Here is a 57671-nt window from a genome sequence, read left to right on the forward strand (position 1 = left end):
CCACCACGGTAAGCACCACAACACTTACGTTGTTAAGCTGAACGGTCTGATCCCAGGTACTGAGTTTGAAGGTAAAACTCTGGAAGAGATCATCAAGACTTCAACTGGCGGTGTATTCAACAACGCAGCGCAAATCTGGAACCACACGTTCTACTGGCACTGTCTGTCTCCAAATGGCGGCGGCGAACCAACTGGCGCAGTAGCGGATGCAATCAACGCAGCATTCGGTTCTTTCGAAGAGTTCAAAGCTAAATTCACTGATTCAGCAATCAACAACTTCGGTTCATCTTGGACTTGGCTTGTGAAGAAAGCAGATGGCTCTTTGGCTATCACGAACACTTCTAACGCAGCGACGCCTCTGACTGAAGAAGGCGTAACACCACTGCTGACTGTTGACCTGTGGGAACACGCGTACTACATCGATTACCGTAACGTACGTCCAGATTACATGAACGGTTTCTGGGCTCTGGTTAACTGGGAATTCGTTGCAGCGAACCTAGCTAAATAATCCTGTATAGGATAAAAAGCAATTGAGACTAAGCCTGCATTTTTGCAGGCTTTTTTGTCCTTTCAATGTATCGCACTGCTTGACCGGCGTTTGAGCTTGTAACCAATGTCTGAGATGGCAGTAACACGCTCGCCTTTTATCGCATGAATCAGCTTTTCAGCAGCTTTCAATCCCATCCGCTCGTAGTCAATCTCTGCGCAAGTTAGGCTTGGATAGGCATATTCAGCCATCGAGGAACCTTCAAGGCAAACAATAGCGATATCTGTCGGCACTTTCAGCACGCGTCGATGGCATTCAAATAGAGCCCCAATTGCGATCTCTTCATGAGTACACACCAACGCATCTAACGAAGCGTCTCGAAGCAACAACTTCGCAAGCCCTTCTGCACCTAATTGTGATGATGGTGCCTCATGAGTAGTCAGAAAATGATCGGGCGTCAGGTAATGCTCAATCATCGCACTCTGCCAACCATGTAATTTACGTTGCAGCGTCGCGTGATTACCACGAGCACCGATAAAACCAACATTTTTACATCCTTGATCGAGCAGGTGACGCGTAGCTTCTTTCGCGACATCGAAATGATCCACTCCAATATTCAGATACCTCGCATCTTTGTTCAACTCTGCGAACTCCAATACAGGCATATTGGCAGTAGACAATAACTGATGTGTACGATCGCTATGTTCTCGGCCAAATAGAACGACCCCGGCCGGACGGCTTTCGAGAAAAGTAGAGAGTAGGTTTTCTTCTTGTTCAGAAGAATAGTCACTGTACCCCAAAATTAACTGATAGCCCGCTTTGTTCAGCGTCTGCTGAAAACTGGGTAAAAATAGCGCACAGGATTTATCCAATAGAGACGGTAAAATTAGTGCAATAGAGTAACTTTGTGCGGAGGCTAAAGCACCAGCGGCTTTATTGGGAATATAACCAAGATCCTCAATTACTTTTTGAATTTTGTCTCTTAACTTGTCTGAAACCAGTTCTGGTGTACGAAGAGCCCGTGACACAGTCATAGTGCCAACACCAGCTTGTTTGGCCACATCCGTCAGTGTTACTTGCCCAGTACTTCGTCTTTTACGAGGTTCGCTCATTGTCTCTTTATCATTCTTTTTTGTTTGCTACGACATCTTATCACAGCGATTTAGCAGACTTTATTTTAGCGTATCAGATGTTGATCAAGGCCATTACAAATCGCATTGGTACATCAATTTGATAGCGCTATCACAAATTATGGTAGCGCTATCTGATAGCGCTACCATTTGTGACCAACTCCTATTTTTTTTGACAATTTGATCGATAAAGTAACAGCCATATAACCATCACTAAGTGAATAATTTCATGCTAAATGAACTGATTACTGCCGACGTAATACGATTACATCGTGACGCAGAGGATTGGAAAGATGCCATCCAAAAATCCTGCCAAGCACTCATAGAGAATGGTGCAATTAACACCAGTTATGTAGATGCGATTTATCATTCCCATGAAAACCTTGGCCCCTATTACGTTGTCGGCCCAGGTATAGCGATGCCTCACGCTAGACCAGAGGACGGTGTAAATCGTCTCGCTTTGGGCGTGACTATCATACAGAACGGGGTCAACTTCGACTCAGAGGGAAATGACCCCGTAAAACTTTTGGTCACTCTTGCCGCAACAGATAGCAATAGCCATGTCCAAGCCATTGCTCAGCTGGCGGAGCTCTTTATGAACGACGAAGATGTACAGCGCCTCTGCAACGCACAAACAATAGATGATGTCCTCGATATCATTGGGCATTACTAAATACACCTCCTGCACCCTCTACGAAAAACAAAAGGTATAAATGATGAAAATTATGGTTGTCTGCGGTCATGGTCTCGGAACGAGTCTGATGATGGAAATGAGCATCAAGAACATTATCAATGATCTTGGTATCCAAGCTGAAGTGGATCATATCGATCTTGGCTCAGCAAAAGGCGTTGAGTGTAATATTTTTGTTGCAACCAATGATATTGCAGAACAATTGCGAGCGCTCGCAGTCACTCCGACTATCGTGGCGTTAGACAATATGATCGACAAAATTGCCATGAAAGAACGTTTGTCCGCGGCGTTACAAACGCTAAACGCGCTCTAAGGTGGCAACATGGAATTTTTCAGTTTTCTAATGAACGATGTGCTGTCAGAACCTGCGGTTCTGGTGGGATTAATCGCTTTAATCGGATTGATTGCACAGAAAAAGCCAGTCACAGAGTGCATCAAAGGCACGGTAAAAACTATTCTCGGCTTTGTGATTCTAGGGGCTGGGGCTGGCTTGGTTGTCGGCTCACTTGGTGATTTTGCGACCATCTTTCAACACGCATTTGGGATCACCGGTGTCGTCCCCAATAACGAAGCTATCGTTTCTATTGCACAAGAAGCATTTGGCAAAGAAATGGCAATGATTATGTTCTTCGCTATGTTAGTCAATATTCTGATTGCTCGTTTCACACCTTGGAAGTTTATCTTTCTAACCGGCCATCACACATTATTTATGTCAATGATGGTAGCTGCCATTCTATCTTCGAGTGGCATGAGCGGCGTTTCGTTAATTGCCCTTGGCTCAATCGTTGTCGGATCGGTGATGGTTTTTTTCCCAGCGATCGCTCATCGATACATGAAGCAGGTCACAGGCTCCGATGACGTCGCAATCGGTCACTTTTCGACGCTCTCTTATGTGCTTGCTGGCTTTATTGGCAGCAAATTGGGGAATAAAGCTCACTCTACGGAAGAAATGAATGTTCCCAAAAGTCTGCTGTTTCTGCGTGACACACCCGTAGCGATCTCTTTTACAATGGGCATTATTTTCATGGTGACCTGTATATTTGCAGGTGGTGATTTTGTCCGAGAAGTGAGTGGTGGTAAGCATTGGTTCATGTTTGCTCTGATGCAATCCATTACCTTTGCTGGTGGTGTGTACGTCATTTTGCAAGGTGTTCGCATGGTCATCGCAGAAATCGTGCCGGCTTTCAAAGGCATTTCAGACAAATTGGTTCCTAATGCTAAACCTGCGCTCGATTGTCCTGTCGTATTCCCTTACGCGCCAAATGCTGTACTGGTTGGATTTCTGTCTAGCTTCTCTGCTGGCCTCGTGGGCATGCTCCTACTTTATTTGATGGGACTCACGGTCATTATTCCTGGTGTCGTTCCGCATTTCTTCGTCGGGGCAGCTGCGGGTGTATTTGGGAATGCAACCGGTGGGCGCAGAGGTGCCATCCTTGGAGCATTCGCTCAGGGATTATTGATTACCTTCCTACCCGTCTTTTTAATGCCAGTTCTCGGCGATCTAGGATTTGCTAACACGACATTCAGTGATGCTGATTTTGGTGCGGTCGGTATTTTGCTCGGGCTTATTGTACGCTAGCTAACCGAGAACGTTCGATATGACTAAGCCTGCATTTTTGCAGGCTTTTTTGTCATTTTTCTCCGGGAAATCCCTAAAGTTTTAGGCTTGTTGGCCGTTACAAGGGCATCAAACGGAGAACATCATGCACGTACATACTTTAGATAAAGCAGGCTTGATCAACGAACTGCAGATCGGCACTGGCATCAGCCAGGCGGTTTTGCATGGGCGTCGTGCCGACTTTTCTTTGATGTTGGCGCTGTTCTCTAACGATGTACGCGATACGACACCAGTTGAAGCCATCGAGCAGGTGGAGACGACGGAAGATGTGCTGCGTCAGCGTTTTGAATTGCAAGCACCTCAGACGCTGCGCAGTGACCAAAGTTCTTACCAGATTTCAGCCAGACAAGCTGACCTGTTTCATCAAGGTGGCTTGGCGAGCGCCAAACTGTCACACTACCTTACCCCTGAAGTTTTGGCTTATCTCCCTGAAGATACGCAAGATTTGCCGGAAGAGGTTTACCTAAACCTGTCGGGGCATGAGCGTCGTCACTTAGCGCAGAAAACGCCAAAAACACTCCTACCATCAGATCTTTATCCTCAATTGAACATGGCTTGGCGTCACGATCAACTGCGTGCACAGGCATAATCACTGTCGACATTTGCGACGGTTTACCTTCGATTTCGCCAGAGTGTGAAATAGCGCAAAAAAATCATACCCACCTTGGCCATCAAACCAAGTTATTTGAAGTTATTCACATCGTACTCACAGCTAATCAACCATCCTATGCTGACCTGTTTCATAATGAAATGACATAATAAACACAAGAAGGCAGGCACACGATGAATATAGAAAGTGCACTTGTTTTGATTACTTCAGCAAGCTCAATATTAGGCAGTACACTGGCCATTCACTTTGCGCGTTTAGGGGCAAAGGTGGTGTTGTGTGATACCAACCAGCAAGGTCTGCTTGAAACTTTTACCCGTTGTCGGCATATTTCCCAAGACGTGGAACACTATCACCTGAGCGATTATTCGCTCAATAGCATTCACGGTATGCTCGACGAGATCGAGAGGCGCTACCAAGGTGTTCCGGATGTTCTGATCAACAACTGGCCCAACGCGCCGCTCCCTTCCGTGGTGGATGATCGCCCCGCAGAGCTGTTCATTCAGAAACTGGCGTTAATGGCCTCGTCACTGTTTACCTTCGGTCAAGCTTGCTCGGAACGCATGCGCCATCGCTCCACCAAAGGGGTGATCGTCAATGTGTTGTCTTACAACTCTCCACAAGATAAGCCGGGGATTGAAAACGCTACGTCGATGGTCTCGGGCTTTACCCAGAGCTGGGCGAAAGAGCTGACGCCGTTTAATATTCGCGTCGGAGGCGTGGTGCCGATCATCTCAGCCAATGACGAGCACGAGCATTGGGCAGCCGTGAATGATGAACTGATTCGCAACACAGAATACATTGTGTCGAATGAGTACTTTAGTGGGCGGGTGATGTCGGCTTAACCGTGGTTAAGCCGAGCATGGATTAGAAACCTTCTTCCAAGTAGTCGTCGAGGTAATCTTCCTCGGCAGCGTTGTAGTCTTGTTTCTCAATTTCTGCTTTGAAGTCCTGACGCTGCAAGTAGACCTCTCGCGTCAGCGCGTAAGGGTCCGGCGAGTTGTCCAGCATCGCTTCTTGTGGCACCAACGCCGCGCGAGTTTCCATACCTTCGAACGCCCATTTACCAATGCTCGCCCAAATGTTTAGGTATGAAAGTGGCGCATACAAACCGTCCACCACGTCAGTGGTTTCTCTGACCGTAAACGGCCCATATCCCGGTACCATCACGTAAGGGCCATTCCCGACGCCATGATGCCCAGCAGCATCACTGAATGCTTTCTCATCGTGTTTGGTGATCCCCGCTTCTGACGCAATGTCGATTAAACCAAGTAAACCGAGCGTGCTGTTAATCCAAAATCGGTTGAAGTGATCGACCGCTTTACTCCCATTGCCCATCAAAAGGTTGTTGACCATGCTGGAGGGTTCATCCAGGTTGGACAAAAAGTTGGCAATGCCACGGCGTACTGGCGATGGCACGTAATCGACGTATGCCAGCGAAACTGGGCGAACAAGGTAAGGATCCAGATAGTCGTAGTTAAGCGACCACATGGTACGGTTGAAACCTTCCAGCGGATCATTCACGCTGGCATCTGCGTTGGCTGTATCGTCTGGTGCAGAGCTACACCCGACCAAGACCAGCATCATACAAAGAGATAGAATCCGTGCTAAGCGGCTCGTCATTATTATAATCCATAGACAAAGGCCGATATATTCATCGGCCTTTGGTTTTATTGAAAGAAACAGTTGGAGGGTTATTAATACTGTTTATCAATCACAACTTCAACTGATTCACCTAATTTAACCGCCTGACTTTCACCATACCAATCGCCGTCTTTCGTCGACACATTGCCATCGGTATCGATGCGAACACGCACCATCAAGGCATCCAGACTCGACAGTTTACGGCCTTGCATCATACTGTTGGTATCATCCAACACCACAGTGCGAGGGAAACTACTCAGCGGGTAACGCGCGGCTGCTACAGGCATCGGTGCGCCATCCGCCGTGTGAATCGAGACGATCAGAACGGCATTTTTCGGCAACGTCACGTTGCTGGCTAATGAAATGGTGACTGGTACCGATTGACCGTCAACAACCACCTCGCCCATCTTACGTTTGGCGCTCTCAATACTGCGCGTCAGCATCTCATAACGGCCATCGTTCGGACCGATCATTTGCTGCATCATGCCCCAATATTGGATGGCGGATGGGTAATCAGCACGCTCAAATGCATCAAATGCCAATAGCGAGTAGACACGCAAGTCAACATAGTCGCGCTGAGACAAACGTTTCAAAATGGCGCGCGCCTGATTTTGGTCCATCTCATCATCAGACAACATCAGCGCCTGCGCGTAGCCAAGTTGAATGTCGCCATCCTGTGGCTCCAGCGCGTACGCATGTTTCATGGCACCAATGGCCGTTTGCATGTCACGATTGGCCATCGCAATGCGGCCCAACAACAACCAACCGGTTGAATCTTCGGGTTGATAATACAAGCGGGTACGCAGCGACAATGTTAGATCTTGCATCTCCTGATCCGACAGCTCGACCCCCTGACCTTGCGGCGCCATTAACTTACGGGTGAGTTCCGGTAAGTTAGCACTCACCTGTTGCCACTGTTCCACTTTAGTATAGTTGCCAAACTTAGCGTACAGACCGTAACTCAACAAAACCACCAGCGCGATCGATGGGATGAGTACCCCCATGGTTGAAATCGAGCTCTGCTGTTTCGCCTGTTCTTGTGCCGGAATGTCATCCAGAAGCGACTGTTTGAGGTCTGCGATCAAATCTTGTTCATTGTCCACCAAACCCTCTTCGGTCTCTTCTTGGAGCTCATTCAAACGGTCTTTGTAGAACGCTTTATTCAGCTCGTCACGCAGCACCGTGTCGTTGTTGGCTTTTTTCTGAATCAACGGAATGGCAACGAAAACGCAGGTAATCGCGACCAAAATCAGCGTTGAGATCCAAAATAACGTCATGATTGCTGATCTCCGTCTTTGTCTTCATCCAGTAACGCTTTCAAACGCGCCTCTTTGTCGGTGTCCCATTGGGTCGGCGTACTGGCCGTTGCCGCTTTACTGCGACGACTACGAATCACAATCACGCCAAAGCCAATCAGCAATACGGACAGCGGAGCCAACCACAAAATTGCTGTACTGAGCGTAAACGGCGGATTGTAAGTCACAAAGTTGCCGTAACGCGCAATCATGTAATCAACGATTTCGCTTTTCGATTTGCCTTCTTTGGTCATCTCATACACTTTGTGTCGCAAATCTTTAGCCAGTTCGGCATTCGAATCCGCAATGGAGTTGTTCTGACATTTCGGGCAACGCAAGGTGTTGCTGAGTTCTTGAAACTGAGTTTCCTGCTCTGGCGACTCAAAATCGTACACATCAATGGCGGCCATGGCGGTGAAAGAAACCATCAACGCGGCAGCCGCAGCGAGTATCCAACGCTTCATTGTTTGGCCTCCTGCAACAATTGGTTATAGAGCGGCTCGAGCGTGTCTTGCCAGTTGCGAGGGTTGACGTCCCCCACATGACGATAACGAATCACGCCATTGGCATCGATGAGGAAAGTTTCCGGCGCGCCGTAAACCCCGAGATCTAATCCCAGCATACCGTTTCCATCGAACAGACTAATCAAGTATGGGTTCCCCAAATCGTTGAGCCATGTCACCGCTTTATCACGCTGATCTTTGTAGTTCATACCAATGATTTTGACGCCTTTACCCGCCAATTGATTGAGGTATTGGTGCTCGGCATAACACGTCGGACACCAAGTGGCCCAAACGTTCAACAGCAGCGGTTCGCCTTTGAAAATCGACTGGTCATAAAGTTTGCCGGGTTCGACTAAATCTTCTAGGCGAAACTGCGGCACGGCCTGACCGACCAGTACTGATTCCAGTTTGGTTGGATCATCCCCTTCGGAGTTTTTGACCAGTTGGGTGGCAAACACTGCAACTAACGCCAGAAACGCCGCCAGCGGAATAAACAAAATCTTCTTATTCATCAATCAAGCCTCCTGCTGCGCGTTTTTTCTGAAACGGTAACGCTTATCACTGATCGCCAACGCGCCACCAATGGCCATCAACAGTGCGCCAGCCCAAATCCAACGAACAAACGGTTTGTAGTAAATTCGAACCGCCCACGCATTGTTGTCATCGAGGCGCTCTCCCATCGCAATGTAGAGATCGCGCGTCAAACCGCGATCAATCGCCGCTTCGGTCATCATCGAACGTGCCGTGCGATAGAAGCGTTTCTCCGCGTGCAAGGTGTTGAGGTATTTGCCGTGGTGTGTAATTTCAAAATCCGCGATATAGCCGTCGTAGTTCGGGCCATCTTTGTCACGTAATCCTTTGAAGTAAAACTCGTACTGCTGCATCTTGAAGTGCTCACCCGGCGCTAAACGTACGTCACGTTCAATGCTGTAGTTTTGCACCATCGCAATACCGATGATGGTCACAGCCAAGCCCATGTGGCCCAGCATCATAGACCAATGACTGCGTTGCAGCTTTCCGATGCCTTCGAAGAACGTATGGCGATGCGTGGCACGCTCATACAGCTCCACGCCATGCAGGCAAACAATCCACAACGCCATCACCCAGCCCATGTAGGCCATGGCACTGAAATGTTCGGTGGTCAGTTGCACAATCAGCGCGCCGAGCAGCAGGGAGATCACGCCAGAAATCAGCATCGGTTTAATCAATTTTGACAGGTTATCGCGCTTCCAACGGATCAGCGGTCCAATCCCCAACAAGAAAGCAAACGGCACCATTAACCACGCAAACAGCGTGTTAAAGAAGGGGGCGCCAATCGAGACAGAACCCAAGCCCAACTGTTTATGCACCAAGGGTAACAGCGTACCAATCAGCACGACGACCAGCGCAGCAATCAACAACACGTTGTTTGCCAGCAGCGCGTTTTCACGCGACACCAATTCAAAGTTGCCACGCACACGCACAGACGATCCTTTCAGCGCAAACAGCAGCAGCGAACCGCCGATCACAAACACCAAAAACGCCAGAATGAACATGCCGCGCGCCGGGTCCGACGCAAACGCGTGAACAGACACCAAAATGCCAGAACGCACAAGGAATGTGCCCAGTAAGCTCAAGGAGAACGCCGAAATCGCCAGCAGAACGGTCCACGCTTTGAAGGTGCCGCGTTTTTCAGTCACCGCCAGCGAGTGCATCAACGCGGTGCCCGCCAACCAAGGCATGAATGACGCGTTTTCGACCGGATCCCAGAACCACCAGCCGCCCCAGCCTAGTTCGTAGTATGCCCACCAAGAGCCCAATGCGATCCCCAGTGTCAGAAATAGCCACGCGGCGGTGGTCCATGGACGTGACCAACGCGCCCACGCCGTGTCCAAACGGCCAGTCATCAACGACGCAATCGCAAATGAGAATGCCACCGAGAAACCCACATAACCCATGTAGAGCATTGGCGGGTGAATGATTAAGCCTGGGTCTTGCAGCAATGGGTTCAAATCGCGGCCATCAACCGGGAAGTACGGTAAGGTACGTGTGAATGGGTTTGACGTGACGATGATAAACAGCAGGAAGCCCACGCTAATCAAGCCCATCACGGCCAACACGCGCGCCACGGACTCTTGCGGCATGCCACGGCTCAATGTCGCCACCGCAAGTGTCCAAGCCGCTTGAATCAACACCCAAAGCAGCAAGGAGCCTTCGTGCGCGCCCCATACAGCCGTCAGGCGATAATACCAAGGTAATTGACTGTTGGAGTTACTGGCAACGTATTGCAGCGTGAAGTCGTTGGTGTAAAACGCCCACAGCAGAATGCCAAACGACAGTGCCAACATCAGGAACATGCCGATCGACAGCGGACGCGCCGCATTCATCAACACGTGGTTATTTTTCGACGCGCCCACCAGCGGCAAAACACTCAGCAAGACTGCCAGTGCCAGCGACAAAATCAGCGCAAAGTGACCGATTTCCGCAATCATTTCGCACTTCCTTGCATTTGGTCTTGTGAATAGCTCATGGGTGAATGATTTTTCTCCATCGCCTCTGCAATCTCAGGGGGCATGTACTCTTCATCATGCTTCGCCAAGACTTCAAACGCTTCCACGGTGGTGGCATCTTTCAGCACACCTTGCGCCACAATGCCCTGCCCTTCACGGAATAGGTCAGGAAGAATGCCTTCGTATGTCACGGTTACCGAAGGGCCCGTGTCATGCAGCAGAAAGCTCACTTTCAGAGAATTCGGGTCACGTTTCACAGAACCCACTTCCACCATGCCGCCAATGCGCAAACGCTGACCGACTTCCGGTTTCTGGCCATTCTTGCCGTTCACCAGTTCAGTGGGGGTATAAAACAGATCCATGTTTTGATTGAGTGCGTACAGAACGAGACCAATGGTGGCACCTAAGCCGATGAAAATCGCCAGCACAATACCGAGGCGCTTCTTGCGTCTTGGATTCATAGTGTGTTCTCCATATTTTTTGCTGCATCGATTCGTGCCTGACGCGCTACCTTAGCCTGGACTTCAGTCAGTAGCGTTTGACCGCGGCGAACACTCGCCACCCACAAAATCAACATTGATAAGAAAGTAATACCAAAGGAGCTCCACACATACGCCGCGTAGCCTCCCATTGCCCAGAAATCGCTCATCGATTCAAAGTGCATCTTATTTCCCTCTTCGCGTGCTAGCCAATTGAATCACCCACGGGCGGTGACTCTCTTTACTGATGATTTCATTGCGCAAACGGATCATCGTCAGTGCGCCAAAGAAGAAGGCAAAACCGAAAATGTTCAGTAACAGCGGCCACAGCATATCGCTTGAAATCGAAGGTTTATCGAATTTAGTGATGGTTGCGCCCTGATGTAGAGTGTTCCACCACTCCACAGAATAGTGAATGATTGGTAGGTTAATCACGCCAACAATCGCCAGAATGCCCGCGGCTTTCGCAGCGGTTTTTTGATCGTCAAACGCATGATAAAGGGCAATCACACCGAGATAGAGGAAAAGAAGAATGAGCTCGGAAGTCAAACGGGCGTCCCACACCCACCACGTGCCCCACATGGGCTTGCCCCATACTGCCCCTGTAATCAACGCGATAAACGTGTAGACCGCACCAATAGGCGCCATGGCTGACGCCGCCATATCCGACAATTTGACTTGCCATACCAAGCCAATGAACGCGGCGATAGCCATCGACATATACACCCCCATCGACCAAATCGCGGCGGGCACATGGATGTAGATTATACGAAAACTATCTCCCTGTTGATAATCAGATGGCGCGTAGGCAAGGCCCCAGACCGTACCTGCGGATAAACACAACAAAGCTAGAATCGCAAACCAAGGCAGAAACTTACCGCACAGGCGATAGGCCGACTCTGGTTTGGCATAGGGATGAAGCCATTTCCACATTGTTTACTCTCACTTTTACTTCAAGTACCGAATCTCGATTGTTCGGTTTGCAATTTATCTAACCAGATTTTTTCGTGCTTGATCGAACACAATTAATTGACACTTACGCGCAACGCTGCAGCAATCGCAAACGGTGTTAGGGTCAATGCCCCCATAAACATCGCAGCCAAAATCGCCAATTGCCCGTTGTACGCCATGCCTAACGATGCCGCATCAATCGCCGAAGTCGCAAAGATCAAAATGGGGATGTAGAGCGGCAGCACCAGCAAACTGAGCAGCACGCCACCTTTTTGCAACCCCACCGTCAGGGCAACACCAATAGCACCGATAAAGCTTAATGTGGGCGTGCCAAGTAGTAGTGTCAGCACCACCGACAACCAAGTGTTCATGTCCAAAGACAATAAAATCGCCAGCAGAGGACTAATCAGGATCAGTGGCACACCCGTGAGTAGCCAATGCGCCAATACTTTTGAGATCACCACCACCGGTAACGGCACGGGCATCAACATCATTTGTTCTAGCGAACCGTCCTGATAGTCATCACGAAACAGACGCTCTAAAGACAGCAATGCCGACAAAAGCGCTGCCACCCAGACAATGCCAGGCGCAATGCGCGACAATAAACTCGGATCCGGGCCAATGCTGAGGGGGAAAAGGGTGATCACGATAATGAAAAACCACAGCGGGTTGAAAATGTCGGCCTGACGACGAAACGCAATCAGCAGTTCACGACGAATGATGGTGCTCATGGTTGAAAGCATCAAGCGTCTCCCAACTTAATCTTGCGCAGTTTTGGGTTGTCCGCAAACATGTCCTGATGCGTGGTCAGCACCACGATGCCGCCTTGGTCCGCATGTTTTAGAAACAGCGCTTCCAATACTTTCACCCCTTGCTTGTCAATAGCCGTGAGCGGCTCATCTAAAATCCACAGTTTTTGCCGACTGAGCCACAAACGGGCGAGCGCAACTCGGCGTTGCTGACCCGCAGACAACTGACCCACCGGCACATCTTCACGTCCGGCCAAGCCCACCTGAGTCAACGCTTGATACAAGGTCTCTTGGTCACAGCCCGTCGTATGAATTGATTGATAAAAACGCAAGTTTTCCAATGCCGTCAGTTCCCGTTTGATGCCGGTCTGATGGCCAAGAAACAGAAGATCGTGGTGATAACTGTCGCGGTCCGCTTCGATGTTCACCCCGTTCCAGTGAATCTCACCGTCATCACGGTCACCCAGCCCAGTCACAATGCGTAAAAGCGTTGTCTTGCCGGTGCCGTTTCGTCCTTCGATTTGAACCAGTTCCCCCGATTGAATGTTGAAAGATAACGCTTCAAATAACACTCTTTCATCACGAATCGCAGTGAGATTTTTTACTTCCAGCATGAGCTTCTGTATCAATAATTTGGGGCGCTTATATTACCACACCCTAGAAGAGACTAAATAGAGTAAGGGTATTACGAGTCACGAAACTAAGTAAGAAACTGTTAATTTTTAATTATATTCTGAAGCAACTACCCCTTTTTGGTTACATTCATTCATAACCTACACGCATAAAAAAAGGAAGCACATTGGCTTCCTTTTTCACAAATGAAAATCGATTAACGTGACGGTTTTCTCACCGGCCTTTTCGCCCCAGCAGCCGCAGCGGCTTTTCGCTCGGGATGGCTCGTCAGTGGCGGAATCGCCTCTTTACCGGACAGTTTTTTCTGTAGCGATAGCATGAGCTCGGCTTCCGCTTTCGGTAATTCGCACTCTTCAATCAATTCATTGATGTCGGCACCCAGTTTCACCATCTTCGAGGCTCGGCTGTACAAACGGCCATCAGTATCGGCATTTTCCAGCTCTTTCAAACGCTCGTTGAGGTGCAAAATAATGTCTTGTTGCTCCGACACTTTTTGCCCCAATCCGACCATCACAGAGCGAACTTCCAACACCTGTTTATTGGCTTTTTGCAGTTCTTTGTCGAGATGACGAACCTGCTGACGAAAATAATCGGTCTGCTTTGACTGACTGCGGCGCAGACGAAACAACGCCAACAACAGCAGCAAGACAACCAGTGCACTGCCCCCTGCAATCACAGGCGGCGTTAGCCAAAGAATGTCACCCATTACAGATGAGCCATTTCATCCCATTCTTCATCGGTCAGCAGCTTGTTCAGGTCAACCAGAATCAGTAGTTTGCCATCGCGGTTGCTCACGCCCTGAATGAATTTCGAGCTTTCATCGGTGCCCACGCTTGGTGTGGTATCGATTTCAGAAGAACGCAGGTAAACCACTTCCGCGACGCTGTCGACCAGAATACCGATCACTTGGCGTTCTGACTCAATCACGATGATACGGGTGTTATCGGTGATCTCACCTTGCATCAAACCAAAACGAGAACGCGTGTCGATCACGGTAACCACGTTACCACGTAGGTTGATGATCCCCAGCACGTAGTCTGGCGCACCGGGAACTGGTGCAATTTCAGTGTAACGCAGCACTTCACGCACTTGCATCACGTTGATGCCGTACGTTTCTTCTTCTAGTTGGAACGTCACCCACTGAAGCACTTCGTCGTTAGAGTGTTCTTTTCTCACTTCAACTTCGTTCGCTTGAGACATACCTTTTCCTCTCTAAGTCGTATCCGACAAAAAATGTGTTATTTATCGAGTGCTTTTACATCAAGACCTGCGTTAAGCATAGCTATCAATGCTTGAACATGGATCAATGCGCACATTTTTTCTTTAACCATTCCGGCCAGCCATGGGCGTTTACCCACCTGCTCACGCCAGCGAACTTTTTCACTATTGAGCAGCTCCGTGCCCAGCAGCTTGGTACACGCCAAGCCCCATAAACTTTCGCCTAACATGACGATGTATTGATAATCGTCTTTGTAGCTCTCGTCACGCAGCTTTTCAGCCATCACCCATTTGGCAGTATCCACCACATCCAACTGCGCGTCGCGGTTGGTTTGTAAGCCTAAATACCACCCCGGGCGACCAATCAGGTGATTGAGGCTGCTCTTACGATGAATTCCACCCAGTTCGTCCAATGGCACAGCAAAGGTCACGCCATTGACATCAAAGTAGAGCACTTGAAAGGCTTCATTGCGAACCGAATTGTCCCAATGTCCTAGGTCAAAACCACCGGTTTGCGTTTGAGGAGCTTGCTCAACTTCAGGCTCAGCAACCCCTTCATCCAACGTGGGTTCCAACGTCACCACGTCCGGTTCAACCCGTTCAACGGTGTCGGCGAGCGGCTCATCTGCAACGACGTCTGTCATCACCTCAGCAACAGGCTCAATATCCCATTCCTGAATTTCGTCCACGACGTCGGCCACATCCAGATGCTGTGCAATCTCGATGGTGTTTTGTTCCATCACCTCTTCGAGATCCAGCTCCGCCACTGGGTTGCTGTTTTCCAGCTGGCTCAGCAAACGCTGAACGTCATCCAGATTCGGCAGTTCAATCTCGTCGAGTTCTTGTTCGAAATAACTCTTTTCTGGCACCGATTGCAACATCGGTTCCAGTGCAGGCTCTGACTCGGGCTGTGGTTGCGGCGCAAGCTCCTCTTCACCCAGCTCCTCATCAAGCAGAGCGGTGAAGTAATCATCTAGCGCTTGTTCACTCGACAGCAACGGGCTACTCATTGATAGCAAGCCTCTCTAAAAACAGCAGTAATTGCTTATACGCAAACACACCCCGGCTACCTTCCGCAAAATGGGATGCAGGTAAACGTTTCAAACTCGCGTCCCGGAATTTGGTATCAATCGGCACCGCCGAGGTCCATACCTGCTCCGGATAATCTTTCTTCAACTGATTTAATGTCTGCAATGATGCGCGAGTTCGTTTATCGTACATCGTCGGGACAATGGTGACCTTGAATTCTCGGTTGCGCGATTTCTGCATAATGGCCAACGTACGCACCATGCGCTCCAAGCCTTTCATCGCCAGAAACTCGGTTTGTACAGGAATCAAAATACGGTCACTCGCGGCGAGCGCATTCACCATCATCACACCAAGAATCGGCGGGCAGTCAATCAACACGTAATCGTAGCGCTGACGCAAAGCCAGCAACGCGCGTTTGAGGATCAACCCCATGCCGCTGCGGTTGCCCATCACGCGATCCAACGTTGCCAACGACATGTGCGCTGGAATCAGGTCAATGCCTTCCACATCGGTACGCAGAATCAGAGGCTCCACCGTGTGTTCGGTATATTCACGCAGTTGAAACAGATCAAACAGGCTCGCAGGCACACTATCGGAGTCATACCCCAGATAGGTGGTCAGCGACGCATGGGGATCGGTGTCCACCAACAACACACGCTTGCCTTGCTTACTCAACAAGCCCGCCAATGTGATGGTGGTTGTGGTTTTACCGACGCCGCCTTTTTGGTTGGCTACACTCCAAACAATCATAGCGCTCCTCAGGCCAAGCCCACTTCGACCAACATGCGCTCAGCGATGCGGTCCAACGGTAAATCTTCGCTTGAGATGCCGGCTTTCGCGACCGCTTGTGGCATGCCATACACCACACAACTGTCTTCGTCTTGGGCCCAAATCGTGGCGCCTGCATTTTTCAGCATACGCGCGCCTTCACGGCCATCGGCACCCATACCGGTCAACACCATCGATAGTACTTTGTCGCCGTAAATTTTTGATGCCGAACCAAAGGTCACATCCACGCACGGTTTGTAGTTCATGCGTTCGCCGCCATCGATAATGCGCAGCTTCGCCGCACCAGGGCGACCTTCCAACATCATTTGCTTGCCACCCGGCGCAAGATACGCCACGCCCGGACGCAACACGTCACCGTCTTCAGCTTCTTTCACTTGGATCTTACACAGCGAATTCAAACGGCTGGCAAACGCGGCCGTAAATGTCGCTGGCATATGCTGAATCAGCACGATCGGGTGAGGATAATTGGCCGGCAACTTGGTCAGAATTTTTTGCAGCGCCACCGGGCCACCGGTTGAGGTACCAATTGCCGTCAATTGATACTTCTTACCACTGGCTTTAAAACGAGCCGATGCCACGACGGGGCGACTTTGAGTCAACGACGACGTGGATGAAGACGTGCGGTTAAGCAAGCTCGATGGCGATGCTGGCGTTGGTGATGAGGTCGCCGGACGTGAGACGACCGGCCGACGCATAAACGCTTTCTTTGACGCGATTTGAATGACACGTTGTTGCAGCAGCGACACCGCTTCATCGCGGTTACGAGCAATGTCTTCAAATTTTTTCGGTAAGAAATCCAGCGCACCAGCGTCCAACGCATCCAGGGTCGCTTTCGCGCCATCGTGCGTCAGGGATGAGAACATCAAAATTGGCGTCGGATTGGCGGCCATGATTTCACGAACGGCGCTAATGCCGTCCATCACAGGCATCTCAATATCCATCGTAATGACATCGGGTTTGAGGCGCTGGGCTTTATCCACCGCCTCTCTGCCGTTAGTCGCGACATCAATCACTTCTAAACGCGATTCGGAGTTAATGATTTCACTCACACGGCGTCTGAAGAAGCTTGAATCATCAACAACTAATACTTTAATCGCCATAGTTATCCTTATCTTGGGTGGTCAACTAGATTCGCGATGCCGCAGCGTACTGCTTGAGCAAATCCGGCACATCCAGAATGAGTGCGATATGACCATCACTGGTAATGGTTGCGCCCGCCATACCTGGCGTGCCTTGCAGCAGTTTGTCCAGCGGCTTGATCACCACCTCTTCCTGACCAATCAGTGCATCAACCACGAAACCGACACGTTGGCTACCGATCTGTACGATAACCACGTGGCCATGACCTTTACGCGCTTCCACTCGACCTGCCTGTGGCGCGAGCCAGTTTTGCAGATAGAATAGCGGAATCGATTTGTCACGAACGATGATCGTTAGCTGACCATCCACCACGTTGGTGCGGCTCAAATCCAAATGGAAAATTTCGTTCACGCTTGCCAATGGCAGCGCAAATGGGTGACCGGCAACGCCCACCATCAAGGTTGGCAGAATGGCCAGTGTCAACGGCACTTTAATCGTGATCTTGGTGCCTTTCCCTAATTCAGAGTCGATATCAATCGAACCGTTGAGCGTGTTGATCGCGGTTTTCACCACGTCCATGCCCACACCACGACCCGAGATATCCGAGATTTTTTCTTTACTGGAGAAACCCGGCGCAAAGATAAGGTTGAAACACTCTTTGTCAGACAGACGCGCTGCCGCATCTTCATCCATCATGCCGCGTTTCACCGCAATACCACGCAGCTTATTCGGATCCATACCGCCGCCATCATCGACGATCGCCAGTTCGATATGATCCCCTTCCTGCGACGCAGAAAGAATCACTTTACCGGTACGCGGTTTACCCGCTTTGACGCGGTCATCCGGCATTTCAATACCGTGGTCGACTGAGTTACGCACCAAGTGGATCAATGGATCCGCCAGCGCCTCAACCAAGTTTTTATCTAGGTCGGTTTCTTCACCGCGCATTTCCAGCACGATGTCTTTTTTCAGGTTACGCGCCAAGTCACGAACCACGCGCGGGAAACGACCAAACACTTTCTTGATCGGTTGCATGCGGGTTTTCATCACCGCGCCTTGCAAGTCCGCCGTGACCACATCCAAGTTTGCAACCGCTTTTGACATTTCTTCGTCGTTGCTGTTGAGGCCCAAGCTCAACAGTCGGTTACGCACCAGAACCAGCTCACCCACCATGTTCATGATGGTATCCAGCGTTGAGGTGTCCACACGTACGGTGGCTTCCGCTTGCGGTTTTTTCGCACCACCAGCCGCTGCCACTTCACGTTTTTCTGCAGGCTCGTCCACCACTTTCGGTGTGGGCGCTGCTTTCGCGGGTGCAACTTTAGGGGTGCTTTGTGCTGCAGGTTTTGCCGCAGGTGCTTTCGGTGCAGATGCTTTTGGCGCTGGCGCTGAAGCCGGGTTCTCGCTGACTGGGCGAGTCGCCATGTCCAGCTCTTCCGGAGAAGGACCTTTACCCGCACCGTGCAGTTCATCAAGCAGTTTTTCAAACTCTTCGTCGGTCATCAAATCGCTGTCTGAACCGGCAGAAGGTGCTTTGGCTGCAGGTGCTTTCGGTGTTGGCGCTTGAGGCGTTGGCGGTGTCTCCGGCGCATTCAGTGACGGCCCTTTGCCTTTGCCATGCAGCTCATCCAGAAGACGTTCGAACTCGTCATCAGTAATGTCGCCGCTTGCATCGCTACTTGCCGGTGCTGGCGTCGGTTGTGTTGGCGCAGCGGGTGCTGCCGCTTGAGCATCTGCGCCCGGAGCGCGGCCTTTGCCATGCAGCTCGTCGAGCAGTTTCTCAAACTCGTCTTCGGTAATGTCGTCGATCGAATCGGCCTCAACGGCGCTGACTGGTTCGGCAGGGGCAATATCAGCCAATTCAGACTCAACTTCTTCAATCACGTCTTCGATCACCATCTCTTCAACGGCTTCTTCAACGTCATCGTTGTCTTCAGATTCAGGTCGGCACAGTTGATGAAGCTCTTCAAGCAACTCGGGATCTGCCGCTTCAAGCGGTTCATGCTCTTGGACTGCACGGAACTGTTCGTTGACGGTATCCAGCGCACGCAGCATGGTATCCATCAAACGAGGAGACACGCTGCGTTGACCGTTTCGCAAAATATCGAACACGTTCTCGGCACCGTGACACGTTTCTACCAGTTCAGTCAGAGATAAGAAACCCGCACCGCCTTTCACGGTATGAAAACCGCGAAAAATCGCGTTTAAAAGGTCTCGGTCTTCTGGATTATTCTCTAACTCGACTAGCTGTTCAGACAGCAGTTCGAGAATTTCACCCGCTTCAACCAAAAAGTCCTGAAGAATGTCTTCGTCTAAATCGTAGCTCATACGTTACCCCTAAAATCCAAGACTCGATAGCAAGTCGTCTACTTCGTCTTGAGATGAAACCGCGTCACTGCGTTCATGAGGATTCAAAATTGGCCCCTCTGGATCAGTCGATGCTTTTTTGGCTTTGTCTTGTTGTTCTATGTGATTGCTGCCAAAGACTGTCAAAATATCGACCAGACGTTTTTCAACTTCATTCACGAGTGTAATCACGCGACGAATAATCTGCCCAGTCAGGTCTTGGAAGTCTTGAGCCATCAGAATTTCGGTCAATTGCCCGCGCAATTCACTGCTGTCACCTTCTATTTGAGAAAGAATGTTGTCGATTCGGTGACACAATGCTTTGAACTCACTCAGTTCAATTTTGCCATGCATCAGTTCGTTCCATTGAGGACGAACCAACAGTAAGCTCTCGTGCAAACTGTCTGCTATCGGCATACAACGATCCACGGCGTCCATGGTCTTGTTGGCAGCAATTTCTGTTTTTTCAATGACGTACTGTAATCTGTCTCGCGCATCAGGTATTTCGTCATTGGCGATCTCGCTCATGCGATCATCGATATGGAACTGCTTCAGCGAATCATGCAGTTCGCGCGTCAGTTCACCAATCTCCTGCAGCATCGGATTGCGTTCCGATTCGTACATCTGCTTGAGTAAAAGATTGGCGCTGTCTTGCTGTCCATTCTCGAGTAATTGAACGAGTTCTTTGGCTTGTTCTAATGAAATCATCCGGTAATTAACCTTTCACGCGTTTGAATAGAGCAAACTTTTGTTCTCACGAAAGTTCTTAGAGACGCTCGAAGATTTTTTCTAGTTTTTCTTTCAGCGTCGCCGCGGTGAATGGTTTAACGATGTAGCCGTTAACGCCAGCTTGAGCCGCTTCGATAATCTGTTCGCGTTTTGCTTCGGCAGTGATCATCAGTACCGGCAGGTGTTTCAATTCGTCGTCCGCGCGAATGTTTCTCAGAAGATCAATGCCTTGCATGCCTGGCATGTTCCAATCTGTGACCACGAAATCAAATTCACCCTTTTTAAGCATCGGCAATGCCGTCAAGCCATCGTCCGCTTCTTGAGTGTTATTGAAACCCAGATCGCGGAGTAGGTTTTTTACAATACGGCGCATTGTTGAAAAATCGTCAACAATAAGGATCTTCATGTTTTTATTCAAAGTTGCCTCCACTGAGTTCGAAATCAGTGATATTTAGTCGTTTTGTGTCCAAGAGCTCAATTTGGTTCTCAGACGTTGCATTGCTTGGCTCAGTATTTGGCTCACGCGGGACTCACTCACGCCAAGTACTTCACCAATTTCTTTCAAGTTTAGCTCTTCATCATAATAGAGCGAAAGTACTAAAGCTTCACGCTCAGGAAGTGATTTTATTGACTCAACCAATGCTTTGCGGAACGATTCGTCTGCCACACCTTTAAAGGGTGAATTGTCTTCATCGTCATCCACTGGCGAAATGGCATCGTCTGTCACACCTAAGTCTTCAATTCCGACAATTCGTGAACAGTTTATGTCGGTTAACACGCTATGATATTGATCTAACGACATACCCAGATGTTTTGCGACTTCACTGTCGGTCGGATCGCGATTCAGCTCTCCTTCCAACACTGCAATTGCCTGACCGATTTCACGATTGTGCTTGTGCACCGATCGTGGCACCCAGTCACCACGTCGAATATCGTCGAGCATTGCGCCCCGAATACGAATTCCGGCGTAGGTTTCAAAACTCGCACCTTTACTTCCGTCGTAGTTCTTCTGTGCTTCAAGCAAGCCGACCATGCCGGCTTGTATTAAATCTTCAATAAGGACACTGGGAGGTAAACGCCCGATTAAATGATGAGCTATACGCTTAACCAGCACGGAATATTTATCCAGAAACAATTTCTGGCTATTCATATTGCCGTACTGATCATAAGTAAGCGCTTTATTCACCGAATGGTTCCCCTACTATTTCTGACCGATTAAGTAGCCTTTCCACAAAGAATTCTAAATGCCCACTTGGGGTTCTTGGGATCGGCCAAGTTAAGGCCTTGTTCGCCAGCGAGCTAATCGCTAACGCTGCGGGTGAACGCGGGAAGGCATCCACCACAATTTTTTGTCTTTTGACTGCCTGACGTACATTATCGTCCAAAGGAATACAGGCGACGAGTTCGAGGCTAACATTCAGGAAGCGCTCTGTGACTAACGTCAACTTCGCGAACAACTCCCTGCCTTCACGATAGCTCCTGACCATGTTCGCAACAATCTTAAATCGCTGAACTTGGTGTTCTCTGCTCAAAAGTTTGATCAATGCATATGCATCCGTGATAGAAGTCGGTTCATCGCACACTACCACCACGACATCTTGCGCGGCTCGTGAAAAGCTGACCACCATGTCGGAGATACCGGCTGCGGTATCCACCAACAAAATGTCCATCTCATCTTCGAGCGAGCCAAATGCGCGAATCAACCCCACATGTTGCGCGTGGGACAGTTCGGTCATCGACTGCGTTCCAGACGTGGCGGGAATGATACGGATACCGTGCGGACCGTCAACGATCGCATCTTTGAGTTCGCATTCCCCGGCGAGAACATGACCTAAATTGCGTTTGGGGCGAATGCCAAGCATCACGTCCACATTCGCTAATCCTAGGTCAGCATCCAGCACCATGACTTTTTTTCCCTGGCGAGCCATGCAAATGGCCATACCCAGAGTCACATTTGATTTACCCACGCCCCCTTTACCACCAGTCACCGCGATGACTTTGGTTACAGAAGGCTGGGTTAAACGACGTAAGCCGCTTGCTTGGTCATATATCATTTTGTTCGTCATAATCTGTCCGCCGCCTAGAATCTCTCTGAATCACTGTTCCAGTAATGAGGTTCATCTTCTGTCGACTTCTCTAGCAACTCGTTTGCCTTCGCTACCATGTATTTGGGCTGAGCAATCACTATGTCTTCGGGTACCCGCTGACCATTGGCGATGTACGCCACTGGCAACGAATTTTGAACTACAACACTGACAAATTCGCCTAAGCTCAAACACTCATCGAGCTTAGTCATAATGCACCCAGAAAGAGGAATTCTTCTGAAGTGCTCAATGGTTTCCTGCAACACTTTGCGTTGTGCGGTTGCCGGCAACACCAGATAACTGTGAATGATTTCACCACTCTCTTGCATGAGGGTGTCGAGCTGCTCTGACAGGCGCACATCGCGCTGCCCCATACCCGCTGTATCCACCAAAATCAGGCGACGATTACGTAGCTGGTATATTACATCGGCTAACTCATTGGAATCTTTAGCAACTCTTACAGGGCATCCCATAATTCGTCCGTAAATGGACAATTGTTCATGGGCACCGATACGGTAGGTGTCGGTGGTCACCAGGGCGACATTGTCGGAGCCGTACTCCATCGCTGCACGTGCAGCCAGCTTCGCCACCGTGGTGGTTTTACCCACGCCCGTTGGCCCTAGCAACGCAACCACGCCACCGCGTTTGAGAATGTCTTGTTTCACCACTGGAATTTGGTCGGAGACCAAACCTAGTAACGCTTTCCACGCTTTTTGCGGTTGCGTATCTTCGGGAATATAACAGGCCAGTTGGTCCGCCAAATCCAATGACACACCCATGCGTTCAAGACGTTTGATCAACATTGCGCGCAGCGGTTCACGGCGTTCCACTTCCTGCCACATCAAACCGGATACTTGATGCTCCAGCAAACGACGAATCGACGTCATTTCTTCGCGCATGTTCTCCAGTTCATTGGGATTGGCAGGCGCTTCTTCTTCACGTTGACGTTCGTAGCGAGATGGATCCAAACGTGGACGACCACGCGATTCAGAACGTTCTTCCGCCAACAATTTGGCCAGTGGCGATTCATTGCTGAGCTGTCGTGCGAGCGGTGAACGATTGTCTGATGTGCGATTGTCTGATGTGCGATTATCAGCCAAACGGTTATCGGCCAAACGCTTATCGGCACCATAGTTGTCCGATTGGCGTTTCAGCAGCGCAGACAGTGAATCTTCGTTTTCTGCACGATGCGATGGCTCATCCTCTTGCGCGCCATTGCTGTACTGCTTGAGCATGTTGGCAAAGCGTTGCGTCATCGAATTGCCGTTCCCTGCGCCGTTAAGGCTCACGCGGTCATCTTGCAATTCTCGACGCGTCGCTGTGTTTTTCAGTGCGGGCGATGCCTGAGTGCCGACGTGTCTTGGTTGTGAACTGTACTGTTTCGGTGCTACCGGTGCGACGGATGCACTTTCACCGTCAACGGCCGCCACGATTTCGACGCCACCCGCGACTTTTTTGTTTGACATGATCACCGCCTCTGCGCCGAGCTCTTCTTTCACTTGAAGCAGCGCTGTTCTCATGTCTTTGGCAAAAAATCGTTTAATTTTCAAAGCAGCTATCCATTATTAAGTGAGGACGTTCAGTTGCCGACCGCCTGCACAATGCGAATTTGTTTTTCGTCTGGTATCTCTTGATACGACAGCACTCTTAGGTTCGGAATCGTATTTTTGACGAATTTAGCCAAGGTAGAACGTAGGACACCGGATGTCAGTAGTACCGCCGGTTCGCCTTTCAGTTCCTGCTCTTGCGTTGCTTGGCTTAATGCCATCTGCAAGCGCTCCGCCAAGCCAGGTTCAATCCCTGCCGATTCTCCGCCTGAAGCCTGCATAGTTTGATGCAAGATTTGTTCCAGTTCAGGAATCAACGTAATGACCGGAAGCTCTGGTTCTATGCCATTGATTTCTTGAACGATTAGGCGTTTCAGCGCAATACGAACCGCCGCAGTCAGGATGTCGGGTTCTTGACTCTTACTTGAATATTCAGACAAGGTTTGCACGATGGTTCGAATATCGCGAATCGGAATCGCTTCATGCAGCAAGTTTTGCAGCACTTTGACCACCACGCCCAATGCCAATTGATCCGGCACAAATCCATCCACCAAACGCGGCGCCGAACGGCCGAGCATTTCCAGCAAGTTCTGTACTTCTTCGTGACCAATCAGTTGCGCGGCGTTGTTGGTCAGCAGTTGGCTCAAATGCGTCGCCAACACGGTGGATGAGTCGACCACGGTGTAGCCCAGCGCCTGAGCGTGTTCCCGCTGCTCTTCGCGAATCCACACCGCCTCCAGACCAAACGCCGGGTCATAGGTGTGTTCGCCATCAATCATGCCATACACTTGGCCGGGGTTGATGGCCAGTTCTTGATCGGGGCGAATCTCTGCTTCCCCTACAGCCACGCCCATCAGCGTGATGCGGTAGCTGTTTGGCGTCAGTTCGAGGTTATCGCGAATGTGCACCGGCGGAATGAGGAAACCAAAATCTTGCGATAGTTTCTTGCGCACCCCTTTGACGCGCTCCAACAACTCGCCGCCTTGGTCGCGGTCTACCAATGGGATCAGGCGATAACCCACTTCCAAACCAATCACATCGACGGGCTGAACATCGTCCCAAGACAGCTCACGTTGGGTGGGCGCATCGCCCTCCACTTTGGCTGGTAACTGGGCATCGCTTTCGGCTTTTTTCTGTTTCCGTTGAATCAGATACGCACCACCACCCGCCAAAATCGCTAAACTCAAGAACGAGAAATGCGGCATGCCCGGCACGATACCCATCACCCCAAGAATCGCCGCAGTGATCATCAGCGCTTTCGGGTTATCGAACAGTTGGAAGATAACCTGTTGACCCATGTCTTCATCGGTATTTTGACGCGTCACCATGATCGCAGCGCCGATTGACAGCAACAACGACGGGATCTGAGCCACCAGACCGTCACCAATGGTCAGCAGGGTATAAATTTGGATGGCTTCGCTAAAGCCAAGGTCGTATTGAATCATCCCGATGGTCAGACCGCCGAGGATGTTGATAAACAGGATCAGGATACCGGCAATCGCATCCCCTTTCACAAACTTGGACGCACCGTCCATTGAGCCGTAAAAGTCCGCCTCTTTGGTGACTTCAAAACGGCGTGTGCGCGCCTGCTCTTGATCGATCAAACCGGCATTCAAGTCGGCATCAATCGCCATCTGTTTGCCCGGCAACGCATCCAAGGTAAAGCGTGCGCTCACCTCTGAAATCCGGCCCGCACCTTTGGTGACGACCATGAAGTTGATGATCATCAGAATGAGGAACACCACCAAACCGACGGCGTAGTTCCCGCCAATCACGACGTTACCAAACGCTTCGATCACGTTACCCGCAGAGCCCGGCCCTTCATGACCGTACAGTAAAACCACCCGCGTCGAGGCCACATTCAGCGCCAAGCGAAGCAAGGTCGCAATCAAAAGCACGGTAGGGAATGCGGCGAAATCCAGAGGTCGCCGGGTATACACGGTCACCAACAACACCACCATCGACAAAGCAATGTTGAAGGTAAAAAACAAGTCAAGCAGGAAGGCGGGCATCGGCAGCACGACCATCGCCAACGTAGCCAATACCATGATCGGCGCACCGATCGCAGGCATGCTACGTTGAGGGATGTTGGGCAATTTGTCCGCAAATGGCAGAGTAAACTTCATAGGCTGCTAGCAATTAGTGGTTGAAAATTAAGAGACGTAACAAGACGTTGGCGTTGTGATGCAAGTTTTAGTCCATACCAAGTGTCAAAAACTTGGCAAGGCGTTCTCCCATTTGGCTTGGCGAGAAAAACATGTCCCATTAAAAAAGGTTGCCCGCAGACAACCTTTTTCTCGCGTCCTTCCCTTACGGGTGGACGTTCCAAGCCACTTTGCCCTGGCGGGTGTGGGGATCGTAGTCAATGCACATCAAGCCCGAGGTCGGGAACATCGGCGGCACCATATCCGCCACAAACTCGGAAGCCAGATAGCCCACCAACGGCAGATGTGACACCAACAGCAGCGAGTCGAGCGTTTCCAACTCAACCAACGCCGCTAAATATTCAAACACACTCTCAGCCTGACCATAAGGCGTAATGTCGTCACAAATCTGCACGTGGCGAGCAGAAAAATAACGTGACACTTCCTGCCACGTTTGCTGCGCACGAAGATAAGGGCTGACCAAAACTTTATCGATAGTATGCAGATCTTGTTGTTCGATACAGGCACGGGCAACCGCGACTGATTCGCTGCGACCTCTGTCTGTCAAAGCTCGCTCTGCGTCGCTGGCTGCATAGTGATGCGCTTCACCATGACGCATGATAAATATTTTCATTAGGTATACCTATTTGCTCTTCTACACACAGGCAGTCTGATGCTGCTTTGTCGCCGATTATAGCAATCCCTAAAGTAAAGACTTAGACCGGGGTAACAGTCTATTAAAAAGTCAGCTTTAGGACTAGAATGACATTCTGCTCAAAAAATCACAGGCTTGAATTTGCGCCGTTTCGTTTCAACGCCATACTTAAAAAATCAAAGCCCTATCGGAGAACTTCTGTGCACATTAGCCCAAATGATTCAAATAGCTACCGACATCTGACTCTGTCCAATTCGTTGCGTGTGCTGTTGATCCACAATGAAAGTGCTCAGAAGTCTGCCGCCGCGTTAGCCGTTAAGGTTGGCCACTTCGACGATCCTAAAGAACGCGAAGGGTTAGCCCATTATCTGGAACATATGCTGTTTTTAGGTACGCGAAAATACCCTAAAGTGGGCGAATTTCAAAGCGTAATTAATCAGCACGGCGGAACCAATAATGCGTGGACTGGAACGGAACACACGTGTTTCTTCTTCGATGTATCACCGAACGTGTTTGAAAAAGCGCTCGATCGTTTCAGCCAATTTTTCAACGCGCCGCTGTTTAATGCCGAAGCCTTAGACAAAGAGCGCCAAGCGGTCGACTCCGAATACAAACTCAAACTGAGCGATGATTCTCGCCGTCTCTATCAAGTGCAAAAAGCCACCATTAACCCGGCGCACCCGTTTGCGAAGTTCTCGGTTGGCAACCTTGAGACACTCGGCGACCGTGACGGCAGCAACATTCGTGACGAAATCATCGCGTTTCACGAACAACACTATTCTGCCGATTTGATGACGCTGGTCATCATGGGGCCGCAAAGCCTTGATGAGCTCGAACATTGGACGCGCGACACATTCAGCGCGATTGAAAACCGTCATTTGGCAGACAAAGTCATTGATGAACCCTTTGTCACGCCGGAACAAACGGGGTTGATGATTCAGGTTGAGCCACTCAAAGAAATTCGCAAACTCATCATGAGTTTTCCGATGCCCAGCACCGATGCCTATTATCAGCGTAAGCCGCTGTCCTACTTTGCCCATTTGATTGGTTATGAAGGCGAAGGCAGCCTGCTGCTTGCCCTAAAAGAGAAAGGATGGATCACATCGCTGTCTGCCGGTGGTGGTGCCAGCGGCAGCAATTACCGTGAGTTTTCCGTCAGTTGTGCCTTAACCCCGCTGGGGCTTGAGCACGTCGATGACATCATTCAAGCCTTGTTTGAGACCTTAACGTTGATTCGCGAAAACGGGTTGAACGCATGGCGCTACACCGAAAAACGCGCGGTGCTGGAATCAGCCTTTCGTTTTCAGGAAACCTCACGCCCGCTGGATATCGTCAGTCATTTGGTGATCAACATGCAGCATTATGCCGCTGAAGACATCATCTACGGCGATTACATGATGCAAACCTATGACGAAGCGCTGCTGCGTGAAATTTTGACCTATCTGGTGCCAGAAAATCTGCGTGCAACGCTGATTGCACAAGGGCTGGACTACGACCGTGAAGCCGATTGGTATTTCACACCGTATTCCGTACGCCCTTTCAGCGCCCAACAAATGGCCCAATTCCACCACCACAGCATGTCGCTGCCACTTGAACTGCCGGGAGAAAACCCGTTTATTTGCGATCAGCTTGACCCGCGCCCATTGGAAGACGACACCCAAACCCTGCCGCAAGTGGTACAGGATCTCCCGGGCTTTCGTCTGTGGCATCAGCAAGATACCGAATTCCACGTGCCGAAAGGCGTGATTTACATTGCCATCGATAGCCCACATTCCGTGGCGAGCACGCGCAATATCGTCATCACGCGACTGTGCGTCGAGATGTTCCTCGACACGCTGGCCAAAGAAACGTATCAAGCAGAGATTGCCGGCATGGGTTACAACATGTACGCCCACCAAGGCGGCGTGACACTGACTATTTCCGGATTCAGCCAGAAACAGCCACAGCTGATGAAGATGATTCTCGATAAATTTGCTCGACGAGAATTCAGCGAACAACGGTTTGACACCATCAAACAACAGTTGCTACGTAACTGGCGCAACGCCGCCCATGACCGCCCAATTTCACAGCTGTTCAATGCCATGACCGGCTTACTGCAACCCAATAACCCGCCCTACGGCCAATTGTTGGAAGCACTGGAAACGATCCACGTCGGTGAACTGCCCGAATTCGTAGAGAAGATCCTCGCGCAACTGCACATCGAAATGTTCGTGTATGGCGATTGGCAGCAACACGATGCGATAGCCATGGCAGAAGTGCTCAAAGATGCACTGCGCGTCAAAAACCAGACTTACGAAGAGTCGCTGCGCCCGCTGGTGATGTTGGGCGACAATGGTACTTTCCAGCGTGAAGTGAATTGCGATCAAGATGATTCCGCGATCGTGGTCTACTACCAATCGAAAGATACCGAACCACGCAGCATTGCGCTGTATTCGCTGGCAAATCATCTGATGTCAGCCACCTTTTTCCACGAAATCCGCACCAAGCAGCAACTGGGTTATATGGTGGGCACAGGCAATATGCCACTCAATCGCCATCCGGGCATGGTGTTGTACGTTCAATCCCCCAATGCTGCCCCGGCGGAACTGATTCGCTCCATCGACGAGTTCCTCAATGCGTTTTACATGGTGCTACTGGAGCTCAACGAATATCAATGGCACAGCAGTAAGCGCGGGTTGTGGAATCAGATTGCTACACCGGATCCAACACTGCGCACACGAGCGCAGCGTTTGTGGGTCGCCATCGGCAATAAAGACTGGACGTTCGATCAACGAGAAGTGGTTTTAGAAGAGCTGAAACAGCTCAGCCGTTCCGACATGATTCGCTTTGTGGTGAATGAGCTGAAACCGCGCACCGCCAACCGACTCATTATGCACACGCAGGGCAATGCGCACGAAGATGCAGAACAGCTGAGTTTAGGCCAAGAAATCGGCTCAATTGAAGAGTTTCAACTGCGACCAAAAGCGTACGATCTCGGTTAACGCTCCGATGCCACAATGGTTTTCAGGGTGTGTGGATGCAGTTTGATGCACACGCCCTGCCATTTAAACGCCACCGTTGGGTTGTTCAACCGCTCCCCTTCACCTTTCGGGCTCGACAATTTGGTTTTCACGCCCAATTCTGCCAACTTCGGCCATTGCTGCGCGAAGGCTGGAAAGCGCTGTAACAACTCATGGAGAAAGTCATCGGCGGTTTGCGCTTGTGATGGAATCACAAACTCCACATGTTCCCAGCTTTGCTGCGGATACGTTTTTCCCGGCGCGGGATACGGCAACTCTAAACACTCAATGCGCCACGGTTCAGCGACCAAAGGCTGATGAAATGCCATCACAATGATCGGGCGACCATTAATCTGCGCGCAGGAGATTTCTTCTGCTTCATCCAACCATGCCACATGAGCGGCTTTCGCCAATTCCAAATCATTGATTCTGAGTGCAATGTGGTCCAGCGTATGGGTGGATAAATCCATATGTAAAAGCTCGGATAATTGCTGAATTTTATGCATAAATTCTGCGAGTTTGTCTTTCATTTGAACAGGATGAAGGCCTGATTCCATCAGCGACTGAAGCATTTTAACTACTCAAAATAATGATTTGTCGTCGATGTTACCAAGATTCAACCGAAAAGTAGAAAATTTCGTAATTTTGTCCCTATAAGCTCTGTCATAAAATTGCTATCATGTGCGCCAATTTATGAACAAAATCGAGATATGCATTCACGACTGCCAAGTGAATAAAATGCATATCCAACCAATTCCCAGAATTGAAGGACACGCGTGTGAATATCCAAGCACTGATTAATGACAAAGTATCTCAGGCTCTTGAAGCCGCTGGCGCACCTACAGGCAGCCCTGCAGCCGTTCGCCAATCCGCAAAACCACAGTTTGGTGATTACCAAGCCAACGGCGTTATGGGCGTTGCAAAGCAGTTAGGTACAAATCCGCGAGAATTCGCGCAAAAAGTCATCGATGTGCTTGATTTAGACGGTATCGCGAGCAAAACCGAAATCGCTGGCCCAGGGTTCATCAACATTTTCCTAAGCGAAGAATTCTTAGCAAAACAAGCGGATGCAGCACTGGCTGACGAGCGTCTGGGTGTGGCGAAAGAAGCACAACAAACGATCGTGGCTGACTACTCAGCGCCAAACGTTGCCAAAGAAATGCACGTGGGGCACCTGCGTTCAACCATCATCGGCGATGCTGTGGTTCGCACACTAGAATTCCTCGGCCACAAAGTGATTCGCGCCAACCACATTGGCGACTGGGGCACACAGTTCGGGATGCTGATTGCCAACCTTGAGCGCGTGCAGCAAGAATCTGGCGAAGTGTCGATGGAACTGTCTGACCTCGAAGCCTTCTACCGTGAATCGAAAAAGCTGTACGATGAAGATGCAGAATTTGCGGAAAGAGCACGTAACTACGTGGTGAAACTACAAGGTGGCGACGCATTCTGTCTCGACATGTGGAAGAAACTGGTCGACGTGACCATGATTCAAAACCAACGCAACTACGACCGCCTGAACGTATCACTGACGCGTGACGACGTGATGGGCGAAAGCATGTACAACGACATGCTGCCAGGCATCGTGGCAGACCTGAAAGAGAAAGGTCTGGCTCAAGAAGATGACGGCGCGCAAGTAGTCTTCCTCGAAGAGTTCAAAAACAAAGACGGCGAGCCAATGGGTGTGATCATCCAAAAACGCGACGGCGGCTTCCTGTACACCACCACAGACATCGCGTGTGCGAAATACCGTTACGAAACACTGGGCGCAGATCGCGTGCTGTACTTCATCGACTCTCGTCAGCATCAACACCTGATGCAAGCGTGGACCATCGTACGCAAAGCGGGTTACGTGCCAGAAGAAGTGACTCTGGAACACCATGCATTTGGTATGATGCTGGGCAAAGACGGTCGTCCATTCAAGACGCGTGCTGGCGGCACTGTGCGTCTGGCCGATCTGCTGGATGAAGCCGAAGAACGTGCAAAAGCCCTGATCGAATCGAAAAACCCAGATCTAGGCGCTGACGAGAAAGCGGATATCGCGACCACTGTGGCAATGGCTGCTGTGAAATACGCAGACCTGTCAAAACACCGTACCACTGACTACGTGTTTGATTGGGACAACATGCTGGCATTTGAAGGCAACACCGCACCTTACATGCAGTACGCGTACACACGTGTTGCGTCTATCTTCGCAAAAGCAGGCGTTTCACCAGACAACCTGACGGGCGACATCAAGATCACCGAAGAGAAAGAGAAAGCACTGATCGCCAAACTGCTGCAATTTGAAGAAGCGGTTCAATCGGTGTCTCGTGAAGGTCAGCCGCATATTCTATGTAGCTACCTGTTCGAACTGGCGGGTCAATTCTCAAGCTTCTATGAAGCCTGCCCAATCCTGATTGCTGAAGACGAAAGCGTGAAACAAAGCCGCCTCAAACTGGCCGCGCTAACCGCGAAGACCATCAAACAAGGTCTGTCGCTGTTGGGTATCAAAACGCTAGAACGTATGTAATCAATAAATTGAGACGATTCAAAGGCTGGCACATGGTGTCAGCCTTTTTTATTGGCGTATAATGGTGACTTCTGTCGCATTCCGACGGCATCAACCATAACGGACAACACCATGAGTTTCGAACTTCATCCTCAGTTAGCAAAAGATACCGATGTCATTGGCCATTTCCCATTATGTGTCGCGCTGCTGCACAAAGACGCTGCCGTGCCTTGGGTCATTCTGGTTCCGAAAAAAGCGAATCTGAAGGAACTTCATCACTTGCCAATGCATGAACAGCAGCAATTTCTGCTCGAATCCCAAGCGATCAATCAGGCGCTGGAAGCCTTGTTCCAACCGGACAAACTCAATTTGGGTGCGCTAGGCAATATGGTTCCTCAGCTGCATATCCATCACATCGCTCGTTTTGAACACGATGTCGCTTGGCCAGGTCCCGTGTGGGGCAACACCCCGGGCGAACGTCGCAGCGAAGCCGACCAAGACACCATGTTGACTAAACTGCGCAATGTCCTTTCCTTGAGCTCGTTGTTTGTGGCCGTTTAAACGCCGTAAAAAAAGCCGCTTAACGCGGCTTTTTTCGTTCCGATTACATCGTGACCGTCACAGACAATCCTTGGTCCCGATTGAGGGAGTAACGCACTCGCGTGACACGATGCGCTGCATTGGTATCAATAAAGCGTGAAATAACGCCTTTCTTAATCCACACCGCCAACATCGCATCCACGCCATCTTCACTGAGCGCAAACCGCTTCGCGAGCTCTTTGCGCGAAATCCCGCCTTGCGCTGCAATCGCTTGTTTTAGCTCAGTTAAAATCATGCAATTTGCACCTCAAGACGTTGTTGTTTGCGACCTGCTCGTTTGAGTAAATGAAAGACCAGCGCGCAGCCCAACACAATACCGACGATCCAACTGGCACTCTTCATCGGTGCGTCACTGAAATGTGCCGCTTGATTGAACAATGCTGCCGACGCATAGGCCAAGCCCATCGTCCACACCGCAATAAAGCGCGCATAGCGAGTACCGAATTCACGCACGTACGCCCCCATCGCGGCCACACAGGGTGTGTAAAGCAAAATGAAAATCAGGTAAGAGAACGCAGCATAACTGGTCACAAAGTGGCTGTTCAGGTTGCCAAAAATCGAGGCATCGACATCTTGATCTTGCGCCACCGATGCGCTGTCAGACAAATCGCCCACTTCAATGCCCAGCGGATCTGAGAAGTTTAGTCCCATCAGGTTTTCAGGAATCGACATCACCGCATCTTTCAGGCTGCCCATCAGATCGTACTCAGCATCGTCGCCTTCTGCAGAGGTGTACAGGTTGTTTAACGTCCCGACCACCGCTTCTTTGGCAAAGATACCCGTGATGATACCAACCGTCGCTTGCCAGTTATCTTGCTTGATCCCAATCGGTTCAAAGACCGGCGTCACCACCTGCGCCGCTTTGGACAAGACCGAGTTGTCACTGTCTTCGTTGCCAAATGAGCCGTCGGTACCGACCGAGTTCAAGAAGCTCAGCACCGCCACCACAATCACGATGGTTTTACCGGCACCCAACACAAAGCGTTTCAGCTTCTGCCACGTTTTGATCAGTACGTTTTGCAGCGTGGGGACTTCGTAGTCTGGCATTTCCATCACTAGGTTGTCACTTGAGCCCGGATACAAAGTCTTCTTCAATACCCAACCGGTAAATACCGCCGCAATGATGCCCAGTAAGTACAACGCAAACACCACATTTTGGCCACTTTCCGGAAAGAATGCCGCCGCAAACAGGGCATACACTGGCAAACGCGCACCACACGACATAAATGGTGCCATGGATGCGGCTAATTTGCGCTCACGCTCTTGATCAAGGGTTCGCGTTGCCATGATCGCAGGCACGTTACAGCCAAAACCAAGTACCAGCGGGACAAATGCTTTACCCGGCAGGCCAATTTTCTGCATCACTTTATCCAGAACAAATGCCGCGCGAGACATGTAACCTGAACTTTCTAACACCGCCAGGAACAGGTACAAACACGCAATCACTGGAATAAAGGTCGCTACTGTCTGAATACCGCCGCCAAGGCCATCGGCCAGCACCGTCACTAACCAAACCGGCAAATGTCCGTCCAACACATAGTGGCCACCATCAACCAACAAAGCGCCCACACCGATATCAAAGAAATCGATAAATGCGCTCCCGATGTTAATGGAGAACATAAACATCAGGTACATCACCACAAAGAAGAACGGCACACCGATCCACTTGTTCAGTACCAAACGGTCTGCTTTTTCCGTGAAGCTGTGACTCAATTTGCCTTCACTGCGGCGCACTTTCTGACACAACTGATGCAGATACGTGTATTTGCAATCCGCAACCAGCAGATCGATGTCGGTGGCACACAAGCGCTGCTCGTGCGCAATCTGCTCGCGATGAGATTCGGCTAAGCCATTGATCACCAGCAAGTCATTTTCTAGTGCGCGAATCGCCAGTGCGCGTGCAGCCACTTCTTGATTTGAAAACAGCGGCATCAAACGCGCAATCGACGCTTCAAATTCAGTGCCATAGTCCAAATCAAGCTGTTTCAGTGCGACGCCTTTCACCAACAATTCGTGTAATTTGTCTTTAAATCGGCGAACTTGACTCTTGTCGTGTGCCGACAACGTCAACACCGGGCAACCCAGCGCTTTTTCTAGTTTCTTCACATCAATGGTTTGACGTTCACGTTTTAACGCGTCCATCTTATTGAGCACCACCACCATCGGGCGCGCCAATTCACGCAGTTGCAGCGTCATATATAAGCTGCGTTCCAAACAGGTCACGTCAACCACGTTAATAATCAGGTCGGCCGGATGGGTGAGCACCGCACGTGATGCGATAGACTCATCAATGCTGTTGCTGTCATTCCCGCTGTCGAGCGCATAAATGCCCGGTAGATCCGTTAATCGACATTCGTCACCACCATGTTGATAACGACCCGTCTTTTTCTCGACAGTCACCCCGGCCCAGTTGCCCACTTGTTGTTTGGCACCCGTCAGGCCGTTGAAGAGTGTTGTTTTACCGCTGTTGGGGTTACCGACCGTTAGAACGTTATAATGCATTACGCTTTCTCCACATCAATCGCTGCGGCAATACTTTCCCGTACTGCAATAGACACACCACGAACTTCAACTTGCAAAGGATCACCCATCGGCGCACGACGAATTAAAGTGACCTGCGTGTTTGGTAACAACCCCATCACCATGAGTTTTTTTCGAACATCGGTCGACAGACCATTCAACGCCAGAATCTGGCCGGATTCACCCGCTTTTAAATCAGATAATTTCATCGTAGCCACACGCAATCGTATTGTTAATGAGAAATATTATTATTAATAATGTGAATCATACTCTTCCACCCCAGCTATGTAATTGTGTGAAATCAAAGATTGCACCAATTGAACCGTCATTTTTGTTAATTATCCGCCCGTCAAAAACGTTAATCTCGCTTTAAGTATTTTCTTACGCCTCCGCGGTGTGATCCACCTCAAACCGAGAAAAACATAAATACCTAATAAATCAAACGCTTAAATATAAAACGAAGATTGGCGGATTTCTCCTGTTACGTTGGCGTTAATTTTATAAGTAAAAAAAGCCGCGGCCGATATAGTGACTCTCGTCGACAGGGAATTCTCCCTGAGATAGAAATTCCAGAGGTGCATATGGCTTAGTCCATATCACTCCGGCAGCAAGCGAAGGTGTCGTTGACGCCCGTGGTATAGTCCCCCCGGCTATACCACGACATTTTTTTTCTACTGCATTTCCCTTTATTCGTTCCCACATCCATTCGTCCGACACAACCCCATCATGCGCTCATCATCACTCATCATCGAATACTAACGCCTGTGGGCATGCTCACGCTCAAACGCCCTGTTTCCTCATAACCTTGTTTTCCTCATAACCTTGTATCCTCGCGCCTGTGCCGACACAACACCGCTTAGCGCTAGACACGAGCACACCCGGGATTTTGGCATTTAGGAAAAGCCATGCTCAATGCACCACGCCGCGATTTATTGACTAGGGTCATGCACGAGGATGAACGTCGACCGCGGTCACGACGCGGTCAGCAGATGATTGAATGGTGTCAAAAAGAAACGCGCGACAAGCATGCCGCGCGTCATCGTTAGTCCATCAATTCTTTGTCTTCGATGAACTGAGTCGGCGAGACACCAAAGTGGTGCTTAAAACGTTGACTAAAATAAGACGGGTCATTGAAACCGCAGCAAAATGCAACTTGCGCGACTTTCTGGCCCTCCAGTAACACCTGACAAGCTTTTTCCAGTCGGTATTCGGTGAGGTATTCTTTGAAGGTTTTATGTGTGGCGGTTTTAAATCGGCGTTGCAGACTGCGCTCAGATACAAACAGCAACTTCGCGGCTTCTGACGTGCTAAATTCCGCGTCAGAGTAGTGCTCACGCACCAAGTGGTCGACTTTATTGAGCCACGCACGTTCTTCGTCATCTGACGACACCGCGAGCCTTGTCCCCCAGTCCGCGTCCTGCGCCATCATGTCTTGACTTACTTGCGGCCACGACAGCTCCACCAGATTCCGCTCCGATGACGTATAGACCGCGATATCGCCACCCGACAATTCCACCAGTTGACTAAGTAACGTGCTGTGATTATCGCCGGAAGTCACCAGCAATAATGGCAAATCTTCACAGGACTCACCGCAATCAATCCATGTCATCACGATGCGCTCGTCACGCAAACTGCATTGAATCGTCAGACGTTGATTGCGATACATCCGTTTAAGCGCTTGGGCGAGCAATGCATTGAACACCACGTCAATGCCCCAGTGCTTGAGCTCAGCTTCTGGAAGTCGTTCCAAACACTGACGCTCGATCTTGATACCCGCTGCCGAAAATTCGGTGCTCCACCCCGCGATCACGGTGTCAATCACATCAATAATGTCGTGTTGAGTCACCTGTGCGTCGCCATTGCCATCAAGCGCTTGGAACTGCTCAAATTCCGTCAGTAGTGACTCTGCCGTTTGTCGCACCTCATCAATTTGCTCGTAACGTGCCTGTTGCGCCAGCTTCACCAACGAAGGCCGCATACCGCTCAGCAGTTTATCTAGCCACAAATGGCGCACTTGAATCTGCTTACGCAACTGTTGGTTGTTACTCAACACCGCTTTGCTTTGGTGACGCATTTGGTTGGTTTTCAGCACCACTTGCTCTTTAAGCTCACGGTTCATCGCTGACACCATGCGCGAGCGCCACCAGCTCACCAAGAGCACCGTCGCGATAAAGGCCAAAGCATAAAGCGTCACCGCCAAATTTGAGAGGTACCACGGTTTGAGCACCGTGAAAGTCACTTGGTTGCTGACCTGCTGAAACGCTTGTGGACTGATGCTGCGAACCGTCAACACATACTCGCCCGGCATCAAATGATTGAGCGTCAGTTGCGCGCCTTCAAGCGGTTGCCATTGTTCTTGATTGAGACGAAATTCCAATTGTTGGCCGCGCGCTTCAGGCAAGGTGCCAAATTGAAAACTCGCCGGGCTACCGTACGCCAGACGCAATCGCTGACTGCGGCTGCCGACGAGCACTGGCGTATAGTCCACACTGATTTGACTAAAGATAATTGGCGATGGCGGCAAAGTTGCTTGCGCCAACGCGGGTGAAGAGACTTTGACCAGCCCCATGGTGGACGCAAACAACAGCGATTCACCTTGCGCCGACTCCCCAACGGCGCAGATGCCAGTACGCAGCTCATCATTGATTAAGCCGTGGGGCGAACCAAAGTGATTCAAAATTTGGCCATCGGTGTTATACAGCGTCATGCCGCGTGACGACCCGAGCCACATGCCTTGTTGCGTGTTCAACAGGCATTTTAAGCGAATGTTGTCTTCTATGAGTGTGACCGGTTCAATCACCGACTCCGGGAGAAAATCTTGGCGTTTGAACACGCCATAGCTGCTCACAAACCACAATTGACCAGCGGCATTTTCTGCAATATCAATACTGGCACCAAAGCGCGCACTCTCTTTGTCGTAGCGAATTTGATGATTCCGCAAGCCATAGATCCCGTGGTCAGTCCCAATCAATAATCCTGAATGGGTCGTCATTTTCAATGTCGTGACTTTGGATGATGGCGTCGCCAACGACATCCAGCCGCTCCCGTAATCCGTCACCTCGTGCGTATCAGGATTCAATGACCACAAACGATTTCGGCTGGTCCCCCAAATTTTCCCTTCCGCATCGATTTCGAGATGCTGTACCGGCTGTCGCAGTACGTCATCTTTGAGGGGTTGAGGACCTTGATGTTGATGAAGACGATACGTCAACAAGCCGCGATTGGTCGTCAACCACAGCACATCACCTCGTTGCACCACGTCATGGACAACAGCATCAAAAATACGCTGCTTACGAAAGCCTTTAAAAAAATGAATCAGATACAAGCCGTCATTGCGGCTCATTAAATACTGGCGACCTTGATTGACGGAAAACAGATGTGCCACAGAGGCTCGCGGTGTGAACGCGTTCAGATCGTCCATCAACACACGCGTAAATTTTTGGCTAAACCGAGAAAAATACCGAATCCCTTTGTCGGTCGCGATCCAAATACCACCTTGTTGGTCATTGATCAGGGCGTAGATTTTTCCATGGGACAAGCCGTAATGCTCTGGATTACTGCCTTCCAATTTCACCGTGGTGCCGGTATCGACCGAATACACCAGCAACCCACTGTCCGTTCCAATCCAATATTCGTTCTCTGTTTCAACCATCGACAACACGGGCGCATTGCCGACGTGTTGCGGCTCTTGCTCTGGTTGATTGATATCAATTAACAGCGCACCATGCAGGGTTCCCACCACCAATTGATCCCGTTGTCGCGACATCAATAAGGTTTCAACGTAATCTTTGCCCGAACGTTGCACATGGGTGAACCCTTGCCCCTCAGACAGATACACCCCAGCATTCGTCGCCAGTACCCATTTGGTGTGCACCATCTTGGCGTCATTGACGACGACTTTGCTGGCTTGATTGAGCTGGTAGAGCGTCATCAATGAATAGGTTTGAAAATCACCGCTCGCGATATGGTAGGTGTAAAAGTGTGTCTCGTCGGTCAGCCAGATATAACCAGCAGAAGCGCCAATCTTCTCAATCACGGTTCCCGGCGTGAGACTGAACACCAACTCCGGTTCGCCCGGCGGAATCGTACGATACAATTCGTTATCGATGAAGGTCCAAAATGCGTTCTGTGCATACGCCAGTTGCTGAACATCACCGTCAAGTAGCGATCCTCGACGCGGCAGCACATTTTGCCCATCAAAAAACACCACGCGACCGTGCACATCGTGAATCCAAATGCCGCCTTCATCCCCCAGATATAGGTGCTGAGCAATAAATACTTTCCCCTGCGCTTGGGTAGGCAAGGGGTAAAACACGGATGGGCTTTTATCCAGTGCATTGGCGGTTGAAGAAAGCAATCCTAAGACGAGACTGAGGATCAAAAAGAGTCGGGACAAAGCGGTTCCTTTAGCAACAAAAAAAGAAATGCCTGACGCCTTATCATGAATGGGTTATTTTGCGGCGCTAATTATAGAGTATTCTATCTATTCAGCGCCGCTTGTGTAGCTTGGTTGTTGCATGGTCGCAATTAAAACTTGGTTTTTTAGCTTAGATCACAGGAACCCAAGCTAAAGAACATCGATCAGTCGACTGACTGTGACAAACATTGATGGTAACTGTCGCTCAGCTGATGCAAAAAGGCAAAGTAACTGCCGGCTTTGACTGCAACATCAGTGCCCAACGGGTCCAAAATACCAATGTGCGCCTGGCTGCCACGCACCACGGTTTCAATCACTGCTGGCTGGAACTGCGGTTCAGAAAACACGCATTTCGCTTGATTTTGCGCGAGAGATCGACGAATTGCGATCAAGGTTTTTGCGCCCGGTTTGCGATCTGGGCTGACCGTAAAGTGGCCAAGATTGTTCAGCCCGTAGCGCTGCTCAAAATACGCATACGCATCATGGAAGACATAGTACGGCGCAGACGTCACATCCGCCAGTTGAGCGCGGATCGCGGCATCAGTCTCATCAGCCTGCGCAAGGAAACGTTGCAGGTTAGCAGCGTACACCTTTGCATGTTGCGCGTCGTTTTCAGTTAAACGGGCAGCAATCGCCACCGCCACTTGTTTGGCTTGCTCAATCCCCAACCAGAAATGCGGGTCATGCGTCCCATGGTGGTGATGACCATCGTCATGTCCGTGCTCCAACTCTTCGGCACTGTAAGCTCGCAATTGAAGCTCCGGGACTGCGCTCAAAGTCAGCACATTTTTGTGGCTGCTTAAGACTTTTTCCAAAAACGGTTCTAAGTCTGGACCAAACCAGATCACCAGTGACGCCTGATGAATACGCTTTACATCTGATGGACGAAGCGCATAATCGTGCGGCGAAGCATTCGCAGACAAGAGTACATCAGGCTCCGATACCCCAGCGGTTAACTCATGGGTAATCATCTGAATCGGTTTTATACTGGTTAGAATATCATTCGCCCACGCCGAGCAAGACGCTGTGACGAGGGCTGTCATAAGGGCAAATCTGGATAACATGATGGAATTTTCTCAAGCTGTAGCGTTCATCGTTCCGAAATGTTACATTATAACATTACTAAATTGCAAATGAGTTCATTTCATGTCACCGCTTATTGAATTGCATGACATCTGCGTTGAGTTCGACCAGCGCCGAGTCTTGGATAATGTCAGCTTGTCGATTGTTCGAGGCAAGATCACAACGCTGATTGGCCCAAATGGAGCGGGTAAATCGACACTGGTTCGCGTTTTACTGGGTTTACACACTCAAAACACGGGGACCATCAAACGCGCCAAAAATCTTAAAATTGGCTATGTGCCGCAGAAGCTGAAACTCAACGATACCCTACCGCTGACCGTGAAACGTTTCTTGCAGTTGGCTGGCAAATACAGCAAGCAAGAACTCAATGACGCGCTACGTCTGGTGGGTGCCGAGCATCTGCTTGATTTTGACATGCACAAACTCTCCGGCGGCGAAAATCAACGCATTCTCATCGCTCGCGCATTATTGCAACGCCCTGACCTGCTGGTGCTGGATGAACCGGCGCAAGGCGTCGACGTACAAGGGCAAATTGATCTCTACGATTTGATCGACACCATTCGTCTGCGTTTTGGTTGCGCGGTCTTTATGGTCTCTCATGACCTGCATTTGGTGATGGCGAAAACCGATGAAGTGATCTGTTTGCATCATCACATTTGCTGTTCTGGTGCTCCGGCAGACATTACGCAACACCCAAGTTACATCGCCCTGTTTGGCCATCGCAGCCGTGAAACGCTGGCGTTTTATCACCACCAGCACGATCACCATCATCACGATCTCGCGGGTCAACCGGTCACCGGCGACGCGCAACAATGTTCCCATCATTCACATGGTCACCATCAACATGATTGAGTTTTTACTACCCTCGGTGCTGGCCGGCATCGGCATCGCTTTGATTGCAGGCCCATTGGGGTCATTTGTCGTTTGGCGTCGTATGGCCTACTTCGGCGACACTTTGGCGCACGCATCACTTTTGGGCTTGGCTCTCGGCTTTTTGCTCGACATTAACCTTTATTTCGCCTTGCTGGTGTGCTGCTTGGGATTAGCGGTGATCTTAGTCACCATGCAGCGCCAACAACTGGTGGCAACCGACACGCTGTTGGGTATTCTGGCCCACAGCTCGTTATCTCTTGGCCTGATTGCAGTGAGTTTCCTCGACAATGTGCGTATCGACCTGATGAGCTATCTGTTTGGTGACTTGCTGGCGGTGAGCCCAAGCGATTTGGTGTTTATCTGGAGTGGCGTGATTGCAGTCGGGATCGCTGTGTACCTGTTCTGGCGGCCGCTCCTTTCAACCAGCGTCAATGAAGAACTGGCACAAGTCGAAGGCATCAATACGGATTTAATGCGTTTAATTTTGATGCTGTTGATCGGTTTGGTCATTGCCGTGGGTATGAAGTTCGTGGGTGCACTCATCATGACATCATTGATGATCATCCCCGCAGCGACGGCGCGCCGCTTAGCCAGAACACCGGAACAAATGGCGCTGTTTGCATCCAGCATTGGTATGGTTTGTGTGTTATCTGGCCTGTCACTGTCTTGGCAGTTCGACACACCAGCAGGCCCATCGGTGGTGGTCAGCGCGACAGCCCTGTTTATGCTCAGTCATTTCGTGAAACGTGCTTAGCCAAATCAGCGCAGATTGAATGCCATAAAAAAACCCGGGCTTGCCCGGGTTTTTACTCATTCGCTGCGCTTACCAGCCTGTCACTTCACGGAGTGCAGAACCGATCTCCGCCAAGCTTTTCACAGTTTTCACGCCCGCTGACTCCAGCGCCGCAAATTTCTCGTCAGCAGTACCTTTACCGCCCGAAATGATTGCGCCCGCGTGGCCCATGCGTTTACCTGGAGGCGCCGTAACACCCGCAATGTAAGACACCACTGGCTTGGTCACGTTCGCTTTGATGAACGCTGCCGCTTCTTCTTCCGCTGTACCACCGATTTCACCGATCATCACGATCGCTTCTGTCTCAGGGTCTTCTTGGAACAGTTTTAGGATATCAATGAAGTTTGAACCTGGGATTGGGTCACCACCAATACCAACACACGTTGATTGGCCGAAACCTTCGTCGGTGGTCTGTTTCACCGCTTCGTACGTCAGCGTACCAGAGCGAGACACGATACCCACTTTCCCTTTCTTGTGAATGTGACCCGGCATAATACCGATCTTACATTCATCAGGCGTAATCACACCCGGGCAGTTCGGACCGATCATGCGAACGCCAGTTTCTTCCAGCTTCACTTTCACATCGATCATGTCTGTCGTTGGGATGCCTTCAGTGATCGTCACGATCAGTTGAATGCCCGCATCGATCGCTTCCAGAATGGCATCTTTACAGAAAGGTGCTGGAACGTAGATAACTGTGGCAGTCGCGCCAGTCGCTTCTACTGCTTCACGCACGGTATTGAATACTGGTAGGCCAAGATGCGTTTGACCGCCTTTACCTGGAGAAACACCACCAACCATTTGCGTGCCGTAAGCGATCGCTTGCTCAGAGTGGAATGTGCCTTGACCACCGGTGAAACCTTGACAGATTACTTTGGTGTCTTTGTTAATTAGTACAGACATTATTTGCCCTCCGCAGCAGCAACAACTTTCTGAGCTGCGTCAGTGAGCGACTCAGCTGCAATGATATCCAAACCTGACTTAGCCAGTACGTCGCGACCGAGGTCAGCGTTAGTACCTTCAAGACGAACAACAACAGGTACCGTGACACCGACTTCTTTCACTGCGCCGATGATACCTTCTGCGATCATGTCACAACGTACAATCCCACCGAAGATGTTAACCAATACCGCTTTCACATTGTCATCAGACAGGATGATCTTGAATGCTTCTGCAACGCGCTCTTTTGTTGCGCCGCCACCAACATCGAGGAAGTTTGCGGGTTTGCCACCGTGTAGGTTCACGATGTCCATCGTACCCATCGCCAGACCAGCACCATTGACCATACAACCAACGTTGCCATCGAGTGCAACGTAGTTCAGTTCCCACTGAGCTGCGTGTGCTTCACGCGCATCTTCTTGCGAAGGATCGTGCATTTCGCGCAGTTTAGGCTGACGGTACAACGCGTTTGAGTCGATGTTGATTTTGCCGTCTAGGCACAACAAGTTGCCTTCGCCAGTCACAACCAGCGGGTTGATTTCTAGCAGAGCCAGGTCGTATTGAGCAAACATTTGGCCCAGACCCATAAAAATTTTCACGAACTGTTTGATCTGGTCACCTTGCAGGCCCAGTTTGAATGCCAGCTCACGGCCTTGGTATGCCTGAGGGCCCACCAATGGATCGATCGCTGCTTTGTGAATCAGTTCTGGTGTTTCTTCCGCCACTTTCTCAATTTCCACGCCACCTTCAGTGGATGCCATGAAAACGATACGACGTGTTGCACGGTCAACAACCGCACCTAGGTACAGTTCGTTAGCGATATTTGATGCTTCTTCAACCAAGATTTTTGTCACTGGCTGACCATTTGCATCCGTTTGGTAAGTCACTAGGTTTTTACCCAGCCACTTTTGTGCGAATTCTTTGACGCCTTCTTTGGTGTCGTGCAGTTCTACACCGCCCGCTTTACCGCGGCCACCAGCGTGAACCTGACATTTGACAACTTTCTTCGCGGTGCTGATGCGACCAGCTGCTTCGAACGCTTCTTGTGGCGTATCACATGCGTAGCCTTCTGGTACAGGCAAACCGAATTCTGCAAACAGCTGTTTGGCTTGGTATTCATGCAAATTCATTGTTTTATTCCGTTTGTATATTTTTATTCCATAGAGCCCATTGAATGGCTGAGCTTTACGTCTGTAGGGTTACTCTTGAGCGAGCAGCCAATTGGCTTAAATCGGGCCGAATGTTGAGCGAATCCGGCCCGCCGCACAGGCGCTTAGTCCACTAAGCACCTTTGCGATTACACGTCTAGCAGTAGACGTGTTGGATCTTCAAGCAGTTCTTTCACTGTCACCAGGAAGCCAACTGACTCACGACCATCAATCAAACGGTGGTCGTAAGACAGAGCAAGGTACATCATTGGCAGGATTTCAATCTTGCCATCAACAACCATTGCGCGGTCCTGAATCTTGTGCATGCCAAGAATCGCTGCTTGTGGTGGGTTGATGATTGGCGTCGACATCAGCGAGCCAAACACACCACCATTCGTGATAGTGAAGTTACCACCGGTCAGCTCTTCAACTGTCAGCTTACCGTCACGACCTTTGATCGCCAGATCCTTGATGCCTTTTTCGATCTGAGCCATGCCCAGCGTATCGGAATCTTTCAGGACGGGTGTCACCAGACCGCGTGGTGTAGACACCGCGATGCTGATATCAAAGAAGTTGTGGTACACGATGTCGCTGCCATCGATGGAAGCGTTCACTTCTGGATAACGTTTCAGCGCTTCCGTCACCGCTTTCACGTAGAACGACATAAAGCCAAGGCGGATGCCGTGTTTCTTCTCAAACACGTCTTGGTACTGCTTACGCAGATCCATGATTGGCTTCATGTTGACTTCGTTAAACGTTGTCAGCATTGCTGTGCTGTTTTTCGCTTCCAGCAGACGCTCTGCCACACGCTTACGCAGGCGAGTCATCGGGACGCGTTTTTCGCTGCGAGCTGCAATCGGTGCTGGCGCAGCAACGTCTTGTGCTGCCGCTGGCGCTGATTTATCCGCAGCAAGGTACGCTTCGATGTCTTCACGCGTAATACGGCCACCAACACCCGTGCCTTTCACTTGTTCCGCTTGCAGATTATGTTCTGCCAGTAAGCGGCGAACGGCTGGGCTGAGCGCGTCGTTTGTTTCTTCAGTCAGCGTCGCTTTGTGGCGTTTGTCTGGAGAAGATGCAGTCGCACTCGTGGTATCGGTTGTTGGTTCACCCGCAACCGCACCCGGTTTCAGACGCGCCAGCAACTGTTTCGACAGTACAGTGGCGCCTTCTTCTTCCAGAATCGCTTCCAACACACCTTCTTCTGGTGCTGGTACTTCCAACACCACTTTGTCGGTTTCGATTTCAACGATTACTTCGTCACGTGCAACAACGTCACCTGGTTGTTTATGCCATGTCGCTACGGTTGCGTCTGCTACTGATTCAGGTAAATCTGGAACCAGAATTTCAACTGTCATATCTGTGTCTTCCTTTTAGTTCTAGTTCTTAAGCTAGGGTCAGAGCGTCTTCAACCAACGCTTTCTGTTGTTTCAAGTGTACCGACATATAACCGACTGCTGGTGAAGCAGAAGCCGGGCGGCCCGCATATTTCAGTTCTGCACCCGCTGGGATAGCGGCACGGAAGTTGTGCTGGCTACAGTACCAAGCGCCTTGGTTTTGAGGCTCTTCTTGACACCAAACGTAGTCAACAGCGTTCGTGTATTGTGCAATCGCAGCTTGGACTTCATCCATCGGGAATGGATACAGCTGCTCGACGCGGACAATCGCAACGTCATCTTGTTCATTGCTGCGACGCTGTTCCAGCAGGTCGTAGTAAACCTTGCCTGAACAGAACACAACACGTTTCACTTTCGCCGGATCGAGGTTATCCACTTCAGGAATCGCTGGCTGGAAGGTACCTTCGGCCAAATCTTCCAAAGTCGACACACACAACGGGTGACGAAGCAGTGATTTCGGAGACATTACGATCATTGGGCGACGCATCTTACGAACCACCTGACGACGCAGCATGTGATATACCTGCGCTGGGGTCGATGGAACAATCACTTGCATGTTTTGCTCTGCGCAAAGCTGCAGGTAACGTTCGAGACGTGCCGATGAGTGTTCAGGACCTTGACCTTCGTAACCGTGAGGTAACAGCATTGTCAGACCACACAAACGTGCCCATTTTTGCTCACCAGAAGAGATGAACTGGTCAATGACCACTTGAGCGCCGTTGGCAAAATCACCAAACTGAGCTTCCCAAATTGTCAGACCACCTGGCTCCGCTGTTGCGTAGCCGTATTCAAACGCCAGAACCGCTTCTTCAGACAACACCGAGTCGATCACTTCGAATGGACCTTGGTTGTCATGAATGTTGCTCAGCGGGATGTAAGTGCTCGCATCGCTCTGGTTGTGCAGAACCGAGTGACGGTGGAAGAACGTGCCTCGGCCAGAATCCTGACCCGAGATACGAATGCGCTGACTGTCGTCAACCAACGTTGCATAAGCCAACGTCTCCGCCATCCCCCAGTCAAGCAACTTCTCACCCGAAATCATTGCAATACGGTCGTTGTAGATTTTCTCTACACGACTTTGCAGTTTGTGACTTTCAGGGTACTGGCACAAACGCTGGCCCAGTTCTTTCAGGCGCTCAATTGGGTATTGGCTCTGCCACTCTTCATTCCAGTCATGGCCCAAATAAGGTGACCAATCCACAGAGTGCATCGCCATTGGGCGCCACTCTTTCACCACGACTTCGCCGCGATCCAGTGCGTCACGATATTCGTTCACCAATTGCGTCGCAGTTTCAATATCACTTTCGTTGCGATCAATCAGCACATCGGCATACAACTTACGCGGGGTTGGATGCTTTTTAATTTTCTGATACATCAACGGCTGAGTCGCATTCGGCTCATCCGCTTCGTTGTGACCATGACGGCGGTAACACACCAGATCAATCACCACATCGCGTTTGAACTCATTGCGGTAATCCAGTGCCAGACGCGTCACAAACGCAACCGCTTCTGGATCATCAGAGTTGACGTGGAAAATCGGCGCCTGAACCATCTTCGCAATGTCGGTACAGTACATGGTTGAACGTGTGTCACGTGGGTTTGATGTCGTAAAGCCAACTTGGTTGTTGACCACAATACGCACCGTACCACCAACACAGTAACCACGCGCCAGCGACATGTTGAAGGTTTCCGCAACCACACCTTGACCGGCAACGGCTGAGTCACCGTGAATGGTAATTGGCAGGACTTTGCTTCCCTCTTCATCGCCCAAGCGATCTTGACGAGCACGAACCGAGCCCATGACAACCGGGTTCACGATTTCCAGGTGAGATGGGTTGAATGCCAGTGCTAAATGCACATCACCACCCGGGGTTGCGAAGTCAGCAGAGAAACCTTGGTGATATTTCACGTCCCCCGTGCCCCACGTTTCATCGTGTTTGCCGGCAAATTCGTCAAACAGATCTTGTGGTTTCTTGCCGAGAACGTTGACCAGCATGTTCAGACGACCACGGTGAGCCATACCGATAACGACTTCACGCATGCCCGTTTTACCAGCATGGCGAATCAGCTCTTTGGTCATTGGAATCATGGCGTCGCCACCTTCCAGTGAGAAGCGTTTTGCACCGGGGAATTTCGCGCCGAGGTAGCGTTCCAGACCTTCTGCTGCAGTCAGTTCTTCGAGGAAAGTGCGTTTTTCATCTAGGGTAAAGGATGGCTGGCCTACCACGGGCTCCAGACGTTGTTGAATCCAACGCTTTTGCTCGGTGTCGGTCATGTGCATGTACTCTGCACCGATCGATCCACAATAGATGTTATTGAGGGATTGATAGATGTCTTTCAACTTCATGGTTTCGGTGCCAATGGCAAACGAACCAACGTTGAAAGTCTCTTCCATGTCATCTTCGGTGAGATTGTGGAATGAAGGGTCCAATTCCGCCACGGTCGGGCGTTTCCACAAACCTAGAGGGTCCAATTGCGCAGCTTCGTGACCGCGGAAGCGGTACGCGTTGATCAGCTGCAATACTTTTACTTGTTTAGCATCGACTTCAGGATCACTAACTTGGACATTGTAATGCTTAGTCTCTTGAGCGAGTCGTCGGAAGTAGTCACGGACACGTGAGTGCGGTTGTTCAACCACATTGTCAGGTTGCGCAGGCAGCCCTTCAAAAACACGTTTCCACTCCTCACTTACCAGATCGGGATCACTTAGATACAGTTCGTAGAGATCTTCTACATAATTTGCATTGGCGCCAGCCAAGTGTGAAGACTCGAGCCATGCCTTCATCACGCCGTTGTGCATTATTTTCCCTTAACCAGTAGTTTTCACGTTTGCTTCGGTCTATGCCGAGCTATAAAAGGCAGGCCCGAAGGCCTGCGATTCTTATCTATTAAACCGAGCGATTCACCAGCATCGACTTGATGTGGCCAATAGCTTTTGTCGGGTTTAATCCTTTAGGACAAACACTTACACAATTCATAATGCCATGGCAACGAAAAACGCTAAATGCATCATCAAGATTTGATAAGCGCTCATCTGTTGCGGTATCGCGGCTATCAATTAGCCAACGGTAAGCCGCGAGCAGACCAGCAGGACCGATAAATTTGTCAGGGTTCCACCAGAATGATGGACACGAGGTTGTACAACATGCACACATGATACATTCGTACAAACCATCCAGATGCGCTCGTTCTTCAGGAGACTGCAGATTCTCGCGTGATGGTGGCAGCGCATCATCGGCGATCAAGAACGGTTTCACTTTCGCATAGTTGTCGTAGAACTGCGTCATGTCGACGATCAGGTCACGCACAACAGGCAAACCAGGCAACGGACGAATCACGATGTTGCCTTTCATGGCTGACAACGGTGTGATACACGCCAAGCCATTTTTACCGTTCATGTTCAAGCCATCCGAACCACACACACCTTCACGGCATGAGCGGCGGAACGCGATGGTTGGATCCTGCTCTTTCAGAAGAATGAGCGCGTCAAGAACCATCATATCTGAGCCTTCTTCCACTTCAAGCACATAGTCTTTCATGTAAGGCTTTTTATCTACATCCGGATTGTAGCGGTACAGAGAGAAATTCAGTTTCATCGTTCAGTCCTCCCTTAGTAAGTACGTACTTTTGGTGGAAATGCTTCGCGATAAACTGGCGCCATGTTCACATCACGCTTGCTCATCTGCTCTGTTTCCGGATTGTAGATTGAGTGGCACAGCCAGTTGGCATCGTCACGATCGGGGAAATCGAAACGAGCGTGGGCGCCACGACTTTCTGTACGGTAGTTTGCCGCGACAGCCGTGGAGAATGCGGTTTCCATCAGGTTATCCAACTCCAGACATTCCACACGTTGCGTGTTGAATTCTTGAGATTTGTCAGCCAAATGGGCATCTTTCAGACGTTCACGAATCACTTTCAGCTCTTCCAGACCCGTTGCCATGGCGTCACCTTCACGGAATACCGAGAAGCTGTTTTGCATGCAGCGTTGTAGGTCTTTACGGATTTGAACTGGATCTTCACCGCCTTTGCTGTTTTCCCAGCGCATGGTACGAGCCAGCGACGCTTCGATATCCGATGCAGTGGCAGGACGCGCTTCCGCTTGTGCAGCCAGAGTTTCACCCAGATGCAGACCTGTGGCACGACCAAACACCACCAAGTCGAGTAGCGAGTTGCCGCCCAGACGGTTTGCACCGTGTACTGATACCGATGCGATTTCACCACACGCGAACAGACCTTGAACTTCAACGTCCTGACCTGCTGCAGTTTGTTTGATCGCTTGACCAGAAACCTGGGTTGGCACGCCACCCATCATGTAGTGACAGGTTGGAATGACTGGAATTGGCTCTTTCACTGGATCGACGTGTGCAAATGTACGCGACAGTTCACAAATACCAGGCAGACGCGATTCAAGTACATCTTTACCTAGGTGATCCAGTTTCAGTTTGATGTGCGGCCCCCATGGACCATCACAGCCGCGGCCTTCGCGGATTTCAATCATCATTGAACGCGCAACCACGTCACGACCCGCAAGGTCTTTCGCGTTTGGCGCATAACGTTCCATGAAACGTTCGCCATCTTTGTTCAGAAGGTAACCCCCTTCACCACGACAGCCTTCGGTGACCAGTACACCCGCACCAGCAATACCAGTTGGGTGGAATTGCCACATTTCCATGTCTTGCATCGGCACACCTGAACGCAGCGCCATCCCCACACCATCACCCGTGTTGATGTGTGCGTTGGTAGTCGATGCGTAGATACGACCGGCACCGCCAGTCGCTAGCACGGTGGCTTTGGCTTTGAAATAGCAGATCTCGCCAGTTTCGATGCAAAGCGCGGTACATCCCATGACGGCGCCGTCTTGGTTTTTCACCAAATCGAGGGCATACCATTCAGAGAAGATGGTGGTTTTGTGTTTCACGTTTTGTTGGTACAGCGTATGAAGCAGAGCGTGACCGGTACGGTCAGCTGCCGCCGCAGTACGTGCCGCTTGCTCACCACCGAACTCTTTTGACTGACCACCAAATGGACGCTGATAAATGGTACCGTTGTCGAAACGAGAGAATGGCAGGCCCATTTTCTCTAATTCAATGACCGACTCAGGGCCATTTTTACACATGTATTCGATCGCGTTTTGGTCACCGATGTAGTCCGAACCTTTAACGGTATCGTACATGTGCCATTGCCAGTTATCTTTATGAGAGTTACCCAGCGCAACCGTGATACCACCCTGCGCCGATACCGTGTGTGAACGAGTAGGAAAAACTTTTGAAAGCAGGGCGCACGACAAGCCTTGCTCAGAGATTTGTAGTGCAGCACGCATGCCTGCACCGCCAGCGCCGATTACTACGGCATCGAATTCACGAACTGGAATAGTCACTTACGCACCCCACAATACAAATAGGCCAGAGAAAAAGTATCCGAACAGCACTGCGATTACGACGAGCTGAAGTCCGCCACGCAGTTTTGAACACTTCACGTAGTCAGTCAGTACCTGCCATAGGCCAATCCAGCCATGAATCAGGATGCAAACTAACGCCAACATTGTGAAGACTTTGGTGAAGGTACCACCAAAGAATTGAGTCCAAGAGACATAAGAAATATCAGTGAAAGCACAGAAGCTAACAATATAAATGGTGTAAAGCGTCATGATGATCGCACTGGCGCGAATCAATAGGAAATCATGAACCCCATTACGACCAAATGAGGAAACGTTCTTTACCATACCCAAACCCCCGCCAATAGAGATAGAACCGCTGTTACGCCGAACGCAACTTTTGCACTCATTGCACCTGTGTCCAACTCTTCAAAGTGGCCAAGGTCCATAAGCAGGTGACGAATACCACCAACAATGTGGTAAGACAGTGCGGTCAAAATACCCCACAGAATAAATTTCACGAAGAAACCGTTGACGATGTCACTCGCCTCCATGAAACCTACTGGAGAGGATAATGAGATGGATAATAACCAAAGCAAAATGCCGACCGCCACAAACGTAATAACCCCCGCCACGCGGTGAAGGATAGAAGCGATTGCAGTGATCGGAAAGCTAATGGTCTGCAGATCTAAATTAACAGGTCTTGACTTTCTTTCTTTCACGGGCTTGCTCACTCAGCTCCATTGAGCATTTATAGTTATGGATGAAATTTGGCCGCAAACCTACAAAAGTTAACATTTATTCAACAAATTCTCGGCGAATATCGAAACGAAATTGTAAAATAGTTGTTAACAGCAGGAATGAAAACATCACTAAAAATTTATTTTCAGCCTTGTATTTATAAGGTTTTCACCAAATTTTGCTACGCCAATATACGGCTAGCAACATTGTACAACAATTGATGTAACAATTTTTGCTACACAGAACAGATTTTTAACTTTATATGTATAAAAAATCAAAGTAAGTGCACACATCAGAGGAGAAGAATTGACTTTGATTAAGATCGGACGTACAAGAATGTCACACAAACATCCTGGACGGATTAAATAATAAACAAAGGAGATTGTTATGGCAGATAAGAAAGCGACCCTTCATATCGAAGGCAAAGCGCCAATCGAACTGCCGATTATGGATGGGACAATTGGTCCTCAAGTAATCGACGTTCGTAAACTTGGCTCAAATGGCTACTTTACGTTTGACCCGGGTTTTCTTGCCACTGCATCTTGTGAATCTCAAATCACTTACATCGACGGCGCCAAAGGTGTTCTGCTACACCGCGGTTTCCCAATCGATCAGTTAGCCAATAACGCCGATTACTTGGAAGTGTGTTACATCCTACTTTACGGTGAAGCCCCTAATCGCAAACAGTATGAAGAGTTTAAAAAGACTGTAACTCGTCACACGATGGTTCATGAGCAAATCGCGAGCTTCTTCCACGGTTTCCGTCGTGATGCTCACCCGATGGCTGTAATGTGTGGTGTAGTAGGTGCGCTAGCGGCCTTCTACCACGATTCACTCGACATTAATAATGACGTGCACCGCGAGATCGCGGCTTATCGTCTTCTGTCTAAAATGCCAACACTGGCAGCAATGTGTTATAAATACTCTGTAGGTCAACCATTTATTTACCCTCGTAATGACTTGGGCTATGCAGAGAACTTCCTACACATGATGTTCGCAACACCATGTGAAGAGTACGATGTCAACCCGGTGGTTGCGCGTGCGATGGATAAAATTTTCACCCTACACGCAGACCACGAACAAAACGCGTCGACGTCAACAGTACGTCTAGCGGGTTCTTCTGGTGCCAACCCATTTGCATGTATTGCAGCGGGTATCGCGTCTCTGTGGGGCCCGGCACACGGTGGTGCAAACGAAGCATGTCTACGCATGTTGGAAGAGATTGGCAGTGTTGATCAAATTCCTGAATTCGTCGAACGTGCCAAAGATAAAGATGACCCATTCCGTCTGATGGGCTTTGGTCACCGCGTGTACAAAAACTATGACCCTCGCGCAACAGTTATGCGCGAAGCATGTCATGAAGTCCTGAAAGAGCTCAACATTCAAGATCCACTGCTAGACGTTGCAATGGAACTGGAACGCATCGCTCTGTCTGACGACTACTTTATTGAGAAGAAACTGTACCCGAACGTGGATTTCTACTCAGGTATCATTCTGAAAGCGATTGGTATTCCTGTGTCAATGTTCACGGTTATCTTCGCAATGTCTCGTACGATCGGTTGGATTGCGCACTGGAACGAAATGCATAGTGACCCAAGCAACCGCATCGGTCGTCCTCGTCAGCTTTACACGGGTGAGAAGATGCGTGATTTCGTGCCGCTATACGAGCGCGAATAACACCCCAGATGTTTTGTGTATAAACAAAAAGAGCGAGGCAACCCTCGCTCTTTTTTATGGCTGACCTCCCCGCTTATACAGGGTTATCAATATCGATAAACGTCACGTCAAACCCGTGTTCTTTTGCCAACCATTCACCCAGTGCTTTCACGCCATAGCGTTCTGTTGCGTGATGCCCTGCAGAGAAGTAGTGAATGTTGAGCTCACGCGCTGAATACGTTGTCCGCTCAGAGATCTCACCAGAAATAAACGCATCCATCCCCTGCGCTGCTGCGAGCTCGATATAATCTTGCCCACCGCCAGTACACCAACCCACTTTTTTGATCAATTTATCTTTTAATTCTGGCGCAATATGCAGCGGCTGACGCTTTAGCACATCGGCAATACGCTGAGCCAATGCTTCTCCCGTCATCGCGTCAGCGAAAGAGCCGTACATGGCGACCGATTGAGGATGTCCTTCGAGGCCGCCTTCAACCTCGATCCCGAGTCGCTTAGCCAACTGCGCGTTGTTGCCCAGTTGCGGATGAATATCGAGCGGAAGATGGTAGGCCAATAAATTGATGTCGTGTTTAATCAGCTGACGTATCCGGTCGCCTTTCATGCCACGAATCGCTTCGCTTTCCCCTTTCCAGAAATAGCCATGATGAACCAACAGCGCATCAGCGTTGTGTTCGATGGCTTGCTCAATCAGGGCTTTCGACGCGGTCACGCCGGTGATGATTTTCTTGATTTCCGAACGCCCCTCCACCTGAAGGCCGTTGGGACAGTAATCTTTGATCAATTGTGGAGACAACGTCTCATTGAGCAATGCTTCAAACTGTAAATTATTCATCTTCTCGTCCATTGCATGATAATCATGGCGAGGTTATAACAATTTAAGACTAAAATGTCGAAGACGATGCCAATGGGATAACGAGAATATGGACTTAAAACAACTGACGGAATGGGTCGCATCAACGCCCTCGCTTTTTCAACCCTCCCCTCCCATTGCGGGGAAAACGCCATTCATTCACTACATTCCGACGGAATGGCCGATGTATCAAGGCAATCAACGTTTAGGATTTCTCTACCAGTATTTGTGTCAACAGCTGTTTACCGCCACACCCCGCTACAATGCGGTGTCGGAAGAAATTCAGCTCAATCAAGCAGGTCGCACTTTGGGGTCGCTTGATTTCATCGTGAAAAATCGCCGCACAGAGCAGTATGAACACTGGGAAGTGGCGGTGAAGTTTTATCTGCTGCATCAAGGGCTTTGGTATGGCCCCAACGCGCAAGACCGTCTCGATCTCAAACTGGCTCACATGCTCGAACATCAGTTACCGCTGTCTGCCAGCGACGCGTTTATGAACACCTACCCCTTATGGGCAAACGCACAACAAAACCTGTTGATGCAGGGGCGCTTATACATGAATCCGTTTGAACCGGAAAATGTACCGAGCGAATGCCTCGGCTTTGCATTGAATACCTCGCAAATCAACGGTTACTGGTGCTATCAGGATCAGCAAGCGCAGATTGAAGAGCCGCTGTATACACTCACCAAAGCGCAATGGCTCACGGGACGAACCGAGGATTCAGCACTGTATGATGGCGGCGAATCAGGCTTTGTGCATTGCCAGACCCCATCCGGACGTTTTTGGTTCATCGTGCCAAGGCATTGGCCACACAGCGAACCACAATCCAGCGCTCTCGAATAAAAACCGCATAAAAAAGGCGACCCGAAGGTCGCCTTTCTATGTCATGCGGCTTACAAGCCCGCGTCTTTAAACACCTGATTGACGATCTCTTGCGCTTCCGCTTCAATCTGTTTCAAGTGCTGCTCGCCTTTAAAGCTTTCGCAGTAGATTTTGTAGATGTCTTCCGTGCCCGATGGGCGCGCCGCAAACCAGCCAAAATCGGTGGTCACTTTCAGGCCGCCAATCGCAGCGCCGTTGCCTGGTGCATGCGTCAGACGCGCTGTGATGGGGTCACCAGCTAACGTTTGCGCAGAGACCATCTCGGCAGAGAGTTTTTTCAACACATCTTTTTGCGGGCCATTCGCCACAGCCTGAATTCGGTTGTACTGCGATTCACCGTGTTTAGCAGCCAGTTCATCGTAATATTGCTGCGGGTTCTTGCCGGTTACCGCCGTGATTTCGGCTGCAAGCAGACACAAGATGATACCGTCTTTGTCGGTTGACCAAGGCGTGCCATCTTTACGCAGGAACGATGCCCCGGCACTCTCTTCACCGCCAAAGCCGAATTTGCCGCTGTACAATCCTTCCACGAACCATTTAAAGCCCACAGGTACTTCGCACAATTCACGGCCAAGATCAGCCACCACTTTGTCGATCATCGCACTTGAGACCAGCGTCTTACCCACGGCGACATCCTGACCCCATCCATTACGGTGACGGTACAAGTAATCGATACACACCGCGAGAAAATGGTTTGGATTCATCAAGCCTTTGGGCGTCACGATGCCATGACGGTCGTAGTCTGGGTCGTTACCAAATGCCAGATCGTACTCATCTTTCAGTGCCAACAGACCCGCCATTGCATAGGGAGATGAACAGTCCATGCGCACCACACCATCTTTGTCTAAAGACATAAATTGGAAGGTTGGATCGATGGCTTCGCTCACCAATGTCAGGTTCAGGTTGTACGCCTGACCAATTTGACGCCAGTAATCGATGCCGCTGCCACCCAGTGGATCCACACCCAATTTCAGATTGGCTTTTTGAATCGCCGCCATGTCCACCACATTCACCAAGTCATCGACGTATGGTTTTACCAAATCAACTTGTTTGAACAGCGGTGATGCTTTGGCCTCCGTGATCGACACACGTTTGACGCCGCTCAAGCCTTCTGCAATCAGTTGGTTGGCGCGGTTTTCAATCGCTTGTGTCAACTCACCTTCGGCCGGGCCACCGTGCGTCGGGTTGTACTTGATACCACCATCTTGCGGTGGGTTGTGCGATGGCGTGATCACGATGCCGTCCGCTTTTTCTGCATGTTTCAGGTTATGCGTCAAAATCGCGTGAGAGATACCCGGCGTCGGCGTGTAGCCGTTGTCTTGCTGCACAATCACTTCAATACCGTTGGCCACCAGCACTTCAACAACACTGCTAAATGCTGGTTCAGACAACGCGTGAGTATCTTTACCCACAAAGATTGGGCCTGCAGTGCCTTGCGCTGCACGCACTTCAACAATCGCTTGTGCGATGGCCAGAATATGATTTTCGTTGAAGGTCGCTTTATCAGCGGAGCCGCGATGGCCCGACGTTCCAAATTCCACTTTGTGTTTTGGATTACTCGGGTCCGGCTGAAGAAGGTAGTAGTTTGCTACTAGTGCTGGAATATTATGCAGGTCTTGCTGTTGCGCTTTTTGTCCTGCACGTGGGTGCATTGCCATAAAGACATCCTTTCAAAATATAACGACAAATAAAAAACCTCATAATACGCAGTTTGGTTTGCATATTATGAGGTTCAAATCAGACTTTTCGTGCTCGATCGTTACAAATCAAATCGATTGAGTAACTTTTTCAATAATGTCCGCTGGGAAATTCATGCGAATCATCACTTGCTCAATCATCTGCTGTTTGCGGCTGGTGTTATTGTTCGTGATCACCCAAAACGGCGTATTTGGAATCGCCTTTGGCTTCGTCGTTTGACCATTTGCCAGCAGGGTTTGCTCATTGTCAGCAAAGTAAACGCGCTTACGACCTTTCACCAACATCGCTTCA

The 57671-nt window shown here is 50.1% G+C and carries 54 protein-coding genes (1 of these 54 running past the window's edge); 13 read left to right on the forward strand and 41 right to left on the reverse strand.

All coding sequences use genetic code 11. The annotated features are described in order from the left end of the window. Nucleotides 1-508: Fe-Mn family superoxide dismutase (locus VFA_RS02680; RefSeq protein ID WP_038150772.1), on the forward strand; the 508-nt coding region annotated here is incomplete at its 5' end. Nucleotides 509-570: 62 nt separating this feature from the next. Here VFA_RS02680 and VFA_RS02685 read toward each other — a convergent pair. Then, on the reverse strand, nt 571-1599 hold the full coding sequence (locus VFA_RS02685; RefSeq protein ID WP_004724497.1) for a LacI family DNA-binding transcriptional regulator: 1029 nt from the start codon (nt 1597-1599) through the stop codon (nt 571-573). 247 nt (nt 1600-1846) lie between these two features. Here VFA_RS02685 and VFA_RS02690 point away from each other — a divergent pair, with 247 nt between their 5' ends. The 5 genes from VFA_RS02690 (at nt 1847) to VFA_RS02710 (ending at nt 5378) form a co-directional block, all read left to right on the forward strand. Then, nucleotides 1847-2290, forward strand: coding sequence for a PTS sugar transporter subunit IIA (locus VFA_RS02690; protein ID WP_038150774.1), 444 nt, complete (start codon nt 1847-1849; stop codon nt 2288-2290). A gap of 43 nt (nt 2291-2333) precedes the next feature. Beyond that, nucleotides 2334-2621: a PTS sugar transporter subunit IIB gene (locus VFA_RS02695; protein ID WP_038150775.1), complete on the forward strand. Its 288-nt coding sequence runs from the start codon at nt 2334-2336 to the stop codon at nt 2619-2621. Nucleotides 2622-2630: 9 nt separating this feature from the next. Further along, the gene (locus VFA_RS02700; RefSeq protein WP_004724501.1) at nt 2631-3887 is read left to right on the forward strand and encodes a PTS ascorbate transporter subunit IIC; all 1257 of its coding nucleotides are present in this window, start codon (nt 2631-2633) and stop codon (nt 3885-3887) included. Between the two features lie 124 nt (nt 3888-4011). Further along, nucleotides 4012-4515: a VC2046/SO_2500 family protein gene (locus tag VFA_RS02705; RefSeq protein ID WP_004724504.1), complete on the forward strand. Its 504-nt coding sequence runs from the start codon at nt 4012-4014 to the stop codon at nt 4513-4515. A 194-nt stretch (nt 4516-4709) separates the two neighbouring features. Next, nucleotides 4710-5378 (forward strand): SDR family oxidoreductase, encoded by a 669-nt coding sequence (locus VFA_RS02710; RefSeq protein ID WP_004724505.1) that lies wholly within the window; start codon nt 4710-4712, stop codon nt 5376-5378. 22 nt (nt 5379-5400) lie between these two features. Here the strand turns inward: VFA_RS02710 and VFA_RS02715 are convergent, their stop codons facing one another. The 23 genes from VFA_RS02715 to sixA all read right to left on the reverse strand — a co-directional run bounded on the left by VFA_RS02715 (nt 5401) and on the right by sixA (nt 26876). Continuing rightward, the gene (locus VFA_RS02715) at nt 5401-6156 is read right to left on the reverse strand and encodes an MlaA family lipoprotein (protein WP_038150777.1); all 756 of its coding nucleotides are present in this window, start codon (nt 6154-6156) and stop codon (nt 5401-5403) included. Nucleotides 6157-6230: 74 nt separating this feature from the next. Beyond that, complete coding sequence (ccmI, locus tag VFA_RS02720; RefSeq protein WP_004724510.1) at nt 6231-7454, reverse strand: c-type cytochrome biogenesis protein CcmI; 1224 nt, start codon at nt 7452-7454, stop codon at nt 6231-6233. After that, on the reverse strand, nt 7451-7936 hold the full coding sequence (locus tag VFA_RS02725; protein ID WP_004724512.1) for a cytochrome c-type biogenesis protein: 486 nt from the start codon (nt 7934-7936) through the stop codon (nt 7451-7453). The genes ccmI and VFA_RS02725 overlap by 4 nt, the downstream gene beginning before the upstream one ends. Next, nucleotides 7933-8487 carry a DsbE family thiol:disulfide interchange protein gene (locus VFA_RS02730; protein ID WP_004724515.1) on the reverse strand — a complete coding sequence of 185 codons (555 nt, stop codon included), beginning with the start codon at nt 8485-8487 and terminating at the stop codon, nt 7933-7935. The genes VFA_RS02725 and VFA_RS02730 overlap by 4 nt, the downstream gene beginning before the upstream one ends. 3 nt (nt 8488-8490) lie before the next feature. Next, nucleotides 8491-10446, reverse strand: a complete 1956-nt coding sequence (locus tag VFA_RS02735; RefSeq protein WP_004724516.1) for a heme lyase CcmF/NrfE family subunit — start codon at nt 10444-10446, stop codon at nt 8491-8493. Continuing rightward, a complete protein-coding gene (gene ccmE, locus VFA_RS02740; protein WP_004724517.1) occupies nt 10443-10925 on the reverse strand; it encodes a cytochrome c maturation protein CcmE in 483 nt (160 codons plus the stop codon). Before ccmE ends, VFA_RS02735 begins: the two co-directional genes overlap by 4 nt. Beyond that, nucleotides 10922-11128 carry a heme exporter protein CcmD gene (gene ccmD / locus VFA_RS02745; protein ID WP_004724518.1) on the reverse strand — a complete coding sequence of 69 codons (207 nt, stop codon included), beginning with the start codon at nt 11126-11128 and terminating at the stop codon, nt 10922-10924. Before ccmD ends, ccmE begins: the two co-directional genes overlap by 4 nt. Before the next feature lies 1 nt (nt 11129). Further along, complete coding sequence (locus VFA_RS02750) at nt 11130-11876, reverse strand: heme ABC transporter permease (protein ID WP_004724520.1); 747 nt, start codon at nt 11874-11876, stop codon at nt 11130-11132. Between the two features lie 92 nt (nt 11877-11968). Further along, entirely contained in the window at nt 11969-12637 is a 669-nt protein-coding gene (gene ccmB / locus VFA_RS02755) for a heme exporter protein CcmB (protein WP_004724522.1), read from the reverse strand. Next, nucleotides 12637-13257 carry a cytochrome c biogenesis heme-transporting ATPase CcmA gene (gene ccmA / locus VFA_RS02760; RefSeq protein WP_004724524.1) on the reverse strand — a complete coding sequence of 207 codons (621 nt, stop codon included), beginning with the start codon at nt 13255-13257 and terminating at the stop codon, nt 12637-12639. Before ccmA ends, ccmB begins: the two co-directional genes overlap by 1 nt. A gap of 215 nt (nt 13258-13472) precedes the next feature. Beyond that, complete coding sequence (locus tag VFA_RS02765; protein ID WP_004724525.1) at nt 13473-13982, reverse strand: DUF2802 domain-containing protein; 510 nt, start codon at nt 13980-13982, stop codon at nt 13473-13475. Then, the gene (locus tag VFA_RS02770) at nt 13982-14476 is read right to left on the reverse strand and encodes a chemotaxis protein CheW (RefSeq protein WP_004724527.1); all 495 of its coding nucleotides are present in this window, start codon (nt 14474-14476) and stop codon (nt 13982-13984) included. The genes VFA_RS02765 and VFA_RS02770 overlap by 1 nt, the downstream gene beginning before the upstream one ends. 38 nt (nt 14477-14514) lie before the next feature. Beyond that, the gene (locus tag VFA_RS02775) at nt 14515-15504 is read right to left on the reverse strand and encodes a chemotaxis protein CheW (protein WP_038150780.1); all 990 of its coding nucleotides are present in this window, start codon (nt 15502-15504) and stop codon (nt 14515-14517) included. After that, entirely contained in the window at nt 15497-16273 is a 777-nt protein-coding gene (locus VFA_RS02780) for a ParA family protein (RefSeq protein WP_004724531.1), read from the reverse strand. The genes VFA_RS02775 and VFA_RS02780 overlap by 8 nt, the downstream gene beginning before the upstream one ends. An 8-nt stretch (nt 16274-16281) precedes the next feature. Continuing rightward, entirely contained in the window at nt 16282-17412 is a 1131-nt protein-coding gene (locus tag VFA_RS02785) for a protein-glutamate methylesterase/protein-glutamine glutaminase (protein ID WP_004724533.1), read from the reverse strand. A 25-nt stretch (nt 17413-17437) separates the two neighbouring features. Beyond that, entirely contained in the window at nt 17438-19720 is a 2283-nt protein-coding gene (locus tag VFA_RS02790) for a chemotaxis protein CheA (protein ID WP_004724535.1), read from the reverse strand. Nucleotides 19721-19729: 9 nt separating this feature from the next. After that, nucleotides 19730-20446 carry a protein phosphatase CheZ gene (locus VFA_RS02795; protein WP_004724536.1) on the reverse strand — a complete coding sequence of 239 codons (717 nt, stop codon included), beginning with the start codon at nt 20444-20446 and terminating at the stop codon, nt 19730-19732. Between the two features lie 58 nt (nt 20447-20504). After that, nucleotides 20505-20873: a chemotaxis response regulator CheY gene (cheY, locus tag VFA_RS02800; RefSeq protein WP_038150782.1), complete on the reverse strand. Its 369-nt coding sequence runs from the start codon at nt 20871-20873 to the stop codon at nt 20505-20507. A 45-nt stretch (nt 20874-20918) separates the two neighbouring features. After that, nucleotides 20919-21653, reverse strand: a complete 735-nt coding sequence (locus VFA_RS02805) for an RNA polymerase sigma factor FliA (protein ID WP_014204643.1) — start codon at nt 21651-21653, stop codon at nt 20919-20921. Then, nucleotides 21646-22533 carry a MinD/ParA family protein gene (locus VFA_RS02810; protein WP_004724540.1) on the reverse strand — a complete coding sequence of 296 codons (888 nt, stop codon included), beginning with the start codon at nt 22531-22533 and terminating at the stop codon, nt 21646-21648. Before VFA_RS02810 ends, VFA_RS02805 begins: the two co-directional genes overlap by 8 nt. Before the next feature lie 14 nt (nt 22534-22547). Then, on the reverse strand, nt 22548-24101 hold the full coding sequence (gene flhF / locus VFA_RS02815) for a flagellar biosynthesis protein FlhF (protein ID WP_004724543.1): 1554 nt from the start codon (nt 24099-24101) through the stop codon (nt 22548-22550). Nucleotides 24102-24130: 29 nt separating this feature from the next. After that, nucleotides 24131-26224, reverse strand: a complete 2094-nt coding sequence (gene flhA, locus VFA_RS02820) for a flagellar biosynthesis protein FlhA (RefSeq protein ID WP_004724545.1) — start codon at nt 26222-26224, stop codon at nt 24131-24133. Nucleotides 26225-26408: 184 nt separating this feature from the next. Then, nucleotides 26409-26876, reverse strand: a complete 468-nt coding sequence (gene sixA / locus VFA_RS02825; protein WP_004724546.1) for a phosphohistidine phosphatase SixA — start codon at nt 26874-26876, stop codon at nt 26409-26411. A 221-nt stretch (nt 26877-27097) separates the two neighbouring features. On the opposite strand from sixA, the gene VFA_RS02830 reads away from it, so the two are divergent. Beyond that, the gene (locus VFA_RS02830; protein ID WP_038150785.1) at nt 27098-29878 is read left to right on the forward strand and encodes an insulinase family protein; all 2781 of its coding nucleotides are present in this window, start codon (nt 27098-27100) and stop codon (nt 29876-29878) included. On the opposite strand, the gene VFA_RS02835 is transcribed toward VFA_RS02830, so the two are convergent. Further along, entirely contained in the window at nt 29875-30468 is a 594-nt protein-coding gene (locus VFA_RS02835; protein ID WP_004724550.1) for a VOC family protein, read from the reverse strand. The genes VFA_RS02830 and VFA_RS02835 overlap by 4 nt on opposite strands. A 206-nt stretch (nt 30469-30674) precedes the next feature. Here VFA_RS02835 and argS point away from each other — a divergent pair, with 206 nt between their 5' ends. After that, the gene (argS, locus tag VFA_RS02840; RefSeq protein ID WP_004724552.1) at nt 30675-32408 is read left to right on the forward strand and encodes an arginine--tRNA ligase; all 1734 of its coding nucleotides are present in this window, start codon (nt 30675-30677) and stop codon (nt 32406-32408) included. Between the two features lie 111 nt (nt 32409-32519). Continuing rightward, entirely contained in the window at nt 32520-32948 is a 429-nt protein-coding gene (locus VFA_RS02845) for an HIT family protein (RefSeq protein WP_004724553.1), read from the forward strand. A gap of 43 nt (nt 32949-32991) precedes the next feature. Here the strand turns inward: VFA_RS02845 and VFA_RS02850 are convergent, their stop codons facing one another. The 5 genes from VFA_RS02850 to znuA all read right to left on the reverse strand — a co-directional run bounded on the left by VFA_RS02850 (nt 32992) and on the right by znuA (nt 40988). Then, nucleotides 32992-33222, reverse strand: a complete 231-nt coding sequence (locus VFA_RS02850) for a FeoC-like transcriptional regulator (RefSeq protein ID WP_004724555.1) — start codon at nt 33220-33222, stop codon at nt 32992-32994. Further along, a complete protein-coding gene (gene feoB, locus VFA_RS02855) occupies nt 33219-35489 on the reverse strand; it encodes a Fe(2+) transporter permease subunit FeoB (RefSeq protein ID WP_004724556.1) in 2271 nt (756 codons plus the stop codon). Before feoB ends, VFA_RS02850 begins: the two co-directional genes overlap by 4 nt. Beyond that, nucleotides 35489-35716 carry a FeoA family protein gene (locus tag VFA_RS02860; protein WP_004724558.1) on the reverse strand — a complete coding sequence of 76 codons (228 nt, stop codon included), beginning with the start codon at nt 35714-35716 and terminating at the stop codon, nt 35489-35491. Before VFA_RS02860 ends, feoB begins: the two co-directional genes overlap by 1 nt. Nucleotides 35717-36549: 833 nt before the next feature. Then, the gene (locus tag VFA_RS02865; RefSeq protein WP_038150787.1) at nt 36550-39903 is read right to left on the reverse strand and encodes an AraC family transcriptional regulator; all 3354 of its coding nucleotides are present in this window, start codon (nt 39901-39903) and stop codon (nt 36550-36552) included. A gap of 185 nt (nt 39904-40088) precedes the next feature. After that, the gene (gene znuA / locus VFA_RS02870) at nt 40089-40988 is read right to left on the reverse strand and encodes a zinc ABC transporter substrate-binding protein ZnuA (RefSeq protein ID WP_038150789.1); all 900 of its coding nucleotides are present in this window, start codon (nt 40986-40988) and stop codon (nt 40089-40091) included. Nucleotides 40989-41070: 82 nt separating this feature from the next. Here znuA and znuC point away from each other — a divergent pair, with 82 nt between their 5' ends. Continuing rightward, entirely contained in the window at nt 41071-41859 is a 789-nt protein-coding gene (gene znuC, locus VFA_RS02875) for a zinc ABC transporter ATP-binding protein ZnuC (RefSeq protein ID WP_004724564.1), read from the forward strand. Further along, nucleotides 41852-42634, forward strand: coding sequence for a zinc ABC transporter permease subunit ZnuB (znuB, locus tag VFA_RS02880; protein WP_004724566.1), 783 nt, complete (start codon nt 41852-41854; stop codon nt 42632-42634). The genes znuC and znuB overlap by 8 nt, the downstream gene beginning before the upstream one ends. Nucleotides 42635-42703: 69 nt before the next feature. Here the strand turns inward: znuB and sucD are convergent, their stop codons facing one another. The 8 genes from sucD to sdhC form a co-directional block, all read right to left on the reverse strand. Next, nucleotides 42704-43576 carry a succinate--CoA ligase subunit alpha gene (gene sucD, locus VFA_RS02885; RefSeq protein ID WP_004724569.1) on the reverse strand — a complete coding sequence of 291 codons (873 nt, stop codon included), beginning with the start codon at nt 43574-43576 and terminating at the stop codon, nt 42704-42706. Continuing rightward, on the reverse strand, nt 43576-44742 hold the full coding sequence (gene sucC / locus VFA_RS02890) for an ADP-forming succinate--CoA ligase subunit beta (protein WP_004724570.1): 1167 nt from the start codon (nt 44740-44742) through the stop codon (nt 43576-43578). Before sucC ends, sucD begins: the two co-directional genes overlap by 1 nt. A 167-nt stretch (nt 44743-44909) precedes the next feature. Then, nucleotides 44910-46118: a 2-oxoglutarate dehydrogenase complex dihydrolipoyllysine-residue succinyltransferase gene (odhB, locus tag VFA_RS02895; RefSeq protein ID WP_004724573.1), complete on the reverse strand. Its 1209-nt coding sequence runs from the start codon at nt 46116-46118 to the stop codon at nt 44910-44912. 28 nt (nt 46119-46146) lie between these two features. After that, nucleotides 46147-48957, reverse strand: a complete 2811-nt coding sequence (gene sucA, locus VFA_RS02900; RefSeq protein WP_004724574.1) for a 2-oxoglutarate dehydrogenase E1 component — start codon at nt 48955-48957, stop codon at nt 46147-46149. A gap of 88 nt (nt 48958-49045) precedes the next feature. Beyond that, entirely contained in the window at nt 49046-49753 is a 708-nt protein-coding gene (locus VFA_RS02905) for a succinate dehydrogenase iron-sulfur subunit (RefSeq protein ID WP_004724576.1), read from the reverse strand. Between the two features lie 14 nt (nt 49754-49767). Further along, the gene (sdhA, locus tag VFA_RS02910) at nt 49768-51534 is read right to left on the reverse strand and encodes a succinate dehydrogenase flavoprotein subunit (RefSeq protein WP_004724577.1); all 1767 of its coding nucleotides are present in this window, start codon (nt 51532-51534) and stop codon (nt 49768-49770) included. Next, nucleotides 51535-51879 (reverse strand): succinate dehydrogenase, hydrophobic membrane anchor protein, encoded by a 345-nt coding sequence (gene sdhD / locus VFA_RS02915; protein WP_038150792.1) that lies wholly within the window; start codon nt 51877-51879, stop codon nt 51535-51537. Beyond that, on the reverse strand, nt 51873-52265 hold the full coding sequence (gene sdhC, locus VFA_RS02920; RefSeq protein ID WP_038150794.1) for a succinate dehydrogenase cytochrome b556 subunit: 393 nt from the start codon (nt 52263-52265) through the stop codon (nt 51873-51875). Before sdhC ends, sdhD begins: the two co-directional genes overlap by 7 nt. 394 nt (nt 52266-52659) lie before the next feature. On the opposite strand from sdhC, the gene VFA_RS02925 reads away from it, so the two are divergent. Next, complete coding sequence (locus VFA_RS02925) at nt 52660-53949, forward strand: citrate synthase (RefSeq protein ID WP_004724584.1); 1290 nt, start codon at nt 52660-52662, stop codon at nt 53947-53949. Between the two features lie 73 nt (nt 53950-54022). Here VFA_RS02925 and VFA_RS02930 read toward each other — a convergent pair whose 3' ends face one another. Next, entirely contained in the window at nt 54023-54781 is a 759-nt protein-coding gene (locus tag VFA_RS02930) for a Nif3-like dinuclear metal center hexameric protein (protein WP_038150796.1), read from the reverse strand. Nucleotides 54782-54869: 88 nt separating this feature from the next. Between VFA_RS02930 and VFA_RS02935 the strand changes: the two genes are divergently transcribed. Beyond that, nucleotides 54870-55643 carry a DUF1853 family protein gene (locus tag VFA_RS02935; RefSeq protein WP_038150798.1) on the forward strand — a complete coding sequence of 258 codons (774 nt, stop codon included), beginning with the start codon at nt 54870-54872 and terminating at the stop codon, nt 55641-55643. 50 nt (nt 55644-55693) lie between these two features. On the opposite strand, the gene pgm is transcribed toward VFA_RS02935, so the two are convergent. Further along, complete coding sequence (gene pgm / locus VFA_RS02940; protein WP_004724591.1) at nt 55694-57340, reverse strand: phosphoglucomutase (alpha-D-glucose-1,6-bisphosphate-dependent); 1647 nt, start codon at nt 57338-57340, stop codon at nt 55694-55696. 108 nt (nt 57341-57448) lie between these two features. Beyond that, a protein-coding gene (seqA, locus tag VFA_RS02945; RefSeq protein ID WP_004724593.1) for a replication initiation negative regulator SeqA crosses the window boundary here: on the reverse strand, nt 57449-57671 show its final stretch. The gene runs 317 nt beyond the window's last position; the window shows 223 of its 540 coding nt (coding positions 318-540); its start codon lies beyond the right edge, outside the window — the gene reads right to left on this strand; it ends in the stop codon at nt 57449-57451.

The sequence above is a fragment of the Vibrio furnissii CIP 102972 genome, from assembly GCF_000176175.1.
In the GTDB taxonomy this organism is placed as follows: domain Bacteria; phylum Pseudomonadota; class Gammaproteobacteria; order Enterobacterales; family Vibrionaceae; genus Vibrio; species Vibrio furnissii.

Excerpts from the sequence above, each read along its gene's own strand:
- VFA_RS02860 (WP_004724558.1), bottom strand. The coding sequence starts at position 35,716 with ATGAAATTATCTGATTTAAAAGCGGGTGAATCCGGCCAGATTCTGGCG.
- VFA_RS02695 (WP_038150775.1), top strand. The coding sequence starts at position 2,334 with ATGAAAATTATGGTTGTCTGCGGTCATGGTCTCGGAACGAGTCTGATG.
- VFA_RS02785 (WP_004724533.1), bottom strand. The coding sequence starts at position 17,412 with ATGGCGATTAAAGTATTAGTTGTTGATGATTCAAGCTTCTTCAGACGC.
- znuB (WP_004724566.1), top strand. The coding sequence starts at position 41,852 with ATGATTGAGTTTTTACTACCCTCGGTGCTGGCCGGCATCGGCATCGCT.
- VFA_RS02790 (WP_004724535.1), bottom strand. The coding sequence starts at position 19,720 with ATGAGCTACGATTTAGACGAAGACATTCTTCAGGACTTTTTGGTTGAA.
- ccmE (WP_004724517.1), bottom strand. The coding sequence starts at position 10,925 with ATGAATCCAAGACGCAAGAAGCGCCTCGGTATTGTGCTGGCGATTTTC.
- VFA_RS02690 (WP_038150774.1), top strand. The coding sequence starts at position 1,847 with ATGCTAAATGAACTGATTACTGCCGACGTAATACGATTACATCGTGAC.
- odhB (WP_004724573.1), bottom strand. The coding sequence starts at position 46,118 with ATGACAGTTGAAATTCTGGTTCCAGATTTACCTGAATCAGTAGCAGAC.
- VFA_RS02700 (WP_004724501.1), top strand. The coding sequence starts at position 2,631 with ATGGAATTTTTCAGTTTTCTAATGAACGATGTGCTGTCAGAACCTGCG.
- sucD (WP_004724569.1), bottom strand. The coding sequence starts at position 43,576 with ATGTCTGTACTAATTAACAAAGACACCAAAGTAATCTGTCAAGGTTTC.
- VFA_RS02685 (WP_004724497.1), bottom strand. The coding sequence starts at position 1,599 with ATGAGCGAACCTCGTAAAAGACGAAGTACTGGGCAAGTAACACTGACG.
- VFA_RS02930 (WP_038150796.1), bottom strand. The coding sequence starts at position 54,781 with ATGAATAATTTACAGTTTGAAGCATTGCTCAATGAGACGTTGTCTCCA.
- sucC (WP_004724570.1), bottom strand. The coding sequence starts at position 44,742 with ATGAATTTGCATGAATACCAAGCCAAACAGCTGTTTGCAGAATTCGGT.
- VFA_RS02705 (WP_004724504.1), top strand. The coding sequence starts at position 4,012 with ATGCACGTACATACTTTAGATAAAGCAGGCTTGATCAACGAACTGCAG.
- VFA_RS02735 (WP_004724516.1), bottom strand. The coding sequence starts at position 10,446 with ATGATTGCGGAAATCGGTCACTTTGCGCTGATTTTGTCGCTGGCACTG.
- VFA_RS02750 (WP_004724520.1), bottom strand. The coding sequence starts at position 11,876 with ATGTGGAAATGGCTTCATCCCTATGCCAAACCAGAGTCGGCCTATCGC.
- cheY (WP_038150782.1), bottom strand. The coding sequence starts at position 20,873 with ATGAAGATCCTTATTGTTGACGATTTTTCAACAATGCGCCGTATTGTA.
- VFA_RS02730 (WP_004724515.1), bottom strand. The coding sequence starts at position 8,487 with ATGAATAAGAAGATTTTGTTTATTCCGCTGGCGGCGTTTCTGGCGTTA.
- VFA_RS02780 (WP_004724531.1), bottom strand. The coding sequence starts at position 16,273 with ATGATTGTTTGGAGTGTAGCCAACCAAAAAGGCGGCGTCGGTAAAACC.
- pgm (WP_004724591.1), bottom strand. The coding sequence starts at position 57,340 with ATGGCAATGCACCCACGTGCAGGACAAAAAGCGCAACAGCAAGACCTG.
- sixA (WP_004724546.1), bottom strand. The coding sequence starts at position 26,876 with ATGAAAATATTTATCATGCGTCATGGTGAAGCGCATCACTATGCAGCC.
- feoB (WP_004724556.1), bottom strand. The coding sequence starts at position 35,489 with ATGCATTATAACGTTCTAACGGTCGGTAACCCCAACAGCGGTAAAACA.
- flhA (WP_004724545.1), bottom strand. The coding sequence starts at position 26,224 with ATGAAGTTTACTCTGCCATTTGCGGACAAATTGCCCAACATCCCTCAA.
- znuA (WP_038150789.1), bottom strand. The coding sequence starts at position 40,988 with ATGTTATCCAGATTTGCCCTTATGACAGCCCTCGTCACAGCGTCTTGC.
- VFA_RS02850 (WP_004724555.1), bottom strand. The coding sequence starts at position 33,222 with ATGATTTTAACTGAGCTAAAACAAGCGATTGCAGCGCAAGGCGGGATT.
- ccmI (WP_004724510.1), bottom strand. The coding sequence starts at position 7,454 with ATGACGTTATTTTGGATCTCAACGCTGATTTTGGTCGCGATTACCTGC.
- VFA_RS02770 (WP_004724527.1), bottom strand. The coding sequence starts at position 14,476 with ATGTCTCAAGCGAACGAAGTTGAAGTGAGAAAAGAACACTCTAACGAC.
- sdhD (WP_038150792.1), bottom strand. The coding sequence starts at position 51,879 with ATGGTAAAGAACGTTTCCTCATTTGGTCGTAATGGGGTTCATGATTTC.
- VFA_RS02810 (WP_004724540.1), bottom strand. The coding sequence starts at position 22,533 with ATGACGAACAAAATGATATATGACCAAGCAAGCGGCTTACGTCGTTTA.
- VFA_RS02935 (WP_038150798.1), top strand. The coding sequence starts at position 54,870 with ATGGACTTAAAACAACTGACGGAATGGGTCGCATCAACGCCCTCGCTT.
- VFA_RS02835 (WP_004724550.1), bottom strand. The coding sequence starts at position 30,468 with ATGCTTCAGTCGCTGATGGAATCAGGCCTTCATCCTGTTCAAATGAAA.
- VFA_RS02775 (WP_038150780.1), bottom strand. The coding sequence starts at position 15,504 with ATGAGTAGCCCGTTGCTGTCGAGTGAACAAGCGCTAGATGATTACTTC.
- VFA_RS02795 (WP_004724536.1), bottom strand. The coding sequence starts at position 20,446 with ATGATTTCATTAGAACAAGCCAAAGAACTCGTTCAATTACTCGAGAAT.
- VFA_RS02725 (WP_004724512.1), bottom strand. The coding sequence starts at position 7,936 with ATGAAGCGTTGGATACTCGCTGCGGCTGCCGCGTTGATGGTTTCTTTC.
- VFA_RS02925 (WP_004724584.1), top strand. The coding sequence starts at position 52,660 with ATGGCAGATAAGAAAGCGACCCTTCATATCGAAGGCAAAGCGCCAATC.
- VFA_RS02765 (WP_004724525.1), bottom strand. The coding sequence starts at position 13,982 with ATGGGTGACATTCTTTGGCTAACGCCGCCTGTGATTGCAGGGGGCAGT.
- sucA (WP_004724574.1), bottom strand. The coding sequence starts at position 48,957 with ATGCACAACGGCGTGATGAAGGCATGGCTCGAGTCTTCACACTTGGCT.
- ccmB (WP_004724522.1), bottom strand. The coding sequence starts at position 12,637 with ATGCTTTCAACCATGAGCACCATCATTCGTCGTGAACTGCTGATTGCG.
- znuC (WP_004724564.1), top strand. The coding sequence starts at position 41,071 with ATGTCACCGCTTATTGAATTGCATGACATCTGCGTTGAGTTCGACCAG.
- VFA_RS02905 (WP_004724576.1), bottom strand. The coding sequence starts at position 49,753 with ATGAAACTGAATTTCTCTCTGTACCGCTACAATCCGGATGTAGATAAA.
- ccmA (WP_004724524.1), bottom strand. The coding sequence starts at position 13,257 with ATGCTGGAAGTAAAAAATCTCACTGCGATTCGTGATGAAAGAGTGTTA.
- ccmD (WP_004724518.1), bottom strand. The coding sequence starts at position 11,128 with ATGCACTTTGAATCGATGAGCGATTTCTGGGCAATGGGAGGCTACGCG.
- VFA_RS02710 (WP_004724505.1), top strand. The coding sequence starts at position 4,710 with ATGAATATAGAAAGTGCACTTGTTTTGATTACTTCAGCAAGCTCAATA.
- VFA_RS02715 (WP_038150777.1), bottom strand. The coding sequence starts at position 6,156 with ATGACGAGCCGCTTAGCACGGATTCTATCTCTTTGTATGATGCTGGTC.
- VFA_RS02845 (WP_004724553.1), top strand. The coding sequence starts at position 32,520 with ATGAGTTTCGAACTTCATCCTCAGTTAGCAAAAGATACCGATGTCATT.